A 55,545-nucleotide genomic window follows, 5' to 3' on the forward strand; every position below is an offset into this window, starting at 1 on the left:
CCCTCGCCTCCAGGACCACCAGCCTGCCCCGGCTCCCGCCCGAGCGAGTGCCTCAGAAGTCATAACCCCCACATGTCTCACAAGCGAGGAGACAGTACACGCACGGTCACTCACGACCGGGCCTCCTGACGGGCGACCCGGCCTCGCCCGAGGACAAGGTGCCCGAGCACACCGATGAGCAGAGCGGCCAGCACACCGAGGTTGGCTCCGGCCCAGGCCCCGTCGCGACCCCCGAGAGGCCCGAGCAGGTAGCCCTGCCAGGACAACCAGGAGGCGGCCGAGTTGACGACCAGCCCCCAGCCGACGACGGAACCGGCAGCCACGAGGACGATGGCCTCCCAGTTGACTGAGCCGTAGACGCCGTCGGGTGTGAAGAGGGCCTCCTCGTCGTAGTCGTGCCTGCGCAGAATGACCTCGGCGACCATGACTCCGGCCCAGGCGGCGATGACGACTCCCAGGGTGGTGAGGAACCCCTGGAAGGGGCCGAGGAAGTCATCGGCACCGAAGATGACGGCGATGGTGCCCACGGTCATGATGGTGGCGTCGATGGAGGTGGCCACGTGCCGACGCACGGGCAGGCCGGTCGCCAGGAGCGACAGGCCCGAGGAGTACAGGTCCATGATGATGCCGCCGGCCAGCCCCAGGATGGCGACGATCGCAAAGGGGATGAGGAACCATGTGGGCAGGATCGTGGTCAGGGCGCCGATGGGGTCAGTGTTGATGGCCTGGCCGAGCTCGGCGTCGGAGCCCACCAGGAGGATGCCGAAGAAGACGAGCACCACGCAGGGCAGTGCCGATCCCAGTGTGGTCCAGCCGATGACGCCGGTGGTCGAGGCCTTGCGGGGCAGGTAGCGGGAGTAGTCAGCGGCGGCATTGACCCAACCGAGGCCGAATCCGGTGGCCACCATGACCAGGGCTCCGATGAAGGCCGCGGGACCACCCGACGGCAGGGCCAGAATCCTGTGGATACTGATCTGGGGAGCGACGAGGACGAGGTAGATGATGGTGAGGACACCGGTGGCCCAGGTGATCCAGGTCTGGACCCTCATGATCGCCTCGAAGCCGAGGATGCCTGCGCTGGCGGCCAGACCGACGGTGAGTAGGAAGCCCAAGATCTGGGCACCGACCTGGTTGTGCCAGCCCAGGGCCTGGAACACCGTGGCCGAGGCCAGGGTGGCCGAGACGCACAGGACGGTCTCCCAGCCGACCGTGAGGATCCAGGACAGGGCCGCGGACAGGCGATTGCCGTTGTAGCCGAAGGCCGCTCGGGACAGCGCCAGGGTGGGGGCGCTGCCTCGCTTGCCCAGGACAGCCACGACGCCGCACAGGAGGAAGGAGACGATGACACCGACGCTGCCCGCGACGACCGCCTGCCAGAAGGACAGTCCGAATCCGAGGACCCAGGCGCCCCAGGACAGTCCCAGCACGGAGATGTTGGCCGCGAACCAGGGCATGAAGAGATCGCTCGGCCGTCCCTTGCGATCGGATTCGGAGATGACGTCAAGACCGGCGTTCTCGACGCGGGTGGCGGCGGGAACGTCCGCAGATGCACTGCTCATGGGCGATCGACCTCGGTGTCGGTATCAGGAGGCTGTATCAGGAGGCTCTCGAACGAGAGGTGTCTGAAGTCTATGGGCATTGAGATGCGGAGAACGACGTCGGAGAGACGAGACGAGCCACCGCACCCTCAGCGACATAGGATATGTCACACGTTTTAGGCGATCTCCATAGCAACTCTCACTGGATACCGGGCGTCGTCTCAGATGTACACATGTATAGTCGAGCCATCCTCCACGTCTCCACGCCACGGAGACTCACCATGGAAAGGAGCTCTCATGAGCGACAACGGAACCGTTGACAGGATCGCCGGCAAGGCCAAGGAGGCCGCGGGCAAGGTCACTGGCAACAAGGAGACCGAGACCGAGGGCAAGCTCCAGCAGGCCGAAGGCAAGATCAAGGAGGTCGCCGAGGACGCCAAGGACGCCATCAAGGGCGCAGTCAACCACCTCAAGGGCGACAAGTAAGCATTGTCGCGACATACGCCGAGCGCCCAGCCTCCTGAAGGAGACTGGGCGCTGTTGCGTTGTCGGCACCGGCGTCAGCTGTTCGCGGGGATCAGGGTCGGCGCCACGTTGACCACGCCCTGCGAGGGGTCGGCCTGCCCCCAGGAGTTGTTCCCCCAGGTCCAGGTCCCCTTGTCGACAGTGGCCCACGTGTCGTAGCCGGAAGTGCCGATCTGGGTGGCCCCGTTGATCTTGTCCACCTGCACCAACCCTGACGGGGTGTCGGAGACAGTGCCGTTGACCTGCCCGTAGCGGTTGGAGCCGAAGCACCAGACTGTGCCTTTGGCGAGCGCGCAGGTGTGCTCGTAACCGGAGACGAGCGCGGTGGGAGCGGCCGGCAGCTTGCCGACCTCCACGGCCTGGTTGACCAGCGCCTCATTAGTCTTCTTACCGAGCTGGCCGACCTCGTTGGCGCCCCAGGCGTAGACCTTGCCCGAGTCGTCCACGGCCACGGCGAAGCCCTTGCCCACGCTCAGCGCCGAGACCTTGACCTTCTCCAGTCCCGGCACCGCCGTCGGCGAGACACGTGCGCCCTGGGTGTTGGCCTGGGCGTCGGCGCCCCAGCAGGAGACTCCAGTGCCGCCGGAGGAGCAGACGAAGGAACCGCTGCCGGCGCGCAGGGTTGCGGGTTTGGTGGCAGCAGGGGCCGCCGCAGCGGAGGGTGAGGGAGCCGCCGCATTCTTGCCGGGCCACAGCCAGTGCCCTCCCAGAGCACCCCCGACCAGTCCGAGAGCGAGCACACTGACCGCCACGACCGGGAGGACCCACCCGCGACGTGGAGCGTCGCTCGGGTGCTGGGAGACGTCGCTCTGCGGCGCCTCCATCTCGGTCACCGTGGGCAGCGGTTGAAGCCTGTAGCCCTGTGGCTGAGGCTGCGTCGGCGTCGCCATCTGCGGCTGGGGCGGCGCGACCTCAGCCGGCTGCTGAGCAGGCTGAGTCGACTGAGCCGCCCCGTAGTCCACGGTGTCTCCACGAGCACCGTCGCCTCTGAATACGCCGTCAAAGGCCACGGGATCTGCAGGCGCCCCGTACAAGGACGCGGGGTCCTGAACGGGCACCTGCTGCTGAGCAGGCGGGTACCCGGCAGGCTGCTGAGGGGAATATCCGGCAGATGCTGCGATCTGTTCGAGCTGCGCACGCTGCTCGGGCGTCCAGGCGTGCCCGGTGACAAGGGCCTCCCGAGCACGCTCAGGACTGCCGCCGATGAACCACAGCACCCTGTCCCCGTCGAGCATCCGGTCATCCATGGGCCAGACCTCTCCTCAACGTCAAGGACCGATGTGTGTCAGTAGGTCAGCCTACGGCGCGCCATGAGCATGGCGGCACCTGCCGCGCCGGTGCCCAGCACCACCCAAGCGGCGGTCGTCCCCGCACCGGTCTGGGCCAGGGTGGAGCGACCTGAGGTGGCGGTACCCTGTTGACCAGAAGCAGCCTGCTCGCGGGGAGCGGCGGCCTGCTCACCGGGGGCATCCGCGGAGCCCCGGGGGGCACTCTCCTCGGCGGCCGCAGGGGCGTCACCCTCAGAGGACCGCTCGGGAGCCGGAGCCTGCTGCTGCTCGGGAGCGGCCTGGGAACCGGCAGGATCGCCCTGCTGCTGGTCGCCCTGGTTCTGCTGAGGCTGCTCAGCCGGCGCCTCCGGCTTGTTCTCCTGCTGCGCCGCGGCGTTGTTGGCACCCGGAGCCTGGGGAGCGGCCTTGCCCGCATCCTCCGTGGGGGCGGGAGCAGGCGCGGGGGCGGGGGTGGGAGCCGGCTTGTCACCTTCAGGGTTAGGGGCGGCCGGGGAGGGGGTGTCGGGCTGGGGAGCGTCAGCCTTCGCGTCACTGGCCTGCGCCGTCGCCTGCCCGGCGGCGGGAGCCGAGTCCGTGTCAGCAGCGGCCGCACCGACCGGGACGACAGACAGGGCAACGGCCGCGGACGCGGCCATCCATACGCTTCGCTTCATGGGAACTCCTTGAGGACTTGAGAGCCATGGCTCTTACGTCGGGTGATGAGGATGTGGATGCGGCCACCTTACCCACCGCAGCCCTGGTCTTGTCACGCTACCGACACGGGCACTACTCCACTGTTAGACACTTCACATCACCGCCGCGTGGGGGTGGTGGGAGGTGGTCAGACCCTCAGGCCCAACCCTCTCATACGGGAGACCGCTCCCTGGGACAGTACTGAGTGGAGCTGCTCCTGAGCCATCTGGCCGAGAAGCTCGGGGAACTGCCCCAGGAGCCTCTGGAAGGTTCCGATCTCCTCACCGATGACGCGCCGGCCCCACAGCCCCAGCCGGGCGGCCAGCTGCGGGTCTGCCGCGATGACCTCCTCCAGCTCGGCAACGGCGTACGTACCGATCGGATCCTGGCTGAGCTCGTGGACGAGTCCGCTGCGCAGGGGATCGTCCAGGGACTCGCTCAGCGCCATCCCGAAGTCGATGAGCAGCCCGAAGGTGATGTAGGTCTTGAGCAGGCGCTCGGCCCAGTCCAGTGGCCGCAGCCGCTCGTCGAAGTCACCCAGGACGTCGGTGAAGCGCTCGGCCGCCCCCAGGGCGTCGATGCCGTGGGTCGAGGCCAGCTCCACGACCCGGTCGAAGGAGGCGACCTCCCAGGCGCTCATGCGCAGCAGGTCGACCCGGGCCGTCATCTGCGGAGCCCGGTCGGCATCCTTGGCGTAGCGGGTGCAGGCCGCTGTCCGGGAGATCGCGACGACGCCGACGACGGACAGCTCGTGAGGACCGACCTGCATCGGGGTGAAGGCGCTGGGCTGAGGTGACGGAGTCGGCATCTGGGACATGGCCACCATCGTAACCAGCCCGCCCTCGCCGAGCAGCCTTGCCGTCGCGCCCGCATCAGCCGCCACTGCAGCCGCCACTGGGAGAAGACGTGATTTTCAATTGTGAGTCGATGAATCATCAAAGGTGAGGCAGGTATTACCCGAATGAGACTCGTTAACATACTCAGACATCTTTCATTCTTGACCACAAGCCCCCTGACGACGCCCCTCGTCATCTATTTTCAATGAACTGCCAGAAAGGCTTTACTTGAGGATCACACCAGACAGGCACAGCAGCAGATTCGCCCCGCACTGATTCACCACATGCACCCCCTCCGCCTCCGCCTGATCTCCCCCACACCCGTCGTGACATCACCCACACTCAAGCCGCCAACGTGACGCCAGGCGACGCGAATATGCTGGAAAGCCGCTACGCTGACGGCGTCCACGGTTGCCCGGTCGTCAGATGGACTCAGATATGACTCGCGATCGGCTGCCACATCCGACGGCGCCAACGCCCACGCAGCGCACCCCACTGTGCGCGCGAGCAACAGCCGCGCCGGACCGGTTCAACCTGATCAGAAGACAAGGAACCTCGTGAGCAACGAGCAGCACGGGGCCGACGCCGTCGAGCCCGACCACAACTCCACAGACGACCAGACCACCATCGAGGATGCCGACGCCACTGCCGCCACGTCCGGGATCATCGAGACGGCCGGCGCCCACGCCCCCGTCCTGGACGAAGCCACTCCCGACATCACCGACGAGGGTGCCCAGACCGACCTGAGCCGCAAGACCTTCGCCGACTTCGGTGTCGAGCCGGAGATCTGCGAAGCCCTGGACGCCAAGGGCATCACCCACCCCTTCCCCATCCAGGCCCTCACCCTGCCGGTGGCCCTGGAGGGGCAGGACATCATCGGTCAGGCCAAGACCGGCACCGGCAAGACCCTGGGTTTCGGCATCCCCCTGCTCATGGACACTCTGGGCCCCGGGGAGGAGGGCTGGGACGAGGATCCCGCCTCCGGCAGCCCCCAGGCCCTGGTCATCCTGCCCACCCGTGAGCTGGCCAAGCAGGTCGCCGAGGAGCTGTCCACGGCTGCCGCCAAACGCACCGTGCGCATCGTCCAGGTCTACGGCGGGCGCGCCTACGAGCCCCAGATCGAGGACCTCGAGCGCGGGGCCGAGGTCGTCGTGGGGACGCCCGGCCGCCTCATCGACCTCATGGAGCGCGGCGTGCTGGACCTGGCTCACGTGACCACCGTCGTCCTGGACGAGGCCGACGAGATGCTGGACCTGGGCTTCCTGCCCGACGTGGAGAAGATCCTGGCCCGCACCCGCGCCGACCGGCACACGATGCTCTTCAGCGCCACCATGCCCGGGGCCGTGGTCGGCCTGGCGCGCCGCTACATGACCCGCCCCACCCACATCCGCGCCCAGGACCCGGGCGACGAGGGCATGACTGTCCAGACGGTCCAGCAGGTCGTCTACCGAACTCACTCGATGAACAAGGTGGAGGTCGTCTCCCGGATCCTCCAGGCCGAAGGACGTGGACGCACCATCATCTTCGCGCGCACCAAGCGCACGGCGGCCCGGGTGGCCGATGACCTGCGCGCCCGCGGCTTCGCCACCGCGGCCCTGCACGGCGACCTCGGCCAGGGGGCCCGCGAGCAGGCCCTGCGCGCCTTCCGCCACAACAAGGTGGACGTCCTGGTGGCCACCGACGTGGCCGCCCGCGGCATCGACGTCGACGACGTCACCCACGTCATCAACTACCAGTGCCCCGAGGACGAGAAGATCTACGTCCACCGCATCGGGCGCACCGGCCGCGCCGGTAACTCCGGCACGGCGGTCACCTTCGTGGACTGGGACGACGTGCCGCGCTGGCGGATCATCGCCAAGGCCCTGGGCCTGCCCATCGAGGAGCCAGTGGAGACCTACCACACCAGTAAGCACCTGTTCTCCGACCTGTCGATCCCGGAGAAGGTCACCGGCCGCCTGCCCCGCCACAAGCGCATCCTGGAGGGGCTGGACGCTGAGGAGATCGAGGACCTGGGTGAGACCGGCAGGCACGGACGCAAGCAGTCCGGCCGGAAGGGCGGGCGCTCGGAGCGCGGCCGGGGCCGCGGCGGCAGGGACGCCAAGCGCGGCGAGCGTTCCCGGCGCTCCGCCGACGGCGAGGCCAAGCCCCGGCGCAAGCGCACCCGTAAGCGCACTCGCGGCGGCCGTCCCATTGACAGGACCGTCGGCGAGTAGGGCGGCATAGAGCGGCTGAGACACACGTGGGTCTCAGCCGCTGTCCGACTCCGGGGCGGACCGGGGTCAGAGGCGGGTCTCCAGGAAGGCGAAGACGCCGTCGGCCATGATCTGGACGGCGATGGCTGCCAGGAGCAGTCCCATGACCCGGGTGAGGATCCGGATGCCGGAGGTGCCCAGCACCCGGTTGAGCCCCAGGGAGAAGCGCAGCGAGGCCCAGATGGCGACATGCGTGCCGATGATCGCGGCCGTCACGGAGACCCATCCGGCTACCCCACCTCCGGTGGTGTCCACGGCGACCATCGCCGCGACGATGGCGCCGGGCCCGGCCAGCAGCGGCGTGCCCAGAGGAACGAGAGCGGCGTTGGCAGTGACGGCCTCAGGGTCAGGGCTCTCATCGACCTTGTCGGTCAGCAGCTCCAGGGCCACCAGGAGCAGGAGCAGACCTCCGGCCACCTGGAGAGAGGGCACCGAGATCCCCAGGAACTTCAGGATGTAGCGCCCGAAGACCGCGAAGAGCACGATGACGGCGAAGGAGACGACCGTGGCCTGGCGTGCGGAGGCGGCGCGCTCAGTGGGCGTCTGCCGCGAGGTCAGGGACAGGAAGATCGGGATGGCGCCCAGGGGGTCCTGAATGACCAGGAGCGTCGTGAAGGTCGTGGCGAAGACCGTGGTGTCGAAGGCGGACTGCAACATGGGGGTGTTTCTATCACCGCCGCTCGGCGGGAGTCGGGTACCGGGGCCGGTCGGCCCTCAGGGGCGGACGAGGTCGAGGGCACCCTCATCGAGGATCCGTTCCAGCAGCTCGGGCGGCATGAGGTTCTCCCCCAGGCGGTTGGGCTTGCCGGTGCCGTGGTAGTCCGAGGCCCCCGACAGCCCCAGCCCCAGGCGCTGGGCCAGGAGGCGAACCTGCTCGCGCTGCTCGGGGCCCTGGTCGCGGTGGTTCATCTCCAGGGCCGCCAGGCCGGCCTCGGCCATCTGGGCGAAGGTCTCATCGGGCACGAGGCGGCGCTGGCGCGAGGAGGCGCGCGGGTGGGCCGCCACCGGGACTCCGCCGGCGGCGCGCACCAGGCGGCAGGCCTCCACCGGGTCCAGCGCCCAGTGATGGACGTAGTAGGGCGAGGAGGTGGCCAGCGGCCCGGCGAAGGCGGCGTTGCGATCGGGGAAGGAGCCGGCCGCAACCAGGGCGTCGGCAATGTGGGGACGGCCGATCGTGTGGGAGTCGGCGCACTGGGACAGGACATCCTCCCAGGTGATCGGGAAGTCCTCGCTGAGGCGTTCGACCATCCGCTGCGCCCGGCTGTCGCGCGAGCGGCGGGCGCGGGCGAAGGCGGCCTCCAGTCCGGCGTCGTCGGCCCGGTGCAGGTAGGACAGCAGGTGGAGGGTGACCCCGTCCGCGGCGCAGGAGATCTCGGTGCCGCGCAGCAGGGCGACGCCGGTGTCCGGGACGGCCCGGGCCGCCTCCTCCCATCCGGCCGTCGTGTCGTGGTCGGTCAGCCCGACGACGTCGAGGCCGGCCGCGGCCGCCTTCTCCATGAGTTCGGCGGGCGAGTCGGTGCCGTCGGAGCAGGCCGAGTGGGTGTGGGGGTCGATGCGCACCGTGACAGTGTAGGTAAAGTGTAGGTAGGAGCATCGGGAGGCGTGGAAGACTGGACGACATGAGTGAGCCGAGCCGTACGACGGATACTGCGCCTCCCACACGCCTTCCCGACGACGCCCCGGTCCGCTTCGGGGTGATCGGGGCCGGTTTCATCGCCCGGTGGTTCGCCGAGGCAGTCGTCTGTGAGCCGGGTGCACAGATCGTGGCCGTTACCTCCACCCACCGCGAGCGCGCCGCCGCCTTCGCCGCCGAGCACGGGATCGCGCATGCCTATGCCTCGCTTGAGGAGATGCTCGCCGCCCACGGCCCGGGCTCGCAGGCCCCGATCGACGTCGTCCACGTGGGCTCTCCCAACTCCTTGCACGCACAGCACGCGATCGCGGCCCTGGAGGCCGGTTTCCACGTCCTGGTGGAGAAGCCCTTCGCCCTGACACGCTCGCAGGCCGAGGCGATGGTGGAGGCAGCGCGGGCAGCCGACCGTTTCCTCATGGAGGGGTGGCTGTCCGCCTTCGAGCCCGGGGTGGCTCGGCTGCGTGAGCACCTGCCGCGGCTGGGGCGGCTGCATCGGGTAGTGCTGTCCAAGGAGCAGTTCTCCTCGCGGATGGAGGTCTACCGCTCCGGTGGTCTGCCGCCGGCCTTCGATCCGGCACTGGGTGGTGGCTCCCTCATGGACCTGGGCACCTACCCGGTCAGCCTGGCCATCCACCTCTTCGGTGAGCCGGACCGGGTGACGGCCACCGGGACGCTGCTGGAGTGCGGTGTGGACGCACGGGGCACGGTGGTCCTGTCCTACGACTTCGGTGAGCACGCCGGGCTGGAGGTCGTCTGCCTGCACTCCAAGACCTCCCCGGGGACACAGTCGAGCTTCGCCGGGGACCATGACGTGCTGAGCATTGATGACTGCCAGTGGCCCAGACGCATCGAGCTGCGCGGCCCGGCGGCGGAAACGGGCGCGAGGGAGGATCTGTCGGTCGAGCGCGGCGTCCAGGTGCCCGGCCACCAGCTCGCCTACGAGCTGGCCGAGGTGTGCCGCCTGGTACGTGCCGGCGCGCGCGAGTCCGATCTGCACCCGCTGAGCCGCTCCGTGGCGGCGGTCGGGGTCCTGCAGGAGGCCCGCCGCCAGGTGGGGGTGCGTTTCCCGGCCGACGAGCAGGACTGAGCCGTTCCAGTGTCCCTGGGCCCCGCCCAGCACCGGCAGGGGCTCGACAGTGGGATGATGCCCCTATGGCATCGACTTCTCCCGCAGACACCCACCCGTCCGACGAGGCCCCCGCCTCCTCGCAGGAGGCCCCCCAGTCCTTGGCGGCGCGAGGCTCCAACCGGTCCCGCCAGCCCGACAACCAGGCCTTCCGCGACTTCATCGGCTCGGGGTGGGGCCCTCGCCCCGAGGGCCTGCCCGCCCGCAGCGAGGCGGCCCCCTGGGCGGCGGCCCGGCGTGAGGCCCTCGGAAGGCTCTTCCCCGGTGAGCGTCTGGTGCTGCCCGCCGGCGCGCTCAAGGTGCGCAACAACGACTGCGACTACCGGTTCAGGCCCCACAGCGCCTTCGCCCACCTGGCCGGCACCGGCACGGACTTCGAGCCGGACGCCGTGCTCGTCCTGGACCCCCTGACCGCGCCGGGTCAGGACGCGGGCTCCCCGGGCCACGCCGCCGACTCCGCCGACTCCGCCGACTCCGACAACGCCGACGGCGCCGCCCCGACGCATGAGGCGGTCCTCTACTTCCGGCCCCGGGCCTCACGCTCCAGCCAGGAGTTCTACGGCGACCCCCGGTACGGCGAGCTGTGGGTAGGCGTGCGGCCCTCTCTGGAGGAGGTCGAGGCATCCACCGGCATGCGCTGCGCCCACATCGACTCCCTGCCCGACGCACTGGCCAAGGACGCCGGCCCCGACGCGGTCCGGCTGCGCGTCGTCGCCGAGGCCGATGAGTCCGTCACCGCCCTGGTGACCTCCACACGGGAGAAGGTCGGGCTGCAGACCGGCCAGGGAGCCGCGGAGGTGGACGCCGGTCTGGCCGAGGCCACCAGCGAGCTGCGCCTGATCAAGGACCCCTGGGAGATCGATCAGCTGCGTGCCGCCGTCGCCGCCACCAAGGCCGGTTTCGACGACCTCATCCGCTCCATTCCCCGTGCCCGCGGCCACTGGCGCGGTGAGCGGGTCCTGGAGGGGGCCTTCGGGGCCAAGGCCCGTGAGGAGGGCAACGGCCTGGGCTATGACACGATCGCGGCGGCCGGCAACCACGCCAACACCCTGCACTGGATCAACAACGACGGCGCCGTTGAGCCCGGCCAGCTGGTCCTGGTGGACGCCGGCGTCGAGGTCGACTCCCTCTACACCGCCGACGTCACTCGCACGATCCCGGTCGATGGTCGCTTCACCGAGGCTCAGCGCCGGATCTATCAGGCGGTTCTCGACGCCGCCGACGCCGCCTTCGCCCGTGCGGGCACGCCGGGCTGCCGCTTCAAGGACGTCCACACCGCCGCCATGGAGGTGATCGCCGCCCGCCTGGAGGAGTGGGGGATGCTGCCCGAGGGCGTGAGCGCCGCCGACTCCCTGGCCCCCGAGGGCCAGTACCACCGGCGCTGGATGGTGCACGGCACCAGCCACCACCTGGGTCTGGACGTCCACGACTGCGCCCAGGCGCGCCGCGAGATGTACATGGAGGCCGAGCTCAGGCCGGGCATGTGCTTCACCATCGAGCCGGGGCTGTACTTCCGCCAGGACGACCTGCTGGTGCCCGCCGAGATGCGCGGCACGGGCGTGCGTATCGAGGACGACGTCGTCGTGCGCGAGGACGGCAGCGTGGAGCGCCTCACCCAGGACGTGCCCCGCACTGTGGAGGAGGTCGAGGCCTGGGTCAGTGGGCTCATTGCCGGCTGACTGCCGACTGACTGCTGGTCACCCCCTTGCCCCTCATCGTCACTCGCAGATAGCATCGGCGTATGACGATGAAACATGGGCTGCTGCCCGAGGACCGACCCCAGGACCACGGCGCCGTGCGCGAGGCCTCCACCGTGGCCTCCCTGCTTGACGTCCTGGGGGACGCCACCCGCCTGGCGATCCTGCGTCACCTCCACGGTGGCGAGCACCGGGTGGTGGAGCTGACCGAGCACCTGGGCCTGGCCCAGTCGACCGTCTCCCAGCACCTGGCGATCCTGCGCAGCGCCGGTCTCATCTCCAGCCACTCCCACGGGCGGGCCAACGTCAGCCGGATCGAGAACCCCGAGGCGATCGAGCAGGTCCTGGCCGCGGCCGAGTCCCTGGCCGCCACCATCTGCGCGGACGGAGCGATCCGGAGCAAGGAGCCACAGTGAGCACCCCAGTCGGCCACAAGCCCCACGACCATTCCCCCAACCGCTCCCACGGTCACTCGCACAACCATGGCGCCGGGGCCTCGCGCGGGCGGCTCCTGGTCGCCCTGTGCCTGTCGGCCACCGTCCTGGTGGCAGAGATCATCACTGCTCTTCTCACCGGCTCACTGGCACTGCTGGCCGACGCCGGGCACATGCTCACCGACGTCGCCGGCCTGGCCATGGCCCTGACGGCCGCACACCTGTCCGCGCGTCCGGCCACGGACCGCTCCACCTGGGGCATGCGCCGCGCCGAGGTCATCGGGGCCGCGCTCCAGGCGGGCATGCTCGCCGTCGTCGGGCTCTTCGTGGCCTTCAAGGCGGTTCACAACCTGCTGGTGGCCCCGCAGGTCGAGGCCTCCGGCATGCTCGTCATGGGGGTCATCGGCCTGGCCGCCAACGTCATCGCGCTGCTGGTCCTCTCCGGCGGCCGGGGGCATGACGGACACGACGAGAACCTCAACATGAGGGCCGCTCTCCTGGAGGTCCTCAATGACGCCCTGGGATCGGTGGGCGTCATCATCGCCGCCGCCGTCGTGGCCCGCACCGGCTGGACCCGGGCCGACGCCGTGGCCTCCCTGCTCATCGCCGTCCTCATCCTGCCCCGGGCGGTGACGCTGCTGCGCTCGGCCCTGACGGTCCTCATGGACTTCACCCCCCGGGAGCTGGACCTGGCGCAGGTGCGCTCGCACATGCTCGGCATCGACCACGTCGAGGAGGTCCACGACCTGCACGCGTGGACCGTCGCCTCGGGCATGCCGGTGCTGACCGCGCACGTCGTCGTGCGCGACGAGTGCCTGCGCGACGGTCACACCGAGGAGATCCTCGACCGGCTCCAGCGCTGCGTGGCCGAGCACTTCCCGGTCAGAATCCAGCACGCGACCCTCCAGCTCGAGCCCGTCTCGCACCTGGAGCACGAGACCGCCTACTGCTAGGCCGGGTCAGGTACGGCGGTAGCGTTTGCGGGTCGGCTCGGGAATGTGGGCCGGTTCCCCGCCCTCCAGGTACTCGCGGGCGAAGGCCAGAGCGCTGGCGAGGCCCTCGAGGCGCTGGGCGGCCGTCATGGACCGGGTGGTCACCTCGACGACGACCTGTCCCCCACCAGCCTCGAAACCGGTGGCCACCAGGTGCTTGAGGACCCCGGCGCAGTCCTGGTTGCCCTGCCCGGGCAGCAGGTGGTCGTCCAGGGGCCCGGGCACACCGTCGGTCAGGTGCAGGTGACGCAGCGTGGGCCCCAGCGCACGGGCCATGGCCAGGGCGTCGGAGCCGGAGGTGGCGGCGTGGGAGATGTCCAGCGTCACCGACTTGTAGCCCTGCCCCACCGGGTCCCAGGTGGGCGAGTAGGCCTGGAAGTCGCGCGTGGAGTGGGCGTGGCGGGGCCGCCAGGTGAACATGTTCTCCACCGCCAGGTGGATGCCCGTGGTCGCCTCGCGCTGCGCGACCCCGGCGATGAAGGAGCGCGCGTAACGGGTCTGCCAGAAGAAGGGCGGGTGCAGCACCACCGTGGGCGCCTCGAGGTAGTGGGCCAGCTCAATGGAGCGGTCCACCTTGTCCCACGGATCGGCGCCGAAGACCCCGCGGGTCACCAGCAGCGTGGGGGCGTGGACGGCCAGCACCGGCTGGTCGAACTTCTCCACCAGGGCCGCCAGCCGGGTGGCGTCCTGGGACGCCTTCTCACTCCAGACCATGATCTCGACACCGTCGTAGCCCAGTTCCCGGGCGATGGCGAAGGTGTCTGGAACACTGCCGGGAACCACGCAGGCGGTCGACAGCCCCACCGGAATGCTCATTGTCGCGCTCCCTCGTCCCTCAGCACCGGTCAGCCCTCGTTACCGGAGCCGGTCTCATCGCCGGTCTCCTGCGACGACTCCGAGGCCCCCGGCTCCTTGCGATCCCCCGATCGCGAGGGGCGCAGGAAGGGGTCGTAGTCCTCGGCAGCGGCCGGGGCACCGGAGGCGCGGCCGGCCAAGGCGGTGGAGGTCCGCTCAGGAGCGTCGCTGCCGGGCTGCGGCAGTCGCACCCCGAAGCGGGGCTGCTCGTCGGGGCGCGATCCGAAGGCGGTGGGCCCGGGAGCCTCCTGCCGTGCCCGACGCCGCTCCTGGGAGCGCCGCAGCGCCCCTCCCCCGCGTGCAAGGTTGCCCGGGACATCGGCCAGGGCCTGGCTGGCCTCGTGAATCTCACGGGCGGCGATGATCGAGTAGCGCGAGGCCACGACCTGGCTGATGGAGGTGAAGTCGCGCCGCCCTCGGGTCAGGGCGTAGCTGAAGAGCTGGAAGACGATGCCCCACAGCACCCCCAGCAGGACGCAGGCCCAGAAGTTGAGCCTGGGACCGCTGCTGCCGGCCATCGACATGATGATGCCGAAGAACATCCCGATCCACAGGCCGTTCATGGCCCCCGACATCGCTGCGCGTCCCCAGCTCATGCGTCCGGTGATGCGCTCGACCTGACGCAGGTCGGTGCCGATGATCGCCAGGTGCTGAACCGGGAAGCCCTGGTCCGACAGGGCATCCACCGCCCTCTGCGCCTCGGGGTAGGTCGCGAAGGAGGCCACTTCCTCCCCCTGGGGCATGACACCACCACTGGACGAGGTCAGGGAGGACAACGGGCTCGGATTGGCGTTCATGGGGGCTATCGTCGCACGCGCGGGCACACGGTACGGGCCCATCGGCCGGCAATCACGCCTCAGGCGCATAGGCTTGGCTTGTGGAGAACACCAGGACACACACGGCCACCAGGGTTTTTGTGGCCCGCCTCATCGGCACCTCTGTCTTCGACCCCTTGGGCGATGCGGTGGGCAAGGTCCATGACGTCGTCGTCCTGCTGCAGATGCGTGGAGAGCCCAGGGCCGTCGGCTTCGTCATCGACGTCTCCAGCCGGCGTCGCGTCTTCCTGCCCCTGTCGCGGATCACCGCGATCAAGCCCGGAGCCGTCATCACCACCGGTCTGATGAACATCCGCCGCTTCACCCAGCGCCATGTGGAGACCCTGGTCGTCGGCGAGCTGCTGGACCGGGTGGTCACCATGCGCGACGGCTCGGGGACCGTCACCGTGCGGGACGTGGCCATCGAGCGCGACCGCGGCATGGACTGGAAGGTGACCCGCCTGTTCGTCCAGCGGGCCTCCTCGGGTCCCCTGGGCCTGCGCCGCGGGGAGACCTTCACGGTACGCCCCGATGAGGTCAGCGGCCTGGCCGACAGCGCCGACAAGCAGGGCGCCACCGCGTTGCTGGCCACCCTGGAGGACCTCAAGCCCGCCGACCTGGCCGACGTCATGCGCGACCTGCCCCAGGACAGCCAGATGCGCGTGGCCGCCGAGCTGGCCGACGAGCGCCTGGCCGACGTCCTGGAGGAGCTTGGCAACGAGGACGCCGTCGCCCTCCTGTCCCGCCTGGAGGCCGGTCGCGCCGCCGACGTCCTGGACGTCATGCAGCCCGACGACGCCGCCGACCTGGTCGCCGACCTCCCCCAGCTCAAGGCCACTGAGCTGCTGGGCCTCATGGAGCCCGAGGAGGCCGAGGACGTGCGCCGCCTCATGGCCTACGACGACTACACCGCCGGCGGCCTGATGACCACCGAGCCGATCATCCTGCCCCCCGAGTCGACCGTGGCGACCTTTCTGGCCCAGTCCCGCAAGGCAGAGGTTCCTCCCGCCCTGGCCGCCGTCGGCTTCGTGTGCCGCCCGCCCCTGGAGTCCCCCACCGGCAAGTTCGTGGGCATGATCCACTTCCAGAGGGCCCTGCGCGAGCGTCCTCAGCGCTTGGTCGGCTCCATCGTGGACACCGACGTCGACTCCGTGCGCCCCGAGGACTCCATCGGTACCGTCACCCGTCTGCTGGCCACCTACAACCTGACGGCCCTGCCGGTCCTCGATGACGCCGGGCGCCTGCTGGGTGCTGTCAGTGTCGACGACGTCCTGGACCACCTCATGCCCGACGACTGGCGCGTGGCCGACGAGGCCGTCACCGACGAGACGATCGAGAGGGGAGCCAATGCCTGACCAGCTCGACCAGCCCTTGCCCGACAGCCGCCTGCGGTGGCTGCGCAGGACGCATCCGACCCACGCCTCGCGCTCCGACGGCTTCGGCCGCTTCGCCGAGGCCACCGCCCGCTTCATGGGCTCACCCCAGTTCGTGCTCTACATGTCGATCTTCGTCGCTGTGTGGATCGTGGCGAACCTCGTCCTGGTCAAGATGCAGCGGGCCTGGGACCCCTACCCCTTCATCCTGCTCAACCTGGCCTTCTCCACCCAGGCCTCCTACTCGGCCCCCCTCATCATGCTGGCCCAGAACCGGCAGGACGACCGCGACCGCGTCACCGCCGAGCAGGACCGCCAGCGCGCCCAGCGCAACCTGGAGGACACCGAGTTCCTCACCCGGGAGATCGCCGCCCTGCGCCTGGCCATGAACGACGTCGCCACCCGCGACTTCGTGCGCAGCGAACTGCGTGACATGCTCAGCGAGATTCTCGCTGAGGAGCGCCTCACCCGTGAGGAGATCGCCGAGTTCCAGGACAGCGGCGACGACGAGCCCGACGCCGCACCGGGGCAGCGCACCGCCCACTGAGAGCCTCTCCCGCCCCCCACGTGGGGCTCGCCACCTGTCGTGGCACTCCGGGGCGCCCCTAGGATGGACCCATGACGCAACCGACTCATGACGCCGTCATGGAGGCGCTGGCCAGGGTCATCGACCCCGAGCTGCACCGCCCCATCACCGACCTGGGAATGGTTTCCTCCGTTGACATCGCCGAGGACGGCGTTGTCAGTGTCGAGGTGCTCCTGACCGTGGCCGGGTGTCCCCTGAAGGACACGATCACCGCTGACACCCGTCGCGAGGTCAGCACCGTCGAGGGCGTCACCGAGGTCCAGGTGAGCCTGGGCGTCATGAACGACGAGCAGAAGGCCGAGCTGCGGCGTCGCCTGCGCGGAGGGGCCGCCGAGCCGGTGATTCCCTTCACCCAGCCGGGCAACCTCACCCGCATCTACGCCGTCACCTCCGGCAAGGGTGGGGTCGGCAAGTCCTCGGTGACCGCGAACCTCGCCGCCGCCATGGCCGCCCAGGGCCTGAGCGTGGGCGTGGTCGACGCCGATATCTACGGCTTCTCCATTCCCCGCATGCTGGGGGTGGACCGGGTGCCCACCCAGCTCGACGGCATGATCGTGCCGCCCGTGGCCCACGGGGTGAAGGTCATCTCCATCGGCATGTTCGTGGAGGACAAGCAGCCGGTCGTCTGGCGCGGCCCCATGCTGCACCGCGCCGTCCAGCAGTTCCTCTCTGACGTGTTCTGGGGCGACCTGGACGTCCTGCTGCTGGACCTGCCGCCCGGCACCGGCGACGTGACGATCTCCGTGGCCCAGCTGCTGCCGGGCGCCGAGATCCTCGTGGTCACCACCCCGCAGACGGCCGCCGCCGAGGTGGCCGAGCGCACCGGCCTCATCGCCGCCCAGACACACCAAAAGGTGGTGGGCGTCATCGAGAACATGTCCTACATGCCCCAGCCCGACGGCTCACGCCTGGAGATCTTCGGCTCCGGCGGGGGCAAGATCGTCAGCGCCTCCCTGAGCGAGACCCTCGGCTACGAGGTGCCGCTGCTGGCCCAGCTGCCGCTGGACATCCGCCTGCGTGAGGGGTCCGACACCGGCCTGCCGGCCACCGTGGCCGAGGACGGCAAGCCGGCCGCCGACGCCCCCGCTGCCCTGGGGCTGTCCGCCGTGGCCCAGCGCCTGACGCACCGCTCCCGCGGCCTGGCCGGCAAGAGCCTGGGGGTCACCCCGGCCTGACGCCGGCCCCGCGCGTCCCTCTGGCCGAGGTCAGAAGTCGACGGCGATACGCGCGGCCTCGGCGCGAGTGCGGGCGGCGGCGTTGGCGGCGCGCACGATGTCGCGCGGGGACAAGGGCCGCACGCGGGTGCGGGTGTCATCGCCCGCCGCGGTGGAGTCCTCTGCCTCCTCACCGCAGGCAGCGGTCTGCGGCTCGACCAGGCTTGCCGGGACCTCCACCGGCTCCGACTCAGCCGACTGGTCGTCCTCCTCGGTCGCCTCCGACTGCTCGGCGGCGTCGCTCTCCTGGGACCGCTCGCCCTCGGTCGCCTTCGGCACGGTCTCATCAGACCCGTCAGCCGACTCGGACACGGCCTCGGCGTCGCCCGCCTGCTGAAGCACTCCCCGCGGTGGGGTGGAGACTGCCTGCTGCTCAGCGCTCTGCAGGCGCTCTGCGTTCTCGGCCCCCTCAGTGCTGCTCTCGGAGCTCGTGGGGCTCTCGCTGTTGTCAGCATTGTCGGCGTCGTTCTCGGCCAGCCGCTCCTCGCGCTTGGCCTCGATCTGCTTGCTCAGCGACGTGGCCCGATCCTGCTTGACCACGTCGTTGACGGCCTGAGCGGCGTCGTCGGAGATCTCCTTGACGGCTGAGCCGACGGAGCGGAAGGGGTGGGCGAGGTCCTCGCGAATGGCGTCAATGTCCTCTCCCAGGGCGTCGCGCACGATCTTGCGAGGGTCGTACTGGCGCGGGTCGAGGCTGGACAGGTCCAGGTCGGCCATCTCGGGGCCGACCTCCTCGGCGATCTGGCTGCGCGCGTTGTCCAGGAACACCCTGAGCTGACGTACCATCTGCGTGAGCTTGCGGGTGTACTCGGGCAAGCGCTGCGGCCCCACCACGATCACCGCCACCAGGATGATGACGAGGAACTCAGATCCGTTGATGCCGAACACGCCGCTCAGTATAGGGAGTCCTGACCGCCCCGGTCCGCCTCGGTTCGCCTACCGGCGGACTCACCCGAGCGAGCGCCCTTCCGCCTATCGGGCCGAACACCTGGAACAATGTGGCTTGATGGGTGCGCCTGGCACCCCGCAGCAGAAGAAAGGCTCACAGTGAGTGCGGACAAGACGCTGAGCTGGTCCTACACGGAGGACTTCACCGCGGAGGACGAGGCCACCGCCCAGGCCCGCATACGCGGGCTCGAGCTCGGCATCACCCCGGTGTCCTCGGGGGCCGGAGCGGCGCTGCGGATGCTGGCCGCCTCAGTGGGGGCCAAGTCCGTGGCCGAGGTCGGCACCGGCACCGGAGTCTCGGGCCTGTGGCTGCTAGGCGGCATGGGGACCGACGGGGTCCTCACCACGATCGACGTCGAGCCCGAGCTCCAGCGCGAGGCCCGCCGCGCCTTTGACGGAGCCGGCTACCCCTCCTCGCGCACCCGCATCATCCAGGGACGGGCCTCGGACGTCATGCCCCGGATGGCGGCCCGCTCCTACGACATGGTGGTGCTCGACGTCGCCCCGGAAGAGGCCATCCTCCTGGCCTCCAACGCCCTGCGGATGCTGCGCCCCGGCGGGGTCCTGGCCGTCACCCGCGCCCTGTGGAACGACCACGTGGCCGACCCGGCCCGCCGCGACGTCACCACTGTGGCAGCCCGTGAGCTCGGTAAGGCGCTGCGCGCCTCCCGGGCCCTGCTGACCACACTGCTGCCCGTTGGGGACGGCCTGCTCGTCTCCGTGCGTCAGACCTGACCGCCAGCGGGGCGGAACGAGGAAGAGGGTCGGACCCGCATGGGGTCCGACCCTCTTTCGTGAGGTTGGGTGACTCGGCCACCGGCTACTCGGCCCCGAGGACCGAGTGGTACCGGCTGCCCCGGGGTGCCTGGATCGCTCAGATCTTGGCGTTGGCCAGAGCCTCTCCGAGTGCCTTGACCTCATCAGCCGTGATCTCGAGGACGAGTCGACCACCGCCCTCAAGCGGAACCCGCATGATGATGGCGCGGCCTTCCTTGACGACTTCGAGGGGGCCGTCTCCGGTCCGGGGCTTCATGGCAGCCATGTGCTCACCTTTCGTCAGTGCTGCGCGGGCACATCGCCGCGCGACCTGTCATATTCTACGACATTCAAGGTGCGACGTTCGATGATGGGTCCGCCATGACACGATTCACGCACCCGCCCGGCCATCACGCAGTCGGCGGGCCGCACTGACCACATAGTCCACGGCGGCCTTGGCGTCGTCGGCAACATGTAGCAGGTCGGGGTCAGCCGAAGAGATCATGCCGCGCGCGACCATCGTGGTGCGCAGCCACTCCAGCAGCCCGCCCCAGTAGCCGCTGTCCACCAGGACGATGGGGAAGGAGGAGATCTTCTGCGTCTGGACCAGGGTGAGGGCCTCGAAGAGCTCGTCGAGGGTCCCCATTCCGCCGGGCATGACGACGAATCCGTCGGAGTACTTGACGAACATGGTCTTGCGGGCGAAGAAGTAGCGGAAGTTGACCCCGAGATCGACGTACTCGTTCATGCCCTGCTCATGGGGCAGCTCAATGCCCAGTCCCACCGAGGTTCCACCGGCCTCGTGGCACCCGCGGTTGGCGGCCTCCATCATGCCGGGGCCGCCTCCGGTGATGACGGCGTAGCCGGCGCGCGCCAGCCCGGCGCCGACCTCCATGGCCACGCGGTAGGTGGGGTCCTCGGGCTTGCTGCGGGCCGAGCCGAAGACGCTGATGGCCGCCCCCAGCTCCGCCAGCGCCCCGAAGCCCTCGACGAACTCCGCCTGGATGCGCATGACCCGCCACGGGTCGGCGTGGAGCCAGTCGGCGTCGGCGTCACTGCTCAGCAGGCGTGCGTCGGTAGTCTGGGTGGGGATCTGGGTGCCGCGCAGCACCACTGGTCCCTTGCGGTAGGACTCGCGTGTACTCATGGCGCCATGATCCCTTAATCCTGGCCAGGCGGCGACGTGTTCGACGCTCAGGAGCCAAGGACACATGGGAGACAAAAGTCCCAGACATTCGCTCCCGCCACCCACTTCCTTCTCGACATCAACACACCTCTCAGGACTCTCAAAACAACCTCGAATTATACCGTCAATTTAATTCAAGAAATCTTATCTTTAGGTATGTTCCGTCATTCTGGTGACTGAATTCTCCTTGTGTTTGGAAACACCAGTGAGGAGCGTCATTGTGAGCGTTTCCAGAAGTTCTGGCGCGGTACCGTCACGGATATGACCCGAGGCCCTGAAGATGTGTACGACGACGTTGCCGTGGACGCGTGGATCCAGGACGATCCGGATCCCGTCACTCGCGCCGAGCTCACTGAGCTCCTGAGCGCCGCCCGCTCTCATGGCGAGCAGGCCCAGGCGGCTCGCAGGGCACTCAGTGATGCCTTCAGCGGCACCCTCGCCTTCGGCACGGCCGGCTTGCGCGGCCGCCTGGGCGGCGGCCCCAACCGGATGAACCGGGTCGTCGTCATCCGCGCCGCAGCAGGCCTGTCCGCGTACCTCAAGGACCGTCTCGGTGAGGGCTTCAGCGTGGTCATCGGCTACGACGCCCGCCACAACTCTGAGCAGTTCGCCCGCGATACGGCCGCGGTCGTCACCGGCGCGGGCGGGCGGGCCATTCTCTTCGAGTCGCACTGCCCCACCCCGGTGCTCGCCTTCGCGCTGCGGCGCCTGGAGGCCGACGCCGGCGTCATGGTCACGGCCTCGCACAACCCGCCGCAGGACAACGGCTACAAGGTCTACCTGGGCGGGCGGGCCGTCACCGACTCGGGGCAGGGAGCCCAGATCGTTCCCCCCTATGACAGCCAGATCGCTGCGGCGATCGACGCCGTCGGCCCGGTGTCCTCCGTACCCCGCCCGCAGTCGGGCTGGGAGACGGTCGACCCGCAGATCCGGGAGGAGTACATCGAGCGGGCCGCTCAGGCGGCCCGGATGACGGCCCCCGCCCCGGTGAGGATCGTGCTGACGGCGATGCACGGCGTGGGTGGGGCCACCTGCCGGGAGGTGCTCGCGCGAGCCGGGTTCACCGACGTCGTCGAGGTGGCCGAGCAGTTCGAGCCGGATCCGGACTTCCCGACGGTCGCCTTCCCCAACCCGGAGGAGCCCGGGGCGCTGGACCTGGCGCTGGATAAGGCCCGGCAGGTCGATGCGGACCTGGTGATCGCCAACGATCCCGACGCTGATCGTTGCTCGGCGGCGATCCCGGATGAGGACGCTCCCGGTGGCTGGCGTCAGCTGACAGGCGATGAGGTCGGCGCGCTCCTGGGGGAGCAGGCCGCCGAGCTGGCCGCTTTCGCCGGCAACGGGGTCCTGGCCTGCTCCGTGGTCTCCTCCCGCCTGCTGCGCCGGATCGCCCAGTCCCACGGCTTGGGCTTCCGCCGCACCCTGACGGGTTTCAAGTGGATCAGTCGGGAGCCGGGCCTGGTCTTCGGCTATGAGGAGGCACTGGGGTACTGCGTCGATCCCGCCGCGGTGCGGGACAAGGACGGTATCTCCGCCTCGGTGCGGTTGGCGGTGCTGACCTCCGTGCTCAAGCAGCAGGGCCGGACCTTGCAGGATCTGCTCAACCGGCTCGCACGCGAGCACGGGCTGCACGCCACGAGCCCATTGAGCATGCGGGTCGAGGACCTCGACATCATTACCAGCACCATGGAGCGCCTGCGTTCGGGCGGAGCACCGGCCAAGCTTGCCGGCTCCCCGGTCACCACGACGGTGGATCTGCTCGACGGCGTCTCGGACGGTAACGGCGGCACCCTGCCCCCCACGAACGGGCTGGTGTGGGTGACGGCCTCGGATGATCGGGTGGTCGTGCGCCCCTCGGGGACAGAGCCCAAGCTCAAGTGCTACTGCGAGGTGATTCTGCCGACGAATGGCACTCCGGTGGCGCAGGTGCGCAAGGCGGCCGCTGAGCGCCTGGAGGCCATCAAGGCCGACCTGCGCGGCGTCCTGGGGATCGCCGTCTGAGAGCCGGCCTCGGCCCTGCCGCGAGCCTCGCTCCGGCGTCGCTGGGAGCACCCGCACGGGATCGGCGGGCTCAGCCCCGGCGTAGCAGCGGCACTCGCACCCAGACTCCGCTCATCACGGACCAGTGGACCAGGGCCGAGACCAGGTAGACCACTCCGGAGGTCACCGCGATGACCCCACCGGCGGACAGGTTCAGCTGCACCGCGATCAGCAGCCCGGCCAGGGCCGAGGCCGCCCCCAGAACCGGGGCACCGATCAGCAGCTGGCGCATGGTGCGCGTCCACGGCGCCAGAGCGGCCGCGGGCGCGGCAATGAGCGCGATGGGCAGAATCGTGCCGACGGCGGGAACGAGCATCACGATGGTCAGGGTGATCATGACCATGACGGTCCCCTCGGCCCAGGCGGGGTTCAGCCCGCTGGCGCGGTACCCCAGCGGGTCGAAGCTGTAGAAGGTGAGGAACCGCCCGCCTACTAGGAGCACGAGGATCGTCATCGCCAGGACGACTCCGACGGCGATGACATCGACGCGGTTGACGTTGAGCACGGATCCGGCCAGGAAGGAGTCCACCTTGATCGGCAACGGGGCGAACCACTTGTTGAGGAAGTAGCCCAGGGCGAATCCGAAGGTGAGGACGACGCCGGCTGCCGACTGGGAGGAGATCCCGGGAACCTGGGAGAGGCGCCGCATGAGCCAGATCATTGGCAGGCACATGAAGGCGGCTCCCACCAGAACCAGCGTGGACAGGAGGGTGAAGTCGGCGCGCTGGCCGAGGACCGCCCGCGAGAACCAGGCAGCAGCGACCACACCGACGATCGCTCCGGGGAAGGTCGCGTGGGTGAGTGACTCGGTGAAGAAGATCCGGCGATGGACCAGTGCGAGCGCGCCCACGAGCCCGGCCAGCAGTCCCATGAGAACGACCTCGATGATGGGCAGCAGGAGGATGTCGAACCCGATCCTCATACTCGGCTCCTCTCGGCCACCGGGGTCACGCCGCTCGCCGAGTCCTCCGCTCCCCCGGCGCGATCAGTGGTGGCCTCCGCACCCGCCGTCGTCGAGGCCGCCGCAACCGTGACCGGCTGCGCCGAGTGATCGCGGTGGCGGATCCTGTCCAGCCGTTCGCGCACGGTGGAGACGCCGACGGCGAGCAGGAGGATCCCGGTCATCACCAGGGCCACGGTGGCCTGCGGGGAGATCGGCTTGTCGAGGGTCTCGGGCAGGACCATGAGCAGCATCCCGAGGTATCCGCCGCCCACACCGACGGCAATGGCGACAACGACCATGGTGCGCACCCGGGAGGCGAGGACGCGCGCCGTCGCGCCGGGGATGACGAGGTAGCCGATGACCAGGAGGATGCCCACCGCAGTCGAGGCGGAGACGACCGCGGCCGCGATGGCGGTGTTGAGGACCAGGTCGAGTGCGAGGATCCTCAGCCCGGAGGCGCGGGCACCGGTGCGGTCGAAGGCGTAGGCGACCTGCTCCTTCCAGGTCGCCGCAATGAGCAGCAGCGCGACGGCGCACACGATGAGCGCCTGGGCCAGGCGCGCATCGGTGACCTCCAGGAGGCGGCCGAACATGAGGGCCTCGAGCTGGCCGGACATGTCGCCCTTGGCCAGGGACAGGATGAGCCCGATGGAGAAGAAGCTGGTGAGGACGACGGCGGTGCCGGCCTCGGAGGCCTCACCCCGACGCGAGCGGTGGGAGACGATGGTCAGGACCAGGGCCGCGGCGACGGCGACGACGGAAGCCGCCGGGATGATCGCGTCGATCCCCCAGTAGACGGCGCCGGCGACGATTCCGGGGAAGACGGCGTGCACCATGGCCTCGGCACTGAACTCGGCGCTGCGCAGGTTGACGATGACGCCGATGACGCCGGCGACGACGCCCAGAAGCACCACCATCACCAGGGGGCGGAAGAGGAAGGGGAACTGAGCCAGCTCCGTGAGCCCGGGGACGTTGACGGCCGCCAGGCGCAGCTGCTCGAGGGCCTGGCTGAAGAGCGTCATCGCGTCACTCATGACCGCTCCTGCGTGTCCACGCCGGAGCGCAGCCCCAGCAGCCGGGTGGTGCCGTGGCCGCCGTAGGCCTCATCGATGTAGCGGGCCACGAGCACGTCGTCGCGCGGCCCGAAGGCGATCTGACGTCCAGCCAGGAGGGCCGCCTGCTCGCAGGTCTCCTGGGCCAGGACGAGGTCGTGGGTGGAGATGATCAGGGAGATGCCCTGGTCCTTGAGGTCGGTGATGATGGACAGCAGGGCCTCGCGGTTGGGCTGGTCCAGGCCGTTGAAGGGCTCGTCGAGGAGGATGAGGCGGGGCCGGGCGGCCACGCAGCGTGCCACGAGGACGCGTTGCTGCTGGCCGCCGGACAGGGTGCCGAAGCGCCTGTCGGCGCGGTCGGCCAGGCCGACGCTCTCCAGGGCATCCAGAGCCCGACGACGGGTCTGAGCTCCGGGGCGCCGCAGGATGCCGAGTTGGGAGTACGTGCCCATCTGGACCACCTCCCGCACGGTAACGGGAAAGGTGGGATCGAGGTCGCTGATCTGGGGCACGTATCCGACGGACCCTCGCGGCGCGCGCCCCGGCGCCGCCCCGTTGACCCGCACCCTCCCGGCACTGATGGTCACCATGCCGAGCAGGGCCCGCATAAGCGTCGTCTTGCCCGAACCGTTGGGGCCGACGAGGGCGAGGGCCTGCCCGGCCGGAACCCGGCCGTTGACACCGGTGAGTACCGTCGAAGCGCCGTAGGAGAAGGAGGCGTCCTCCAGGGTGACGACCGACTCGGCCGCGGCGGGTGCGGAATCGTGGGGGTCTGTCATGTGGTTCCTCACTTGACGTCGGATGCCTTGGGGGTCCACTGGGCGAGGTCGGCGGGGATCTCGGTGACCGTGCCGCCCCAGGCCTTGGTGAGGTTGGAGACGTTGTGGAGGATGGAGCCGATGTAGGTTTCGCCGTCGGAGCCGGGGGTGCCCAGGGAATCGCCGTAGAGCGCTTCGTCACCGATGACAGCCTTGACCCCGGCGACCTCGGCGACCTTCTGGACGGACTTGGGGTTGTTGGAGTTCTCGGCGAAGATGGCCACGGCTCCGGAGGCCTTGACCTTGTCCGCGGTCTCCTGGATCTTGTCGGCGGTGGCGTCCTGCTGGGCGTTGAAGTCGGACAAAGCCGCGCCCTCGAACTTCACGCCGAACTCGGTGCTGAAGTAGCCGAAGGCGTCGTGGCTGGTGAACAGGACTCGTTGTTCCTGAGGCACCGAGTTCAGAGAGTCTGCAGCCCACCCGTCGAGGGTCTTGAGCTTGGCGACGTAGGCGTCCACGTGGCTGCGGAAGACACCGGCCTGGTCGGGGGCGGCCTTCTCCAGGGCGGCACCGATGTTGGTGACCTGGACAATGGCGTTCTTCGGCGAGGTCCACACGTGCGGGTCGAAGCGGAACTCGGGCTGGCTCTCACCCTCCTCAGGCGGGAAGGGCCACTTGGCGACCTCGACCTTGGCGCTGCCCCGGTCGACCTTGTAGGGCTTGGCCTCCTCCTTCTTCTTCTGAGCGGCCAGGTCATCGATGTCGGCGGCCCCGGCGACGCCGGAGGTCACCACCATGGTGCCCTTGAAGCCGGTGGAGTCGACGGCGGAGTCCAGGAAGTGCTCCAGATCGACACCGGAAATGAAGAAGAGATCCGCCTCGGACAGGGCCTTGGACTGCGCCGTGGTCATGTCGTGCTCGTGCGCCGAGGCGTTGGGGGCCAGCAGGCAGGTGAGCGTGAGGCGGGACTTGGCCTTGGCGGCGTCGGCGCCGAAGTGCTGGGTCTTGCCGTCGGCTCCGGTGCGGTCGAAGGAGAGCTCGCTGGAGGCGTCGCCGGTGGCGAGCTGGGTGATGTAGTCGCAGATCTGGGTAGTGGAGGCGACCGCTTTGACCGTGCCCGACGCGTCGGCGGAGGTGGAGCTGCGACCGCAGGCCGCCAGGGTCGGAAGGGACAGGGCGAGACAGGCGAGGGCCGCAGCGCTGCGGCGGCTCATACTGGGGATGGTTCTCATAGTGCCGAGTATAGTTTCGGGTACCCGAAACTTTGCAAGTTGAGACGAGCCTTCCTAACGCGGCCTTGTGTGCACGATGACGGACCCGGCGATGATGCCAGGTCGTCGGTGGTACTCAGCCGGGCATGGGCGCCTCAGTCGTCCAGTCCCTCGAGGACGGCGGCGGAGGTGGACAGCCCCAGGCGGTTAGCTCCAGCTTCGACCATGGCGAGGGCGTCGGCGGCGGTGCGGATGCCGCCGGAGGCCTTAACGCCGAGGCGGTCTCCGACGGTGGTGCGCATGAGGGCGACGGCATGGGTGGAGGCTCCTCCGGCGGGATGGAAGCCGGTGGAGGTCTTGACGAAGTCGGCTCCGGCGGCCTCGGCGGCGCGGCAGGTGGAGACGATCTCCTCATCGGTGAGGGCCGCGGACTCGATGATGACCTTGAGGACGGCACCCCGGCAGGCCTCGCGCACACCGCGGATGTCGGCTTCGACGGCGTCGATGTCGCCCTCCTTGACGAGGCGGAGGTTGACGACCATGTCGATCTCCTCGGCACCCTTGGCGATGGCGTCGGCGGCCTCAGCGGCCTTGACGGCAGTGGCGTGGGCGCCGGAGGGGAAGCCGCAGACGGTGGCCAGGTGCAGTCCGTCGGGCAGGTTCAGCGGGAGGAGGCTCGGGGAGACGCACACGCTGTAGGCGCCCAGGGCGGCGGCCTCGGCGATGAGCGCGTCGACCTGGGCGGTGGTGGCCTCGGGCTTGAGGAGGGTGTGGTCGATGAGGCGGGCGACCTGGGTTCGCGTGGTCATGGGAGTCCTTTCAAGAGCGTTCACCCATCATGGCCTGACCAGTTTCATCCGGGCAAAGCCGACTCGGCCCGCCGGAGGACACGAAGCGCCCACGCCTGCAGGGCGAGCGGGATGAGGAGAACTGCAGGGATCCACAGCCCGCGCAGACCGCACAGGCCAATACTGAAGGGAACGGACAGGACAGCGACCGCCCCGAGTACTCCGACGGCGAAGATCATGATCGCCGCGGCTCGCTGAACATCCCAGAGATGCACATCATGGCTGACAGTCATCATCAGGCACCGCCCTCACCGAAACGTAGAAGAGAACACGCGCCCGCCTTTCAGGACGGCAGAACCTTTTCCATCCCTCGAAACAGGATAATACTCTATGCGGTCAGTTCTCGGGCGCGATGACGGCGAGGACGCGGGGCCAGTTGCCGAGTTCGCGGGGGCCGGGGCGGTGCGGATCGCGCGGGGCGGTCAGGTCGAGGGCTCGCACGGCGCCGCTGGAGGGCTCGTAGATGTGCGCGCGCCCCTTACCGGGGTCGTCCTGCCCGATGGCATGCCAGGGCAGGGCCAGGACGTAGTGGCGGGGCACGGCCGGGGTCCGGGCCAGGGACGCGCGCAGCCTCGTCCTCGCCGTGGGCTCGCTCTCGGCGTCGTCGAGGACGAGTGGACCGCCGGTGACCAGGATGACCGGGAGCCCGCCTGCCAGCGCCTCACGGATCGAGGCGACCTCACTGCCCCAGGCGGGGCCGTGGTCGCTCACCCACCTCACCGTGTAACGACGGCGCCCGCTGCCCGGGGTGCAGGCGCTCGCGATCTCGGTCATTTGCCGGGCCACGGACCAGGGTGTGGAGCCGAGTGCCTTCGGCCAGGGCAGGATCCCCAGGCCGCGGATATTCATGGCCCGTTGGAGACGCACCTGCTGGCGGGACAGGACGGAGACCAGCTGCTTGCCCTCCCGGCCGAGTGGCGCGGCGGCCATCTCCTGGGCGAGGTCGCTCGTCACGGCTGCGCGCTCGCCGGGCGCCAGGAGCAGGCGGGCGGCCAGGAGGCAGGTGGGCCCGCAGGTGGTGGCGTCAGTCTGGGTGAGGGTGATGGCCTGGCCAGCCTGGGTGAGGCGGCCCACCCGCAGCCGGGAGTTGACGGCTCGGGCGACGATGGCCGGCCCCACCTGCCGGGGCGCGGTCATCCGATGCGCTCCAGGATGACGCCGCGCTGACGGCGGGCCACGGCGTCGGCCGCCTGCGGGGAGTCAGCCTCGGAGATGACGATGCCGCCGGCGAGCGCCTGCCGGGCGCGGGTGAAGCGCTCGGGTGTGGCGGTGTGCAGGGTGAGCAGTGGTTGGCCGGCACGTACCTTGTCTCCCGGTTTGGCGTGCATGGTGACGCCGGCGACGGCCTGGACCGGGTCCTCCTTGCGGGCCCGTCCGGCCCCGAGGCGCCAGGCGGCCACCCCGATGGCGAGGGCGTCCAGGGTGGTGAGGACCCCGTCGGCCGGGGCGGTGACGGTCTCGGTCTCGGGCGCCTGGGGCAGGGGCGCGTCCGGGTCGCCTCCCTGGCGGGAGATCATGTCGCGCCAGATGTCCATGGCGCGTCCGTCGGCCAGGGCGGCACGGGCCTCATCCTCCTCCACGGGTCTACCGGCAGCGGCGCACATCTCCAGGGCCAGAGCCACGGTGAGGTCGACGACGTCGGCCGGTCCCCCGCCGACGAGCACCTCGAGGGACTCGGCGACCTCGAGGGCGTTGCCGGCGGTGCGCCCGAGCGGGGTGGACATGTCGGTGAGCAGGGCGCGGGTGGTCACGCCAGCGTCGGTGCCCAGGGCCACCATGGTGGAGGCGAGCTCGCGGGCCTGGCCGAGCTCCTTCATGAAGGCGCCCGAGCCGACCTTGACGTCCAGGACGAGGGCGCCGGTGCCCTCGGCGATCTTCTTGGACATGATCGAGGAGGCGATGAGGGGGACGCAGGAGACGGTGGCGGTGGTGTCGCGCAGGGCGTAGAGGCGCTTGTCGGCGGGGGCCAGGCCCGCCCCGGCGGCGCAGATGACGGCTCCGGGACCGTCGGCGCCGAGCATCGCCAGGATCTCCTCGCCCGTGAGGTCGGCCCGCCAGCCGGGGATGGACTCCAGCTTGTCCAGGGTCCCGCCGGTGTGCCCGAGCCCGCGTCCGGACAGCTGGGGGACGCTCACTCCGAAGACGGCCACGAGCGGCGCCAGCGGCAGGGTGATCTTGTCCCCCACTCCCCCGGTGGAGTGCTTGTCAGCCGTGGGGCGGGGCAGGCCGGAGAAGTCCATGCGTTCCCCGGAGGCGATCATGGCGTCGGTCCAGCGGGCGATCTCGGCCCGGCTCATGCCGCGCAGGTAGATGGCCATGGCCAGGGCGCTCATCTGCTCCTCGGCGACGGCGCCGCGGGTGTAGGCGTCCACGACCCAGTCGATCTGGGCGTCGCTCAGGGTGGCGCCGTCGCGCTTGGCGGCGATGACGTCGACGGCGTCGAAGGGCTCGACGACCGGCGTGGCGGGGACGGTCACGGGGTTCTCCTCCATCTGTGGCTACTGGTCAGCCGGCCCTCAGGTCTGCTGGCCGACGACGCGTTCGACGTCGTCGGCGGTGAAGCGGTCGGGCAGGACCTCGTCGATGCTCATCATCCCTGAGGGCATGGCCAGCACCATACCGTCGGCGGCGTGCTCGCTCAGGAGCTGGCGGCAGCGCCCGCACGGCGCGAGGGCCCGGCCGTGGGCGTCCACGCAGGCGAAGGCGACCAGGCGCCCTCCCCCGGTGCGGGTGAGCTCGGAGACGAGGCCGCACTCGGCGCACAGGGTGACGCCGTAGCCGGCGTTCTCCACGTTGCATCCCGAGACGAGTCGGCCGTCGTCGACCAGGGCGGCGGCGCCGACCTTGAAGCGGGAGTAGGGGGCGTAGGCGTGGGTCATGGCCTCCACGGCGAGCTCGTGCAGGGCCTGCCAGTGGGCGTCGGTCAGTTCGGTGGGCGCGATGCTGCTCACGGGTAGGGCACCCCCTCGGCGGCCGGGGCACGCACCTTGCCCACGAATCCGGCCACCGCCAGGATCGTGACGATGTAGGGGATCATGGAGATGATGTCCGGTGAGACCGAGCTGCCGATGACCGGCAGGGTCTGGGCCACGGAGGTGGCGAAGCCGAAGAGCAGGGCCGCCCCCAGGGAGCCCAGGGGCCGCCAGGCGCCCAGGATCATGGCGGCCAGGGCGATGTAGCCGTTGCCGGCGGTCATGTCGTTCTCGAAGGACAGGCCCGATCCGACGGTGAAGAAGGCCCCTCCCAGTCCCGCGAGCGCCCCGGCCAGGGCCAGGTTGGTCACGCGGGTGCGCATGACGTTGATGCCGACGGTGTCGGCGGCCTTGGGGTGCTCACCGCAGGCCCGCAGCCTCAGTCCCCACCGGGAGCGGAAGAGCATGACGGACAGGACCGCTACGGCCGCGTACATGAGGTAGACGAGGATCGTCTGGCGGAAGAGGACCGGCCCGATGATTGGGATCCGGGACAGCAGCGGCACCGTCAGGGTGGGCAGGCGCAGGGCCCGGTTGAGGCTGGGGCTGGAGGACAGGAAGGTGGAGAACAGGAAGCCGGTGAGCCCGGAGACCAGGACGTTGAGGACGACGCCGACGACGATCTGGTTGACCCGGTAGCGCAGTCCGAACAGGGCCAGCAGGAGGGCCACGAGGACTCCGGCGACGGGTGCGGCCAGGATCCCCACCCAGGGGTTGGAGCAGGCCGAGGCGACGACGGCCCCCAGGAAGGCCCCGCCCAGGAGCTGGCCCTCGATGGCGATGTTGATGGTGCCCGAGCGCTCCCCGATGATCCCGGCCAGTGAGCCGTAGACGAGGGGGACGCTCAGTCCCAGCGCGGAGGACAGGATGGTCACCAGGGGGATGACGCCGCTGCGTCCGGCCCCGGCCCAGGCCAGGAAGGCCAGGACGAATCCGATGCCGATGAGGGCGGCGGCCCAGGTCGGGATCCTGGTGCGGCGCCGGGAGCGGTCGAAGGCGACGGCGGTGGCCGCCGCGACGATCCCGGCGGCGGCGAGGATGACCAGGCGCGCGTTGAGCTCGGGGGCGCCGAGCCTGAAGAGGTCGGAGGAGGCGGTCAGGTCGAAGGTGGTCGAGCCGCGGGCCCCCAGGGCCATGAGCCCCTGCAGGAGGAGCGCGACGACGCCGGTGATCGGGATCTTCAGATCCATGGGCGCGAGCGCCGCGGGCGCGGACGCATCCGGTGCGGTCGCGGCGTGAGAGTCGGCGGAAGCGGTTGATGCGCTCATGGCTCAGGCCTCCTTCGCGGCGGGAGCGGCCGGGGCTGCGGCCGGTACTGAGGCGGGGGACGGGGAGGTGGCGCCGAGGGGCTCTCGGCGCTCCGGGAGCCGGAAGATGGCCCGGATCAGGGGCGGCGCGGCGATGAACAGCACGATCGTGGACTGCAGGACCAGGACGATCTTGATGTGGGTGCCCGGAGCGGCCTGCATGGCGGTGCCCCCGGCGCGCAGCGCCCCGAAGAGCAGGCCGGCCAGCACGGTCCCCAGGGGGCGGGAGCGTCCCAGGAGTGCCACCGTGATGGCGTCGAAGCCGATGGTTCCCACGACCGACTCGTCCATGCTCTTCTGGGTGCCCAGGACCGGCGCGGTGGCGGCCAGCCCGCACAGGGCGCCGGAGATCATCATGACCAGGCTCGTCACCCATGGCACGCTCATGCCGGCGGTGCGGGCGGCGTCGGCGTTGAGTCCGGTGGCCCGCAGCTGGAAGCCGAGGCGGGAGCGCTCCATGAGCCACCACACGGCCACGGCGACCAGCAGGGCCAGGAGGAAACCGGCGTGGAGGCGGAAGGAGTCACCGGCCAGCGAGGGGTACTGGGCGGCATCCGCCACGGTCAGGGACTTGCGGTTGCCGGTCTCTCCCTCACCGTTGAAGGCCTTGAGGCTGAGCACCTGGGACAGCAGGTGGGCGGCGATGGAGTTGAGCATGATCGTCACGATCACCTCGTTGGCTCCGGTGCGGGCCTTGAGGACGCCGGCGATGCCGCCCCACACCAGTCCACCCAGGGCCGCCCCGACGACGGCCAGCAGCAGGTGGGCCACCGGTGGCAGGTTCCAGGCGATGCCCACGTAGCAGGCGGTGATCGCCCCGAGGATCATCTGCCCCTGGCCGCCGATGTTGAACAGGCCTGCGCGGAAGGCCACCGCCATGCCGAGCCCGGCGATGATGAGCGGGGTGGCGTTGGTCAGGGTGTCGGTGATGGGTCGGATCATGCGCACGCCCGTGGTGGCGCGCCAGTCGAAGACAGCACCGCGCAGCAGGGAGCTGTAGGCCTCGCTCAGGGTGGAGGCGGTGGCGTGGAGGAAGTCGCCGGGGCGGTTGAACAGGTAGGTGGCGGTGTAGCGCACCTCGGAGTCGGCCGCGAGGATGAGGATCGAGCTGAGGATCAGGGCGGTCAGGACCGCGAGCAGCCCGACAACGGCCGGTGAGGAGGCGACCTGCCGCAGCAGGGCGGCCTGGCCTGCAGGCCGACTGCCCGACTGGCCGCTCAGGCCTCTCTCGGTCCGTTTCTCGGGGCGGTCCTCGTCCTCGGACGGGGGCCTCGGGGTTGCTTCGGTGCTGGAGCCGGTGGTGGGGGTGCTCATCGTGTCTGCTCCTGAGGGTCGAGGGCCTGTTCGGCGGGGGTGCCGGCCATCATGAGGCCCAGGGCGTCGCGGGCGGTGTCGGCCGGGACGGTGCCGACGATCCGTCCGCGGTACATGACGGCGATCCGGTCGGCCAGGGCGTAGATCTCGTCGAGCTCGGAGGAGATGATGAGGACGGCGGTGCCGGTGTTCCGCTCGGCGACGATGCGCTGGTGGACGAACTCGATGGAGCCCACGTCCAGGCCGCGGGTGGGCTGGGAGGCGACGAGGACCTTGAGTGGCCGGGAGAGCTCGCGGGCGAGGATGGTCTTCTGCTGGTTGCCTCCCGAGAGGGTGGAGATGGCGTCGTCGACGTCGGTGACGCGCACGTCGAACTCCTCGCGCATCCGGTGGGCGGCGTGGCGCACGCGCGTCGGGGACAGTGACGGGCCCCGCCCCAGGGAGGGGTCGTCGTAGCGGTCCAGGACCATGTTCTCGGCGACGGAGAGCTCGGCGACCATGCCGTCGGTGGTGCGGTCCTCGGGTACGAAGCCCAGTCCGGCTCGCAGGCGGCGGCGCACCGTGTGGCCGGTGACGTCCTGGCCGTCGAAGGCGATGGAGCCGGCGGTGGGCGCTCGCAGCCCGAGGATGACCTCGCTCAGCTCGGTCTGACCGTTGCCCTGGACACCTGCAATGGCGAGGATCTCGCCGGATCGCACGTGCAGGTCGATGTCCTGAAGCAGGGCGGTGCCGTCCTCGATGAGGCTGATGCCCTCCAGGGCGAGCCCGTCGCCCCCGGGGGCGGCCGGGGGCTTGTCGACGGTCAGGGAGACGTCGTGGCCGACCATGAGGCCGGCGAGCTCGGGGGCCGAGGCGGTGGGCTCTGCGGTGCCGACGACGCGGCCGCGGCGGATGACGGTGATGGTGTCGGCGACCTCGCGGATCTCGCGCAGCTTATGGGTGATGAAGACGATGGAGGTGCCCGAGTCCTTGAGCTCGCGCATGATGGCGATGAGCTCGTCGGTCTCCTGCGGGGTGAGCACGGCGGTGGGTTCGTCGAGGATGAGGACCTTGGCGTCTCTGGCCAGGGCCTTGATGATCTCCACGCGCTGCTGGACGCCCACGGGCAGGTCCTCGATGAGGGCGTCGGGGTCGACGTCGAAGCCGAAACGGCGGGAGATCTCAGTGACCTTGGCCGCGGCGGCGCCGGCGTTGAGGATCCCCAGCGGCCCGACCGGCTCGTAGCCCAGGGCGACGGACTCGGCCACGGTGAAGACGGGCACGAGCATGAAGTGCTGGTGGACCATGCCGATGCCTGCGGCCACGGCGTCGCCCGGACCGGAGAAGGTGACGGGCTCATCGTCGATGAGGATCTCTCCGGCGTCGGGCTGGTGGAGGCCGTAGAGGACGTTCATGAGTGTGGACTTGCCCGCGCCGTTCTCGCCCAGGAGGGCGTGTATCTGGCCGGGTTCGACGGTTAAGTCGATGTGGTCGTTGGCCACGAGCGGCCCGAAGGCCTTCGTGATCCCGCGCAGCTCAAGCTTCACAACAGGCTCGCTTCCGGGTGGCGGTGGAGGCTCGGGGCGCCGGCCCCGGCCGGGCGTTCAGGAGGGGTCATAGGGGGTGGAGACGTCGAGGGTCCCGTCGATGATCTGGCCTCGCAGCTCCTCGAGCCTGGCCTTGACCGGCGCCGGTACCCGGGAGTCGAAGTCGTGGAAGGGTGCGGCGGCCACCCCGTTGTTCTTGAGGGTTCCGATGTAGGGCTCGGAGGAGAATCTCCCCTCGGAGGCGTTCTTGACGGTGTCGAAGACCGAGTTGCCGATCTCCTTGACCACGGAGGTCATGATGATGCTGCCGTCGCCGGTGGAGGTGTAGCCGTCGGAGTCGACCCAGATGACGGCGTTGGTGCCTCCGGCGTCGTTCTTCTGGCGCACGGAGGACAGCGTGCCCTGGCCGACGGGGCCGGCCACCGGCATGATGACGTCCGCGCCCTGGGAGATGAACTGCTCGGTGATGGCCTGGCCTTTGGCGGCGTCGGTGAAGTTGCCGACGAAGGAGCCGCCCTTGCCGGTGGTGGTGTCCCAGCCCTTGACCTGGACCTGGGCGCCGGTGTCCTGGTTGTAGCGGGCCACGCCTTTGGCGAAGCCGTCCATGAAGATCTGGACGGTGGGCAGGGGCTTGCCGCCGTAGGTGCCCACGACCCCGGTGCGGGAGGTGCCGGCGGCGGCGTATCCGGCCAGGTAGGCGGCCTCGGCCGTCTTGAACAGCAGCGGCTTGGTGTTGGGCAGGGTGGCGGGCTTTCCGTCGGCGCCGATGAAGGAGGCGTCGATGAGGGCGAACTGGATGTCGGGGTTGGCCTTGGCCGACTCGGTGAGGTCGGCGGCGATGTTGAAGCCGACGCCGATGACGAGCTTGCAGTTCTGCTGGATGAGCGCGTAGATGTTGGTGGCGTAGTCGGCCGAGCTTTCCGACTGCACGGCGATGGTCTTGACTCCCAGCTCCCTGCCGGCCCGGTCCAGGCCCTTCTTGCCGGACTCGTTGAAGGAGTGGTCGTCGAATCCGCCCTCATCGGAGAGCATGCAGGCGGTGAAGTCCTTGGCGCCCTCCAGGTTGCGGGTGGGCCGCTGCGCCGGCGGCGTCCCGCAGGCGGCCAGGACCAGGGCCACGGCCGCGCCGAGTGTCATCGCGGAGCAGGCCTTCTTCATGGAAACCTCCGTGGTTCTCACGTGCGACGGGGGACACATTCGAGTGTTAAGGATAGGTGAAAACCTCTCATTATCACACCACCTGTTCCACCCAGATGATCTCGTGATCGTCGTGGTTTCGACGAGGGGCCCAGCGCCGGAGGACTGTCTTCTTCCGGCGCCGGGCCCCTCAAAGGGTCGGCTGGCCGGGCCCGACTGCCACCGCGTGCCTCGCCGACAGGGGCCGGCGAGGCTGCTCGTAGCAGCTCGGGTGGCGTCCGGCGTCGTCTGGTTGCAATGCACGAGGCCCGGGTGCTACTGGAGGAGGGATGGGGGTACTCCAGGTAGGTAGGGCCTTCGTGCAGTACGCACAACCCATGACCAGTAGATCCCGACCCTCGTGGAGTAGGGCGGCTCTGAGAAGGCCCGGGCCCGAGCCGACGTCGGACCACGACCTCCAGGCCCCGAGCAGGCGCCAAGCCGGGGCCAGTGGAGTCGGACCTGGGGTGAGGGCGTCAGGCTGCGCCGCAAGAACCCTGCTGAGTCGATGTTCAAGGCAGCCCACCATCACCCTCGGGGTAACCAGCCCTATCCCGGAATCGCGAGCGCGTGAGTGTCTCAGAAGTCGAGGGGACAAGACGGTCCCTAGCGCAGTGGTTCGGCTAGAGCAGGTCCTCTCGGCCGGCCGCCTTGAGGGCGTCGACGACGCCCTTGACGTCCTGGGCGCGCTCAGGGGTGGTGACCAGGAGGGCGTCGGGAGTGTCGACGACGACGGTGCCCGGCACCCCCAGGAGCACGACCGTGCGTCCGCAGGTGGAGGCGACGAGGGCACCGTCGGAGTCGAGGGCCCGGATCTCTGCGCGAGGGGCAACGGGGGCGGCGTCGCCGGCAGAGCCGTCGACGTCGTCGAGGACGCCGACACCGGTGGCCGGCCCCTGGGTGCGCGGCGGGACGAGGTCGGTCAGGGCGTCGAAGCCGCCGACGTCGTTCCAGCCCATGGAGACCGGCACGGTGGCCACTCCCCCGGCGGCGGCCACCGGCTCGGCGATGGCGTGGTCGATGGCGATCTTCTCCAGGGCGGGCCAGCGCTCAGCCAGGACCTCCTCGCGCTCGGGGGCGTCCCAGGCGGCGGCGATGTCCTCGATGCCCTGGGCCAGCTGGGGTCTGAGCTCGGCGAGGTGGTCCAGGAGGACGCCGGCGCGGACCACGAACATGCCTGCGTTCCAGCGGTAGTCGCCGGTGGCCAGGTAGGCGGCGGCGGTGTCGGCGTCGGGCTTCTCGGTGAAGCCCAGGACCCGGCGTCCGTCGGGGGCTCCGGGCACGTCGGTGGGGTCGCCGGCGTGGATGTAGCCGAAGGCGGTCGAGGGGCCGGTGGCCTCGATCCCGATGGTGACCACCCATCCCTGCTCGGCCAGGCAGGCGGCCTGGCGGACGGCGTCGGCGAAGGCGGCCCGGTCGGCCACGGTGTGGTCGGCGGCGAAGGATCCGACGACGGCGTCTCGCCCGTGGCGGTGGGCGATGACGGCGGCGGCCAGACCGATGGCCGCCATGGAGTCGCGCGGGGAGGGCTCGGCCAGGAGGTTGTCGCGCGGGATGCCCGGGAGCTGGTCGGCGACGGCGGCGATGTGGGCGACTCCGGTGACGACCGTCGTGGTGGCGGTCAGGGGGGCCAGGCGCTCGACGGTGTCCTGCAGGAGGCTGCGGCCGGCCCCGGTGAGATCGAGGAGGAACTTGGGGCGCCTGCGTCGGCTGAGCGGCCACAGCCGGGTGCCCGCGCCGCCGGCGGGGATGATGGCGTGAATGGCCGGAGTTGAGCCGTCGCAGGGTGTCGAGCCGCTGGGATGTGCGACCCGAGTGGAGCCGCCGGGGTTACCAGGGTTGCCAGGAGTGTCAGTCACCACCACAGGCTATCGCCCTGGCCCGCTGTCTGTTCACCAGGTCAGGCTCAAGGCCGCACCGAGGCTCAATCCTCACGGGATCGGCACCGGGGGGACGTAGTCGGGGTGCGCCGTCGGGTCCGCCTCGAGGCTGCCGGTGATGGACTGGCGGGGCCAGGTCAGGGTCTCGGGCACGGAGAGCGTCACGTAGTTGGGGCGCTCGTGGGCGTGGACCTCGTCGGGGTGGTCGACGTCGCGGGGCAGCGGCGGGTTGGCCATCCAGGCCGCCACGAGCAGTACGACGCGGCTGGTCAGGTGCAGCCACAGGATGAGGACGGCGATGGCGGCGAAGGAGGCCAGCAGCGGGTTGCGCGTCACCGAGCCGACCGCCCCGGTTCCCACCTGGCGCAGCACACCCAGAGCGAAGGCGCCCAGCATGCAGCCCTGCAGCAGGTCGCGTCGGGGAGGGCGGATGCCGCACATGGTGATGAGCAGCGCCAGGACACCGGTGTCGATGAGGAAGGAGAGCAGGAGCGTCGTCACCCACGCCCCGGTTCCGGTCAACGACTGCGGCAGCCCCAGGGTCCGACCGACACTGCCCGACAGCGTCGTCGTCACCACCGAGGCGACGGCGGTCACCAGCACTCCGGCCACGATGACGAGGAACCCCGCGATATTCGCCAGCTGCCCGATCACCGGCCTCATGACGGGATTGACCAGCCCGAACATGGCCCGCAGGGCGATCTTGAGAGTGCCCATGAGGCTGATGACGGAGTAGATGAAGGCCCCGGCCGCCAGCACCGATCCCAGGTTGAGCGCCGAGGAGAGCGTCAGCTGCTTGACCGAGACCAGCCCCTTGCCGTCGCCGGTGTCGATGACACCGGGCAGCAGAGAGTTGATGGAGTCCACGACGGCAGCCCGAATGGTGGGGTGCTGACCGAGCATCGCCATGAGCATGCTCACGCCGATGGCGAGCACGGCGAAGACCGAGAACATGCCGGTGTAGGCGATCCCTCCGGCCATGAGTGCGCCGCGCGCCGTGCCGTAACGGACCAGGGCCCGGCCCACCCGTGTGCGCCGCCCGGCGGCCAGCAACGCCTTGACGCGTTCGATCACACCGAGACCACCGGAGCCGTCGGGACCACCGGAGCCTGACTACCAGCGGGGGCGCCGGAGGCGAGGGAGCCGCCGAAGGCGAAGGAGGCCACCACGTCCCAGCCCTCCTCCGAAGCCGAGCACCGGCTGCCGCTGTGGTCGGCGGGCCGGCCGCGATGGCGGTAGAGATGAAGCTCGGTGACGGTGAAGTCCATGGTCAGGCCCGCGCCCTTCCTCGCCGCGGTGTCGAGGCCGTCCTCGGCGACCTCGTGAGCCAGAGTCACGTGCGGGTGGAAAGGGAAGCTGAGCGAACGGGCCAGGGGTCCCCGACGGTCGCGCACCCGCGCCTGAAGACGGTCGCACTCCTCGGCACCACTGCGCAGACCGAGGTAGACCACGGGGCTGACGGGCCGGAAGGTACCGACCTCATCCAAACGCACCTCGAAGGGACTCGTCCCAGCAGCCACGTCGCGCAGGTGCCGCCTGACCTCCTCGAGGGAGTCGACGTCGACGGCCGTGGGCGGCAGCAGCGTGATATGAGGCGGCACGACCTCGGCGAGAGGATCCCCGGCGGCCTCTCGCACCGCTCGCACCTGGGCGGCGTAGTGGGAGGGCAGGGCGATGGCCACACCGATGACGCACTGGTGCGCGTCTGGTGCGGGGATCTGCATGACTCCTGAGCTCCTACGGGATGACTGGCTGGTCGGGTTGATGTGAGTTCTTGCGTCCGGAGAACGCATGACCACGAGGGTGACTCGAACACATTACCGTGTCACGCCCCTGTTATCCCAGCCGGGCGAGCGGCACGAGCGGGATAAGTGTGCCATGACCGACCGAACGGGTGGAACAGCGGCACTCCTCTCGCTGTGCGACTCTGTGCGGGAACGTGCGAACATGTCGTTTTCGGCGCCGAGGTCTGGCAGACTGGCCTCATGCAACCCGGCCTGTCAGCCTCCACCGTCGGATCGCCCCGCCCGGCCCCAATGCTCGCTCGTCAGCGCCAGGAGCACATCCTGGAGCGGGTCGCGGCCACCGGCGGGGTCCGGGTGGCCGACATCGTCGAGGAGCTGGGGATCTCCGAGATGACCGTGCGACGTGACATCACCGAGCTCGTCACCCAGGGCCTGGTCGAGCGCGTCCACGGCGGGGCGGTGGCGGCCGGCCCCACCACCCTCGAGCCGCGGTTCACCGCCAAGTCGACCCTCAACCTGGAGGCCAAGCGCCGCATCGGCCAGGCCGCGGCCGCCATGGTCCGCCCCGGGGACTCCCTGGCGCTGTCGGCCGGGACCACCACATTGGCACTCGCCCAGGCCCTGACCGAGCTGGAGCACTTCCCCACCCTGACCGTCATCACGAACTCGCTGCCCGCCGCGCAGGTTCTCTTCGACGCCGCCGACGCCGCCCGCGCCGAGAACCGCGACGCCCCCACGGTGGTCATCACCGGCGGTGAGCGCACGCCGTCGAACGCCCTGGTGGGGCTGGTGGCGGTCGACGCGCTGCGCACGATGCGCGTGGAGTGGGTCTTCCTAGGCGCCCACGGCTTCACTCCCGAGGCCGGGCTCATGACCCCCAACCTGCAGGAGGCCTCCGCCAACCAGGCGCTGGTCGCCGCCGGGCGCACGGTGGTGGCCACGCTTGACTCCTCCAAGTGGGGAGTGCTGGGGCTGCGCTCCTTCTGCGCCACCCGGGACATCGGGGTCCTGGTGACCGAGACCGAGCCCGACGCCGAGAGCGTCGACGCCCTGCAACAGGCCGGCACCCACCTGACCATCGCCACCTGACCCCTCCCCCACCGACCCCGCCTCTTCCACAGCCTGTCCGCTCACTCACCCAACAACCCGTCACAGGAGACCACGATGACCAACGATGCTCCCGTCTTCGCCCCTGCACTGAGCCCTAAGGAGGGCGCCGAGGCCGCCACCGCCCTGTTCCGCGAGGTCTTCGAGGCCGAGCCCGACGGGGTCTGGTACGCCCCTGGGCGCGTCAACATCATTGGCGAGCACACCGACTACAACGGCGGCCTGGCCCTGCCCATCGCCCTGCCCCACCGGGCGCACCTGGCGCTGCGGCGCCGCGAGGACCGCGTCGTGCGCCTGGTCTCCCCCCAGACCCGGGAGAAGGTCGACGTCATGGACCTCGACACGATCGGCCCGAAGGGCACCCCCGGGGAGGTGAAGCACTGGGCCTCCTACATCGCCGGCGTCGCCTGGTCCCTGGAGCGCGACGGCTTTGAGAACCTGCCCGGCTTCGACGCCGCCCTCGTCTCCTACGTGCCCTTGGGAGGCGGGCTGTCCTCCTCGGCGGCTCTGGAGTGCTCGGCGGCCGTCGCCATTGACGAGGTCGCGCACCTGGGCCTGGCCGGGACTGCGCAGGAGCCCGACGACGCCGGGCGCGCCCGCCTGGTGGCCAACTGCGTGCGCACGGAGAACGAGATGGCCGGGGCCCCCACCGGCGGCATGGACCAGTCGGCCTCCCTGCGCTGCCGCGAGGGCCACGCCCTGGAGCTGGACTGCCGCGACGGCTCGGTGACCCACGTGCCCTTCGACCTGGCCGCCGAGGGCCTGGCCCTCCTGGTCATCGACACCAAGGCCAAGCACTCCCTGGACGACGGCCAGTACGGGGCCAGGCGAGCCGCCTGCGAGCGCGCCGCTGAGATCCTCGGAGTGGAGCTCCTGGCGGACATCGCGATCGAAGACCTGCCCGGCGCCCTGGAGCGGCTCTCGGCCACCGACGGCGACGACGCCGATGAACTGGTCAAGCGCACCCGCCACGTCGTCACCGAGATCGACCGCACCCGCCGGCTCGTGGCGCTCCTGCAGGACGGGCGCCCCCTGCGCGGCGAGAAGCTCGCCGAGGCGGGCAGGCTCATGGACGCCTCGCACGAGTCACTGCGCGTGGACTACGAGTGCACCTGCCCCGAGCTGGACGTGGCCGTGGAGGCGGCCCGCGCCGCCGGCGCCCACGGGGCACGCATGACCGGAGGCGGGTTCGGCGGCTCGGCGATCGCCCTGGTGGACGCCGACGCCGTCCACGACGTGGCCGCCGCCGTGGCCGACGCCTACCGACGTGAGGGCTTCAACCCGCCGGCCTTCCTCGATGCGGTTCCCGCCGCCCCGGCCGGGCGGCTCGCCTGAGCCGCCCGGCGCACCGCTGAGCCTCCGCACCTGACGGCGATCAGCCCTCTCCAACCTTGGTTGGAGAGGGCTTTCAGCGTTCCTCCTTCAGGATGAGGTCAGGCAACTACCCCTGCCATAGTCTCTGTGTGTATTAATCAGGATCCCGGTCTTTCTTCCCGGTGCTGATTCCGTTGCCTTCCATGGAGGACGCCGTGAAGCGCTTCGTCTGGCCCGCCCTCAAGACCCTCATCGCGGTGGTCGTCGCCGTCGCCCTGGTGAAGATCGCCTTCTTCCCCTCGCAGAGCGACGGCACCACCGCTGACATCTCTCCCGGTTACGCCGCTGATGTCAAGACCGCCACCGTGACCAAGGGCAGCATCGCCAACAAGGTTGAGGTCAAGGGGCACATCGTCCAGGACGCCACGGTCGAGGTCCAGGCCGACCTGGCCGGCGTGGTGGACTCCGTCGTCGTGGAGAAGGACAGCCAGGTCAGTGCCGGCGACCCGCTGCTCCACATCAAGCACTCCGAGTCCCAACCTCCGGTGACCAAGACCGATGAGAGTGGCAACGTCACCCAGACCCCGACCGAGGACAAGGTGACCTGGTCCACGATCTACGCCCCCGTCAGCGGCACCGTGAACCCCAAGGTCATCAAGCAGCAGGAGACCAGCGTCGGCGTCGTCGTGGCCACCATCACCCCCTCGACCTACTCGGCCACCGGCACCGTCAGCGCCGCGCAGCAGTACCGGCTCACCAACGCCCCCACTGCCGCGACCCTGACCCTGGAAGGGGGCCCGGCGCCCTTCCAGTGCAACAACCTCAAGGTCGGTACCAAGGCCTCCACCTCCACGACCACCGGCGGGGACGGCTCGACGACGACCACCTCCGGCGACGGCACCAGCGTGGAGATGCGCTGCGCGGTTCCCGGCGACCAGAAGGTCTTCGCCGGCATGCCGGTGACCATCAGCGTTGACGCCGGCAGCGCCTCTGACGCCCTGACGGTTCCGGTCACCGCCGTGGAGGGCAAGGTCGGCTCGGGCTTCGTGTGGCTGGTTCCCGAGTCCGGGGACACCTCCAAGGCGGTCAAGACCGCTGTGAAGCTGGGGATCACGGACGGTACGAACATCCAGATCACCGCCGGCCTCAAGGCCGACCAGCAGGTCCTGCAGTTCGTCCCCAACAAGGACACGCGCCGCACCGGGACGCCGGACACCTGCGAGCCGGACAACTCCGCCTGCTACGACTCCGAAGGCAAGGAGATCCTGTGAGCGGGCTGCTGGAGCTGCGGGAGATCACCCGCACCTTCACCGTTCCCGACTCCGAGCCCCTGCAGATCCTCACGGGAGTCAACCTGAGCGTCTCCCCCGGTGAGCACGTGGCCATCGTGGGACGCTCGGGAACGGGTAAGTCCACCCTGCTCAACATCCTGGGCCTCATCGACAAGCCGACGTCGGGCCGCTACACGCTCTCCGGCACCGACACCTCCCGGCTCGGGGAGAGCCGCCGAGCCCACCTGCGGGGGCAAACCTTCGGCTTCGTCTTCCAGTCCTTCAACCTCATCCCGGGGCTGACCACCACCGAGAACGTGGCAGCCCCGCTCCTGTACGACACCGGCAGAGCCTTCTGGACCCGCAGCGCGCGGGCCGCGGAGCTGCTGGAGGCCGTGGGCCTGGGAGACAAGGTGGGTTCGCCCATCTCACGCCTGTCGGGAGGCGAGCAGCAGCGGGTGGCCATCGCCAGGGCGCTGTCCCGGCGCCCCAGCGTCATCCTGGCCGACGAGCCCACCGGCGCCCTCGACGTCGACACCGGCAACTCGGTCATGACGCTCCTGGAGCGCCAGTGCGCCGACAACGGCGCCGCCCTCATCATTATCACGCACGACCTGGCTGTGGCCGGCCGCGCCCACACCCAGTACCGGCTTGACCACGGCACCCTCACCCCGATCTCCGTCACGCGTCGCAAGGTCGGCAGCCTGGAGGAGTTCGGTGAGGTCGTCGCCCCTCCAACATCCCCCTACCCGTCTGCGCCCACCAGCCACGAAGGAACCTCATGAACGGCATTCTCACCGGATTCTTCGGCGCCATCGTCGAGGCCTGGGCCCAGCTGCGCATCGGCAAGCTGAGGGTCCTGCTGTCCCTGGTGGGCGTGGCGGCGGCGGTGGCGGCCATGACCTTCGTCATCGCCCTGGGGCAGGTCTCCGTCGACGCCATCAACAAGGTCAGCGAGAAGTACACCGGCCGCCCGGGCACGGTGACGATCAACGTCAGCCCCACCGGCAAGGGCCTGGACCAGGCCCTCCAGGCCGACGACGCACCCGAGTCGAGCACCAGCGGAGACTCAAGCGGCGGCAACGGTGCAGGCGGCACAGGAGGTGCGAACGGCGCAAGTGGTGCGAATGGCGCAGGCGGTGCCGGTGGCGCGGGCGGAGGCTCCACGACCAGCGCTGCGACCGCGGCGAAGATCTCGGGGGCGATGAACAGCTTCGTCGAGCGCTACGATGTCAAGTCCTGGGCGACGACCTACACCTCCAACGTCCGATTCTCCTTCCCCGACGGCGCTCGGAGCGTGCCCACCCAGACCGTGAGCCTGAGCTACGGGCTCCTGCACCACAAGACCATCTCCCAGGGGCGCTGGTTCACGGCCCAGGACGAGGACGACCTCTCCCCGAGCATGGTCGTCACCCGGGGCTTCCTCGACGCCATGGGGATCCAGCAGCTCACCGAGCCGATCACCGTCACCTCCTTCTCCCCGGTGCAGACCTCCTTCACGATCGTCGGCGTGCTGGAGGCGGAGGACCTCTCCCTCATCGGCTGCTCCGGGGATCCCGAGCGGGACAAGGACCTGCCGTGCACCCAGCCCGTGACCGCCTTCGCTCTCAACACGCCCTATGAGCGCTGGCTGCCCAAGGACGCCGCCCGTCCCGCCCCCACACTGGAGATCTGGGCCGGTCAGGACGGCGCGAAGGAGGTCGCCAGCCTGGCCAAGAAGGACCTGGACGCGCGCTTCGGTCAGGGCTCGACCCAGGCCGAGGACAACCTCCAGGGCGGTGGCTTCACCTCCAGCGCGAACACCTTCACCCAGGTGGTCACGGCCGCCGGCGTGTTCGTCATGCTGCTAGGGGCCCTGAGCCTGGTCAACATCTCGCTGGTGACCGTGCGTCAACGCATCCACGAGATCGGGGTGCGGCGCTCCTTCGGGGCGACGAGCCGACGCATCTTCTTCTCCATCATGCTGGAGTCGGTGGTGGCCACCGTGGTCGCCGGCGTCGTCGGCATCGGGATCGCGATCGTGGGAATGCGTGTCACGCCACTGGGCACCTTCCTGGGCATCCCGGTGACCACGACCCCGCCCTTCCCCATGGTGGCGGCCGTCATCGGCCTCATCGCGGCCACCGCCGTGGGCGCGCTGGCGGGCATCATCCCGGCGATCGTGGCCACCCGCATCCGGCCGATCGACGCGATCCGCTACTGAGAGGCCGTCGGGGTCGGGCCGTTCAAGTGCCCGACCCCGACGTGTTCTCCGACAAGGTCAACCGCGACGTCAGCGGTACTCGACGACGAGCGGGGCGTGGTCGGACCAGCGTGAGGCGTAGTCCGGCGCCCGGTCCACAGTGACGCTGTGGGCCCGCTCGGCCAGGACGGGGGTGAGGACCTGGTAGTCGATCCGCCAGCCGGCGTTGTTGTCGAAGGCCTTGCCGCGCTGGGACCACCACGTGTAGGGCCCCTGCTCCTCGTCCCCCACGAGGTGGCGCGAGGCGTCCACCCAGCCGGAGGCGAACCAGCCCTCCAGGTGGGCGATCTCCTCGTCCATGACGCCGGCGATCTTGTTGTGGTTGGGCTTCCAGTTCTTGATGTCGCGCTCGGAGCGCACCACGTTGAGGTCCCCGGCCATGACGACCTGGGGGCCGCCGTCGCGGGCGGCGGCCAGGAGCTCGGCCATGCGAGCGTCAACGAGCTCGAGGTGGGCGTACTTCTGGTCCATCTTCTCGGTGCCCAGCTGGCCGGAGTGCAGGTAGGCGGAGATGACGGTGAGCCGCTCGATGCCGTCGAAGCCGGTAAGGCTCAGGTCGGCCTCGAGCCAGCGGCCGGAGTCGACGTCGGGCTCCTCGGTGCCGGGGGCGGCCACGCCGTAACGCAGCTCGCCGAGGGTGGCGGGGCCGCCGTCGCGCACGGCGACGCCCACGCCCGCACGCCCCTTGATGCGGCACGGCCAGATGGCGGCCTCGTAGCCGGGCAGGAGGTCGACGGCGATCTGCTCGTCGGCCCGGACCTCCTGGAGCAGGAGGATGTCGGGGGCTGAGGCGGCGAGCCACTCCCCCATGCCCTTGCGGGCGGCGGCCCGGATGCCGTTGACGTTGACGGTGGCGATACGCATGACGGCAAGCCTACGTGCTCGGCCCTGAGCCTGAGACGATAGAGCCATGAGCGACGCCGGTTTGAGTGCCAGCACTGTGAGAACCGTTCACGTCCTGGTCCAGGGCACGGTCCAGGGGGTGGGCTTCCGCTACCACTGCGCCTACACCGCCCAGGAGCTGGGGGTGGTGGGGCGGGTCCGTAACCTGCCCGACGGCGACGTCGAGGTCATGGCCCAGGGTGAGCCGGAGGCCGTGGGCCGGCTGATCGCGTGGCTGCGGCACGGCCCCAGGTGGGCCTCGGTGCGCCGGCTCACCGTGACCGACCTGCGTGCCGGCTGCCTGGATGAGCACAGGTTCGAGATCACCGGGTGAGAGGATCGGTGCCATGAGTCCCGACGACGTCCGCAAACCGCGCAGTGCACGGCGAGTCGGTGTGTGGATGGCGGTCATCGTCATCGCCGCCGTCCTGCCCGTCCTGGCTCAGACCTCGCTGCTGTCCCGCATCAGCACCCTGTTGTGGCTGGCCTCCATGCCGCTGTGCATCCTGGGCTGCGCGATGCTGGCCAAGGAGCTGGCGGCGCGTCGCGTCTCCCGGTCGGAGGAGGACTGAGCGCCCAACAGCAGTGAGCCGCAGACCCAGACGACGGGGTGGATGAGGAGAGCCTCATCCACCCCGTCAGCCGTCTGCTGGCCGCAGCCTCTGTCAGCCGGCCTCAGAGCCGGTCAGGCGACGACGACGCAGCATGAGCGCCACACCGCCGCCGGCCAGGAGCAGCAGGGCGATGCCTCCCAGGAAAAGCGCCTGGGTTCCGGTCAGGGGCAGACCGGCCACAGTCTTCTTAGGGCTCGCGGTGGGTGAGGCGGCGCTGTAGTCGGTCACACCCGGCTTGCCCTGACCGGGCGGAGGGGTGGAGTCCTTGCCGTTGTTCGAACCGTTCCCGTTGGAGCCCTTGCCATTGCCGGGGATGTCACAGGTGCCGGCCTTGGCGTTACAGGGGTCGGTGATCGGCTTGTCGGTGAAGCCCAGTCCCTGGGTGCGCAGAAGAACCGTGGAGTCGAGCTGACCGTCCTGGGCGTCGGCGATGGCCACGCGCACGTGCACCTTCTGCCCCGGGGTGACGGAGGCCTGGCAGGGCAGGGCGGAGGTGTAGCCGTTGAACTCCACGGGGATCTGTCCCGGCGTGTGTCCCGAGACATTGGCCGTGTAGTAGGCGGCGTTCGAGGACTCGTTGATCGAGGCGGCGCTCACGGCCGTCTGCGTGCCGGGGACGTGGGCGCACTCGGTGCCGTTGACCTGGATGCTCAGCGGGTCCTTGTATCCGCGCGACTGCCAGGAGGCAGGGGTGCCCTCGGTGGCGCCGGCGTACTCCTCGGAGCCGAGGCTGTAGTAGAGGACGATGTTGGAGCTGGTGGCGGTGACGTCGAACTCCAGGACAGCCTCGTCATAGACGTCGGTGCCGGCCACCTTGGCCAGTCCCGCCGGGTCCTCGACGACGCCGAAGTCACCGGTGGTGTCCAGGGCGTCGTTGGGTCCCAGGACCGCGGAGCGGGTGATGTCGGTATCGGAGTCGGCTGTGGGATCGGGGTCGATGAGGGAGCCGGTGGACAGGGCGACGCCCTCGGTGATGGCGTTGCCGTCACCGGGCAGGCCCTTGACGGTGCCGATCTGGACGTCCTTGCCGGAGACGGATGCGTTGGAGACTATCGCCTTCGGACCGGCGACCATCTGAGCCAGGGACTGGGCGCTCACCGTGGAGGTGTCACGCAGGGAGGTGGTGGACTGCCCCGCCGTGTTCGGCGCTGTAGCGGCCACCGCCGGGCTGGCCGCACTCAGGGCGAGCGCAGCCAGGAAAGCGATTGTTGATGCGGATAACCGTCGCAGACGGATGGGAAGAGTATTCACAGGATCTCCGTTAGACACGGGGCCGCCCGGCAGCGGACGACCACCTGAACCGACAGGCTGGGAGACCAGACAGCTCACGGAGAACGCGTTCAAGACTAACCGGACGATAACACTTTGGCCTGTGGTTTATGTCACCAAAGTTCCGAAAACCTCAAGAAACCCTGGGAATGCTGGGCCTACGTCTTTGGTGGCAGTGTCCCGATATTGACAGAGCGGCCCAAAGACCTGTCCCTCCACCTCCAGGTTCTCCTAAGGTTGGGCCTGGGAGATCACGAACATCGGCTCACGGCGCACTGACACCCTCATCCCTCATGAGTAAGGACAGTACGGACAATGACCGTGACACACACTTCGTTCCGCGCCCGTCGCAGACGACTGGCCGCGGCGCTGACGCTTGGACTCCTGGTGGCCGGGTCCGGCACCACCGCGCTCGCCGATGAGGCGCCCTCCCCCAGCGCCTCCCCTACCGCTACCGCTACCGCTACCGCCGAGGCCTCGCCCGAGGCGGGAGCGGCCCAGAAGAACGACCAGGCCCCTGCCGGCCAGGCGCAGGCGAGCCAGAGCCCAACTGAGCAGGGCCAGGCGGGTCAGAGCGACCAGCAGGCCGCTGGTGGGGCCGCCGCCCAGGACGCGAAGGGCTTCAAGGCCGACAACCCCGGCTGGGCCAACGCCACCAAGCACACCGGTGCGGCGCACGGGGTCGAGGAGAACTACACCGCCAAGTGGACCCGTGCTGACGCCATGCAGATCCAGCGGGTCTCCAACCCCAATGCGCCGTCGGGCACCAACTCGATGCCCGAACAGCTCACGATGCCGGAGATCTCCAACGGCTTCCCGGCCACGAGCGACGACGTGTGGGTGTGGGACACCTGGACGCTGACCGATGAGGCCGCCCACCAGATCTCCTACAACGGCTGGGAGATCGCCTTCTCCCTGGTGGCCGACCGGCACGCCGGCTACACCTTCGACGACCGCCACACCCACGCACGTCTGGGCTTCTTCTACCGCAAGGCCGGCACGCAGACCTCCTCGGCCGACGGCGCCAGCAGCTCCAACGGCGGGTGGATCTATGGTGGGCACGTCTTCCCCGACGGCGCCTCCGGCTCGATCTTCGAGGATCAGAGCTTCACGGCCCAAACCGAGTGGTCCGGCTCGGCCCGCCTCATGGAGGGCAACAAGATCCGCATGTTCTACACCTCGGTGGCCTTCTACAACACCACCACCGGTGGCAGTGGTGACGGGGGCTACGGTCAGGACGGCAACGGCGGGTCGTCCAAGCCCTACGACCCGCGGATCGTGCAGTCCGAGGGACGCATCTACGCTGACGAGAACGGCGTGTGGCTCACCGGTTTCCGCACCCAGCACCAGCTGCTCGTCCCGGACGGCAAGTACTACCAGACCCGCGAGCAGAACCCGGGCGTGAACTTCCGCGACCCCTTCACCTTCCGTGACCAGAACAACCCCTCGGACCCCACCGAGTACATGGTCTTCGAGGGCAACTCGGCCTTCGTGCGTGAGCAGCAGTACGTCGATGCCGCGGCCAAGGCCGGTCAGAACACCGCTGTGGCCACCTGCACCGCGGAGGACCTCGGCTATGAGCAGGGCGATCCCAAGGCGGAGACGGTCGAGGCGGTCAACCAGCGCGGCGGCCGCTACCAGCTGGCCAACGTGGGTCTGGCCCGGGCCAAGAACAAGGCGATGACTCAGTGGGAGTACCTGCCTCCGCTGCTGAGCGGCAACTGCGTCAATGACCAGACTGAGCGGCCGCAGATCTACTTCCAGGACGGCAAGTACTACCTGTTCACGATCTCGCACCGGGAGACCTATGCCGACGGGCTCCAGGGCCCTGAGGGCGTCTACGGCTTCGTGGGCGATGGGCTGAGAAGCGACTACAAGCCGCTCAACCAGAACACGGGTATTGCGCTGGGCAACCCCATTAACCTCAACTTCAACCCGGGTAAGCCCTACTCGCCGGACTTCAACCAGAGCCCGTACACCTTCCAGTCCTACTCGCACTACGTCATGCCCGGCGGCCTGGTGGAGTCCTTCATCGATTCCATCGGCGGCAACAAGGACGGCAACCCGGTGCGCGGAGGCTCGCTGGCCCCGACGGTGAAGCTGAACATCTCCGGGGACACCACCTCAGTGGACCGCACCTACGGCACCAACGGCTTGGGGGGCTTCGCGGACATCCCCTCCGACCGGGCCCGCTCCAACGGCGGTGACACCCGCCCGCAGCGACTGAAGTAGGCGCCGCTCTCAGGGCATCACTGCTTGAGCAGGAGGCGGGGCCGTCGGAACACCTGTTCCGACGGCCCCGCCGTCATCATCCGTCGTCGAGCGTCCTGCAGCACGCCTACAGGGCTGCGGCCAGTGGGGTGAGGCTGCCCGACGTGATGGTGGCCGTGCCCTTGGCGCCCAGGACGATCTCCTGGCAGGAGGGGGCGGTGAAGACCAGGAGGCTGCCGACCGTGGCGCCGTCGTCGACGAAGACCTCGAGGCTGGAGCGGTCCAGGTAGAGGTGCAGACGCACTGCGGAGCCGGTGGGGTGGTACTGCGTCTGGCGGCGCAGGGCGAAGTCGGTGGTGGTTCCCTCGTCCTTGCCGTCGACCTGCGTGAGCCCGCCGTCGGTGCGGTCCAGGTAGAGGGTGCCGGTCGAGATGTCGACGCCGACGCGCACCTCCTGGGTCTTGCCGTCGACCGTGCCGCGGGCCAGTCCCAGCCAGGCCTCGGAGGCCTGGGAGACGTCCAGGGTCAGGTCGATCTCGACCGTGCGGCCCGCACCCAGAGCCGTCACCGTGTCGGTGGCCTTGAGGCCGGAGAGGTCGGTGGCCCGCCCGCGCAGGGCGTCGAGCTCGGGGACGGGTGTCTGCACGAGGGTGCGCTTGCCGCCGATGGTGGTCAGGGACAGCTCGCGCGGGATGCTCATCTCGCCGCGCCAGTCCCCGGTGGGCAGGGAGTAGGGGTAGCTCCAGTTGCCCAGCCAGGCCATCCACACGCGGCGGCCCTCGACGTGCTCGAAGCTCTGGGCGGCGTAGAAGTCCTGGCCGATGTCGGTGAAGCGGGTGTCGCGGTCCTCGGGGAAGAAGACGGAGCCGTCGAAGTCGCCGATGAAGTACTGGGCGGTGGAGCCGGCCGTCTCCTCGTTGGCGCCCACTGAGAGGGTCATGACCCAGCGGGTGCGCCCGTCGCTGGAGTCGGTCAGGGGGAAGAGGTCGGGGCACTCCCACACGGCGGCGTGCGAGCCGATGCCCTGGCCGAAGTCGCTGGCGTGGCTCCAGGCCTTGAGGTCGGTGGAGCGCAGCAGGGAGACGTGGTCCCCGGCGGAGACGATCATGATCCAGGCCTTGGAGTCCTCGTGCCAGAAGACCTTGGGGTCGCGGAAGTCCTTGCGCCCGTCGTTGGGGATGACGGGGTTGCCGGAGAAGCGCTGCCAGCTCCTCCCCTGGTCGGTGGAGTAGGCCAGGGACTGGGCCTCACCGCCCTCGGTGGAGGTGTAGACGGCGACCATGCCGCCGCCTGTGACCAGGCCGGAGGTGTTGGCCCCGTCGACGACGCAGCTGCCGGACATGGCCAGGCCCTGCGCGTCGTGCTCCAGGGCCGTCCCCTGTCGCTTCCAGTGCACCATGTCCGAGCTGATCGCGTGACCCCAGGTGCCGTCCTGCTGATGGAAGAGGTGGTACTCGCCCTCATAGAGAACCAGGCCGTTGGGGTCGGCGAGATTCCCCGTGGCGGGGCTGTAGTGGTAGGCGGGACGGTAGGCGGCCGAGGCCGGCGAGTCGGTGGCCGTGGGCGTCGGCGAGCTCCGGCGCCCCGTGGTGCAGCGCACCAGGATAGCTCCGCCCACGACGAGGGCGCCGGCGCCGGCCGCGCCGAGGATGAGGGTCCGACGCCGCAGGCCGGTCCTGCGCGGCTGCGGGTCCTGGGGGCCGGTCGCCTCCGGCGAGGGCGACACAGGCGCCGCGTCCGCAGGGGTCGGCGGACACGCCTCCGGCTGAGTCGGCTCAGGTTCCGAAGAGCTCGGGGAGCCTGCCGACTCAGCCGGATGGGTGGGGTGGTCAGCATGGGAGGGATGGGCGCCGTGGGACTCGTCCGTCATGACCTCAAGGTTATCGGCCGGTCAGACGAGGACGGCATTCCTCAGAGCGAGCGCTCCGCGGTCTCGACCACGTTGGCCAGCAGCAGGGCACGGGTCATGGGCCCCACGCCGCCGGGATTGGGTGAGAGCCAGGAGGCCACCTCGTCGACGCCGTCGGCGACGTCACCGGCGATGCGGCCCTTGCCGGTGGCCGGATCGACGACGCGCGAGACGCCCACGTCCAGGACGACGGCGCCGGGGGCGACCATCTCCGGGGTGATGATGCCGGGACTGCCGGCCGCCGAGATAACGACATCGGCCCGGCGCACGTGCTCGGCCAGGTCCGTGGTGCCGGTGTGGCAGATGTCCACGGTGGCGTTGACGTCCTTGCGGCCCAGGAGCAGGCCGATGGAGCGGCCCACCGTGACCCCGCGCCCGACGACGCACACGTTGCGGCCGGCCAGGTCGATGCCGTGACGCTCCACGAGCTCGATGCAGCCGCGCGGCGTGCAGGGCAGGGGCGAGTCAATGGGCCCCGAGGCCCGCAGCACCAGGCGCCCCAGGTTGGTGGGGTGCAGGCCGTCGGCGTCCTTGTCCGGATCCACGCGCTCCAGGATCGCGTTGGTGTCCACGCCCGCCGGCAGCGGGAGCTGGACGATGTAGCCGGTGCAGGCATCATCCGCATTGAGGCGGTCGACGGCGGCGGCCACCTCCGCCTGAGTGGCGCTGGCCGGCAGGTCCTCACGGATGGAGAGGATGCCGACCTCGGCGCAGTCGGCGTGCTTGCCGGCAACGTACTTGACGCTGCCGGGGTCCTCCCCCACCAGGACCGTGCCCAGGCCGGGAGTGACGCCGCGCTCGCGCAGCGCCGCGACACGCTCCTTGAGCTCGGCCTTGAGGGCGGCGGCCGTGGCCTTGCCGTCCAGGACCCGGGCCGCCCCGCTCCAGGGAGCCCTCACTGGTCCAGCCCCGGGTAGAGGGGGAAGGCGTCGGTCAGGGCGCGCACGCGACCGCGCAGGGCGGCCAGGGTCTCGTCGTCGGCGGTGCCGGCGGCTCCGTGGACGAGAGTGGCGGCGATGATGTCGGCGACCTCGGTGAACTCGGCGTCACCGAAGCCGCGGGTGGCCAGGGCGGGAGTGCCGATGCGCAGGCCGGAGGTGACGCGCGGGGGACGCGGGTCGAAGGGGACGGCGTTGCGGTTGACCGTGATGCCGGCGGTGTGCAGGAGGTCCTCGGCCTGCTGGCCGTCCAGGGAGGAGTCGCGCAGGTCCACCAGCACCAGGTGCACGTCGGTGCCACCGGTGACCAGGCTGACGCCGGCGGCCTTGACGTCGTCGGCCCCCAGGCGCTCGGCGATGATGGCGGCGCCGCGCACGGTGCGCTCCTGGCGCTCGCGGAACTCCTCGGTGCCGGCGATCTTCATGGCCACGGCCTTGGCGGCGATGACGTGCATGAGGGGGCCGCCCTGCTGGCCGGGGAAGACGGCGGAGTTGAGCTTCTTGCCCCACTGCTCGGCGCGGCTGGACAGGAGCATGCCGGAGCGGGGGCCGCCCAGGGTCTTGTGGACGGTGGTGGACACGACGTCGGCGTGCGGAACGGGGTTGGGGTGCAGGCCGGCGGCGACGAGCCCGGCGAAGTGGGCCATGTCCACCCACAGGGCGGCGCCGACCTCGTCGGCGATGGAGCGGAAGGCGGCGAAGTCGAGGTGGCGGGGGTAGGCCGACCAGCCGGCGATGATCACCGAGGGGCGCTCGCGCAGGGCGGCCTCGCGCACCTGGTCCATCTCGATGCGCATGGTGGTCTCGTCCACGCCGTAAGCGGTGGCGTTGTAGTTCTTGCCGGAGAAGTTGATCTTCATGCCGTGGGTGAGGTGGCCGCCGTGGGCCAGGGACAGGCCCAGGAGGGTGTCACCGGGGGTGGCCAGGGCGTGGAGAACGGCGGCGTTGGCCTGAGCCCCGGAGTGGGGCTGGACGTTGGCCCACTCGGCGTCAAAGACGGCCTTGGCACGCTCGATGGCCAGGGACTCGGCGACGTCGACGACCTCGCAGCCGCCGTAGTAGCGGCGCCCCGGGTAGCCCTCCGCGTACTTGTTGGTCAGGACCGAGCCCTGGCACTCCAGGACGGCCCGGGGAACGAAGTTCTCCGAGGCGATCATCTCCAGGGTCTCGCGCTGGCGGGCGAGCTCACCGGTGAGGACCTCGGCGATGTCCGGGTCGAGCTCGGCCAGCGGCTGGTTCAGGGACGGGGTGACGGCTTGCGCGGTCATGTCTCTCCTCAGGTGTGGGGCGCACGCTGCGCCATGGCAGGCGGCTGTGCGCGCACTGGTGGGCGATCCGTGGCCCAGGCGGGCGACCCCGGAGTCGTGTTCGTGCCGCTCCCCGGTGGTGATCCACCCGGCGCCAGTCGCGACGGGAACACCCTACCGTGCCGGGGCCCAGCCGTGCCGCCCCCCTAGTGCACAGTGCAGCCCGGCGTCTCCCCATGCCACCTCATGCCGACCACGCCGCACCTCCCAGCGTCGCCATGTGCCGCCATGTGCCGCCTGGGGGCGGGGCTCGCACGGCGGCAGCGGGCGCTCAGCCCTCCTGCCCGAACCAGTCGCCCAGGCCGTCGTCGGCACCGATCCAGGCCAGGGCCTGGGCCATCTCCTCGGGACGCAGGAGGATCCGGGCGAAGGCGCGGCGCACCTGCTCGCGCATCTCCTCGTCCCCGACGCCGGTGACCACGAGGTGGCAACGGGGCTCGCCGGCTGTGTCGTCACCGCAGCTGGAGGGTGCGGCTGGGACCTCCGCCCAGGTACCGGCGTCACCGACGCTCACGGCGCCTCCGGCGACCTCCCAGGTGCACACCCGACCGGGGCGGCTGGGCAGCCAGAAGCAGCCGCGAGCGCACAGGCCCTGACCGGCGAGCTCCACGACCAGGGAGCGCAGGCGCTCGGGGTGGAAGGGCAGGGAGGCGCTGAGGTCGAGGGTCCACACACCATGCTCGTCGGGGCCGCCCCAGGCGCTGGTGGTGGCGGGGTGGATGCGGCTCAAGGAGGCGGCGACGTCGTGGGTGAGGGCAGTGAGGGTCTCCAGGAGCGGTGCGTCGAGCCCCGGGAGCAGGAGGGCGTCATGGGGGCGCAGGTGCTCGATGAGGTCGGCCCCGGCGGGGTCCTCATCGCGCCCCAGGGCCAGGACAACGTCGGCGTAGCCGAGGTTGGTCAGGTGGACGGCGCCCGTGCAGCGACAGTCGCCGGGGAAGGCACTCAGCAGGCGGTGCTCGAGGAGCTCGTCCAGGGCGGTCGT

The 55,545-nt window shown here is 70.0% G+C and carries 51 protein-coding genes and 1 riboswitch (1 of these 52 cut by a window edge); of the genes, 19 read left to right on the forward strand and 32 right to left on the reverse strand.

Features of this window, described 5'->3' with window-relative positions:
• Positions 1-110: 110 nt before the first annotated feature.
• A complete protein-coding gene (locus HMPREF2883_RS06695) occupies positions 111-1,559 on the reverse strand; it encodes a purine-cytosine permease family protein (protein ID WP_070660032.1) in 1,449 nt (482 codons plus the stop codon).
• 276 nt (positions 1,560-1,835) lie between these two features.
• On the opposite strand from HMPREF2883_RS06695, the gene HMPREF2883_RS06700 reads away from it, so the two are divergent.
• Entirely contained in the window at positions 1,836-2,024 is a 189-nt protein-coding gene (locus HMPREF2883_RS06700) for a CsbD family protein (protein ID WP_070660035.1), read from the forward strand.
• A gap of 74 nt (positions 2,025-2,098) precedes the next feature.
• Here the strand turns inward: HMPREF2883_RS06700 and HMPREF2883_RS06705 are convergent, their stop codons facing one another.
• The 3 genes from HMPREF2883_RS06705 to HMPREF2883_RS06715 all read right to left on the reverse strand — a co-directional run bounded on the left by HMPREF2883_RS06705 (position 2,099) and on the right by HMPREF2883_RS06715 (position 4,850).
• Positions 2,099-3,310: an RCC1 domain-containing protein gene (locus HMPREF2883_RS06705; protein ID WP_070660038.1), complete on the reverse strand. Its 1,212-nt coding sequence runs from the start codon at positions 3,308-3,310 to the stop codon at positions 2,099-2,101.
• Positions 3,311-3,348: 38 nt separating this feature from the next.
• Complete coding sequence (locus HMPREF2883_RS06710; protein ID WP_070660041.1) at positions 3,349-4,005, reverse strand: peptidase; 657 nt, start codon at positions 4,003-4,005, stop codon at positions 3,349-3,351.
• Positions 4,006-4,172: 167 nt separating this feature from the next.
• Entirely contained in the window at positions 4,173-4,850 is a 678-nt protein-coding gene (locus HMPREF2883_RS06715; protein WP_070660192.1) for a ferritin-like fold-containing protein, read from the reverse strand.
• A gap of 567 nt (positions 4,851-5,417) precedes the next feature.
• On the opposite strand from HMPREF2883_RS06715, the gene HMPREF2883_RS06720 reads away from it, so the two are divergent.
• Entirely contained in the window at positions 5,418-7,073 is a 1,656-nt protein-coding gene (locus HMPREF2883_RS06720) for a DEAD/DEAH box helicase (protein ID WP_070660044.1), read from the forward strand.
• 66 nt (positions 7,074-7,139) lie between these two features.
• Here the strand turns inward: HMPREF2883_RS06720 and HMPREF2883_RS06725 are convergent, their stop codons facing one another.
• A complete protein-coding gene (locus HMPREF2883_RS06725; protein WP_070660047.1) occupies positions 7,140-7,769 on the reverse strand; it encodes a MarC family protein in 630 nt (209 codons plus the stop codon).
• A gap of 57 nt (positions 7,770-7,826) precedes the next feature.
• Positions 7,827-8,672, reverse strand: a complete 846-nt coding sequence (locus tag HMPREF2883_RS06730) for a PHP domain-containing protein (protein WP_070660049.1) — start codon at positions 8,670-8,672, stop codon at positions 7,827-7,829.
• 59 nt (positions 8,673-8,731) lie between these two features.
• On the opposite strand from HMPREF2883_RS06730, the gene HMPREF2883_RS06735 reads away from it, so the two are divergent.
• From HMPREF2883_RS06735 to HMPREF2883_RS06750, 4 genes are all read left to right on the forward strand, one after another.
• On the forward strand, positions 8,732-9,832 hold the full coding sequence (locus HMPREF2883_RS06735) for a Gfo/Idh/MocA family protein (protein ID WP_070660053.1): 1,101 nt from the start codon (positions 8,732-8,734) through the stop codon (positions 9,830-9,832).
• A gap of 65 nt (positions 9,833-9,897) precedes the next feature.
• The gene (locus HMPREF2883_RS06740) at positions 9,898-11,550 is read left to right on the forward strand and encodes an aminopeptidase P family protein (protein WP_070660056.1); all 1,653 of its coding nucleotides are present in this window, start codon (positions 9,898-9,900) and stop codon (positions 11,548-11,550) included.
• 62 nt (positions 11,551-11,612) lie between these two features.
• Positions 11,613-11,984: an ArsR/SmtB family transcription factor gene (locus HMPREF2883_RS06745; protein WP_070660059.1), complete on the forward strand. Its 372-nt coding sequence runs from the start codon at positions 11,613-11,615 to the stop codon at positions 11,982-11,984.
• A complete protein-coding gene (locus HMPREF2883_RS06750) occupies positions 11,981-12,955 on the forward strand; it encodes a cation diffusion facilitator family transporter (RefSeq protein WP_070660062.1) in 975 nt (324 codons plus the stop codon). The genes HMPREF2883_RS06745 and HMPREF2883_RS06750 overlap by 4 nt, the downstream gene beginning before the upstream one ends.
• A 6-nt stretch (positions 12,956-12,961) precedes the next feature.
• On the opposite strand, the gene HMPREF2883_RS06755 is transcribed toward HMPREF2883_RS06750, so the two are convergent.
• Both HMPREF2883_RS06755 and HMPREF2883_RS06760 read right to left on the reverse strand, forming a co-directional pair.
• Positions 12,962-13,810 carry a sugar phosphate isomerase/epimerase family protein gene (locus tag HMPREF2883_RS06755; protein WP_070660066.1) on the reverse strand — a complete coding sequence of 283 codons (849 nt, stop codon included), beginning with the start codon at positions 13,808-13,810 and terminating at the stop codon, positions 12,962-12,964.
• A gap of 29 nt (positions 13,811-13,839) precedes the next feature.
• Positions 13,840-14,646 (reverse strand): YflT domain-containing protein, encoded by an 807-nt coding sequence (locus tag HMPREF2883_RS06760; protein WP_070660069.1) that lies wholly within the window; start codon positions 14,644-14,646, stop codon positions 13,840-13,842.
• Positions 14,647-14,726: 80 nt separating this feature from the next.
• On the opposite strand from HMPREF2883_RS06760, the gene HMPREF2883_RS06765 reads away from it, so the two are divergent.
• From HMPREF2883_RS06765 to HMPREF2883_RS06775, 3 genes are all read left to right on the forward strand, one after another.
• Positions 14,727-16,019 carry a magnesium transporter MgtE N-terminal domain-containing protein gene (locus tag HMPREF2883_RS06765; protein ID WP_070660073.1) on the forward strand — a complete coding sequence of 431 codons (1,293 nt, stop codon included), beginning with the start codon at positions 14,727-14,729 and terminating at the stop codon, positions 16,017-16,019.
• Entirely contained in the window at positions 16,012-16,584 is a 573-nt protein-coding gene (locus tag HMPREF2883_RS06770) for a DUF1003 domain-containing protein (protein ID WP_070660075.1), read from the forward strand. Before HMPREF2883_RS06765 ends, HMPREF2883_RS06770 begins: the two co-directional genes overlap by 8 nt.
• A 71-nt stretch (positions 16,585-16,655) precedes the next feature.
• Positions 16,656-17,798 (forward strand): Mrp/NBP35 family ATP-binding protein, encoded by a 1,143-nt coding sequence (locus HMPREF2883_RS06775; protein ID WP_070660078.1) that lies wholly within the window; start codon positions 16,656-16,658, stop codon positions 17,796-17,798.
• 30 nt (positions 17,799-17,828) lie between these two features.
• Here the strand turns inward: HMPREF2883_RS06775 and HMPREF2883_RS06780 are convergent, their stop codons facing one another.
• Positions 17,829-18,725 carry a twin-arginine translocase TatA/TatE family subunit gene (locus HMPREF2883_RS06780; protein ID WP_070660081.1) on the reverse strand — a complete coding sequence of 299 codons (897 nt, stop codon included), beginning with the start codon at positions 18,723-18,725 and terminating at the stop codon, positions 17,829-17,831.
• Positions 18,726-18,884: 159 nt separating this feature from the next.
• On the opposite strand from HMPREF2883_RS06780, the gene HMPREF2883_RS06785 reads away from it, so the two are divergent.
• Complete coding sequence (locus HMPREF2883_RS06785; protein WP_070660084.1) at positions 18,885-19,520, forward strand: O-methyltransferase; 636 nt, start codon at positions 18,885-18,887, stop codon at positions 19,518-19,520.
• Positions 19,521-19,659: 139 nt separating this feature from the next.
• Here the strand turns inward: HMPREF2883_RS06785 and HMPREF2883_RS06790 are convergent, their stop codons facing one another.
• Both HMPREF2883_RS06790 and HMPREF2883_RS06795 read right to left on the reverse strand, forming a co-directional pair.
• Positions 19,660-19,827, reverse strand: a complete 168-nt coding sequence (locus HMPREF2883_RS06790; protein ID WP_009396029.1) for a DUF3117 domain-containing protein — start codon at positions 19,825-19,827, stop codon at positions 19,660-19,662.
• Positions 19,828-19,932: 105 nt separating this feature from the next.
• Complete coding sequence (locus HMPREF2883_RS06795; protein WP_070660085.1) at positions 19,933-20,688, reverse strand: LOG family protein; 756 nt, start codon at positions 20,686-20,688, stop codon at positions 19,933-19,935.
• 300 nt (positions 20,689-20,988) lie between these two features.
• Here HMPREF2883_RS06795 and HMPREF2883_RS06800 point away from each other — a divergent pair, with 300 nt between their 5' ends.
• The gene (locus HMPREF2883_RS06800) at positions 20,989-22,728 is read left to right on the forward strand and encodes a phospho-sugar mutase (RefSeq protein WP_070660088.1); all 1,740 of its coding nucleotides are present in this window, start codon (positions 20,989-20,991) and stop codon (positions 22,726-22,728) included.
• A gap of 70 nt (positions 22,729-22,798) precedes the next feature.
• On the opposite strand, the gene HMPREF2883_RS06805 is transcribed toward HMPREF2883_RS06800, so the two are convergent.
• The 15 genes from HMPREF2883_RS06805 to HMPREF2883_RS06880 form a co-directional block, all read right to left on the reverse strand.
• Positions 22,799-23,689: a metal ABC transporter permease gene (locus HMPREF2883_RS06805; protein WP_070660091.1), complete on the reverse strand. Its 891-nt coding sequence runs from the start codon at positions 23,687-23,689 to the stop codon at positions 22,799-22,801.
• Entirely contained in the window at positions 23,686-24,744 is a 1,059-nt protein-coding gene (locus tag HMPREF2883_RS06810) for a metal ABC transporter permease (protein WP_070660094.1), read from the reverse strand. The genes HMPREF2883_RS06805 and HMPREF2883_RS06810 overlap by 4 nt, the downstream gene beginning before the upstream one ends.
• Complete coding sequence (locus HMPREF2883_RS06815; protein WP_070660097.1) at positions 24,741-25,541, reverse strand: metal ABC transporter ATP-binding protein; 801 nt, start codon at positions 25,539-25,541, stop codon at positions 24,741-24,743. Before HMPREF2883_RS06815 ends, HMPREF2883_RS06810 begins: the two co-directional genes overlap by 4 nt.
• Positions 25,542-25,549: 8 nt before the next feature.
• On the reverse strand, positions 25,550-26,734 hold the full coding sequence (locus HMPREF2883_RS06820) for a metal ABC transporter substrate-binding protein (RefSeq protein WP_070660100.1): 1,185 nt from the start codon (positions 26,732-26,734) through the stop codon (positions 25,550-25,552).
• Between the two features lie 152 nt (positions 26,735-26,886).
• Positions 26,887-27,540 carry a deoxyribose-phosphate aldolase gene (gene deoC / locus HMPREF2883_RS06825; RefSeq protein WP_070660103.1) on the reverse strand — a complete coding sequence of 218 codons (654 nt, stop codon included), beginning with the start codon at positions 27,538-27,540 and terminating at the stop codon, positions 26,887-26,889.
• Positions 27,541-27,915: 375 nt separating this feature from the next.
• A complete protein-coding gene (locus HMPREF2883_RS06835; RefSeq protein WP_070660108.1) occupies positions 27,916-28,716 on the reverse strand; it encodes a hypothetical protein in 801 nt (266 codons plus the stop codon).
• Positions 28,713-30,056: a thymidine phosphorylase gene (locus HMPREF2883_RS06840; RefSeq protein ID WP_070660195.1), complete on the reverse strand. Its 1,344-nt coding sequence runs from the start codon at positions 30,054-30,056 to the stop codon at positions 28,713-28,715. Before HMPREF2883_RS06840 ends, HMPREF2883_RS06835 begins: the two co-directional genes overlap by 4 nt.
• Positions 30,057-30,095: 39 nt before the next feature.
• Positions 30,096-30,530 (reverse strand): cytidine deaminase, encoded by a 435-nt coding sequence (locus tag HMPREF2883_RS06845; RefSeq protein ID WP_070660110.1) that lies wholly within the window; start codon positions 30,528-30,530, stop codon positions 30,096-30,098.
• Positions 30,527-31,819, reverse strand: coding sequence for an ABC transporter permease (locus HMPREF2883_RS06850; protein WP_070660113.1), 1,293 nt, complete (start codon positions 31,817-31,819; stop codon positions 30,527-30,529). The genes HMPREF2883_RS06845 and HMPREF2883_RS06850 overlap by 4 nt, the downstream gene beginning before the upstream one ends.
• A 3-nt stretch (positions 31,820-31,822) precedes the next feature.
• A complete protein-coding gene (locus tag HMPREF2883_RS06855; protein WP_070660116.1) occupies positions 31,823-33,172 on the reverse strand; it encodes an ABC transporter permease in 1,350 nt (449 codons plus the stop codon).
• Positions 33,169-34,698: an ABC transporter ATP-binding protein gene (locus HMPREF2883_RS06860; protein WP_070660120.1), complete on the reverse strand. Its 1,530-nt coding sequence runs from the start codon at positions 34,696-34,698 to the stop codon at positions 33,169-33,171. The genes HMPREF2883_RS06855 and HMPREF2883_RS06860 overlap by 4 nt, the downstream gene beginning before the upstream one ends.
• A 57-nt stretch (positions 34,699-34,755) precedes the next feature.
• Positions 34,756-35,856: a BMP family lipoprotein gene (locus tag HMPREF2883_RS06865; protein WP_070660121.1), complete on the reverse strand. Its 1,101-nt coding sequence runs from the start codon at positions 35,854-35,856 to the stop codon at positions 34,756-34,758.
• Between the two features lie 641 nt (positions 35,857-36,497).
• On the reverse strand, positions 36,498-37,733 hold the full coding sequence (locus HMPREF2883_RS06870) for a mannose-1-phosphate guanylyltransferase (RefSeq protein WP_371080500.1): 1,236 nt from the start codon (positions 37,731-37,733) through the stop codon (positions 36,498-36,500).
• Positions 37,734-37,805: 72 nt separating this feature from the next.
• Positions 37,806-38,828, reverse strand: a complete 1,023-nt coding sequence (locus HMPREF2883_RS06875; protein WP_070660124.1) for a YihY/virulence factor BrkB family protein — start codon at positions 38,826-38,828, stop codon at positions 37,806-37,808.
• Positions 38,825-39,478: a 2'-5' RNA ligase family protein gene (locus HMPREF2883_RS06880; protein WP_070660127.1), complete on the reverse strand. Its 654-nt coding sequence runs from the start codon at positions 39,476-39,478 to the stop codon at positions 38,825-38,827. The genes HMPREF2883_RS06875 and HMPREF2883_RS06880 overlap by 4 nt, the downstream gene beginning before the upstream one ends.
• Before the next feature lie 312 nt (positions 39,479-39,790).
• Between HMPREF2883_RS06880 and HMPREF2883_RS06885 the strand changes: the two genes are divergently transcribed.
• The 5 genes from HMPREF2883_RS06885 to HMPREF2883_RS06905 all read left to right on the forward strand — a co-directional run bounded on the left by HMPREF2883_RS06885 (position 39,791) and on the right by HMPREF2883_RS06905 (position 45,394).
• Positions 39,791-40,588, forward strand: a complete 798-nt coding sequence (locus tag HMPREF2883_RS06885) for a DeoR/GlpR family DNA-binding transcription regulator (RefSeq protein WP_070660130.1) — start codon at positions 39,791-39,793, stop codon at positions 40,586-40,588.
• Positions 40,589-40,663: 75 nt separating this feature from the next.
• Positions 40,664-41,941 (forward strand): galactokinase, encoded by a 1,278-nt coding sequence (gene galK / locus HMPREF2883_RS06890; RefSeq protein ID WP_070660134.1) that lies wholly within the window; start codon positions 40,664-40,666, stop codon positions 41,939-41,941.
• Between the two features lie 182 nt (positions 41,942-42,123).
• Entirely contained in the window at positions 42,124-43,191 is a 1,068-nt protein-coding gene (locus HMPREF2883_RS15765; RefSeq protein ID WP_070660137.1) for a permuted SH3 domain-containing protein, read from the forward strand.
• Positions 43,188-43,976, forward strand: coding sequence for an ABC transporter ATP-binding protein (locus HMPREF2883_RS06900; RefSeq protein ID WP_070660140.1), 789 nt, complete (start codon positions 43,188-43,190; stop codon positions 43,974-43,976). Before HMPREF2883_RS15765 ends, HMPREF2883_RS06900 begins: the two co-directional genes overlap by 4 nt.
• Entirely contained in the window at positions 43,973-45,394 is a 1,422-nt protein-coding gene (locus tag HMPREF2883_RS06905; protein WP_070660143.1) for an ABC transporter permease, read from the forward strand. The genes HMPREF2883_RS06900 and HMPREF2883_RS06905 overlap by 4 nt, the downstream gene beginning before the upstream one ends.
• Positions 45,395-45,463: 69 nt before the next feature.
• Here the strand turns inward: HMPREF2883_RS06905 and HMPREF2883_RS06910 are convergent, their stop codons facing one another.
• Positions 45,464-46,297, reverse strand: a complete 834-nt coding sequence (locus tag HMPREF2883_RS06910) for an exodeoxyribonuclease III (RefSeq protein ID WP_070660146.1) — start codon at positions 46,295-46,297, stop codon at positions 45,464-45,466.
• A gap of 46 nt (positions 46,298-46,343) precedes the next feature.
• On the opposite strand from HMPREF2883_RS06910, the gene HMPREF2883_RS06915 reads away from it, so the two are divergent.
• Together HMPREF2883_RS06915 and HMPREF2883_RS06920 are read left to right on the forward strand one after the other, a co-directional pair.
• Positions 46,344-46,649, forward strand: a complete 306-nt coding sequence (locus tag HMPREF2883_RS06915) for an acylphosphatase (protein ID WP_070660149.1) — start codon at positions 46,344-46,346, stop codon at positions 46,647-46,649.
• Positions 46,650-46,662: 13 nt separating this feature from the next.
• Positions 46,663-46,887: a hypothetical protein gene (locus HMPREF2883_RS06920; protein ID WP_070660152.1), complete on the forward strand. Its 225-nt coding sequence runs from the start codon at positions 46,663-46,665 to the stop codon at positions 46,885-46,887.
• A 93-nt stretch (positions 46,888-46,980) separates the two neighbouring features.
• On the opposite strand, the gene HMPREF2883_RS06925 is transcribed toward HMPREF2883_RS06920, so the two are convergent.
• Positions 46,981-48,180, reverse strand: a complete 1,200-nt coding sequence (locus tag HMPREF2883_RS06925; protein WP_070660155.1) for a choice-of-anchor L domain-containing protein — start codon at positions 48,178-48,180, stop codon at positions 46,981-46,983.
• 333 nt (positions 48,181-48,513) lie between these two features.
• Between HMPREF2883_RS06925 and HMPREF2883_RS06930 the strand changes: the two genes are divergently transcribed.
• Entirely contained in the window at positions 48,514-50,430 is a 1,917-nt protein-coding gene (locus HMPREF2883_RS06930) for a glycoside hydrolase family 68 protein (RefSeq protein WP_070660157.1), read from the forward strand.
• Between the two features lie 106 nt (positions 50,431-50,536).
• Here the strand turns inward: HMPREF2883_RS06930 and HMPREF2883_RS06935 are convergent, their stop codons facing one another.
• The 4 genes from HMPREF2883_RS06935 to HMPREF2883_RS06950 form a co-directional block, all read right to left on the reverse strand.
• On the reverse strand, positions 50,537-52,279 hold the full coding sequence (locus HMPREF2883_RS06935; protein WP_070660160.1) for a glycoside hydrolase family 32 protein: 1,743 nt from the start codon (positions 52,277-52,279) through the stop codon (positions 50,537-50,539).
• Between the two features lie 41 nt (positions 52,280-52,320).
• Complete coding sequence (locus tag HMPREF2883_RS06940) at positions 52,321-53,217, reverse strand: bifunctional methylenetetrahydrofolate dehydrogenase/methenyltetrahydrofolate cyclohydrolase (RefSeq protein WP_070660163.1); 897 nt, start codon at positions 53,215-53,217, stop codon at positions 52,321-52,323.
• Positions 53,214-54,524 (reverse strand): serine hydroxymethyltransferase, encoded by a 1,311-nt coding sequence (glyA, locus tag HMPREF2883_RS06945; RefSeq protein ID WP_070660166.1) that lies wholly within the window; start codon positions 54,522-54,524, stop codon positions 53,214-53,216. The genes HMPREF2883_RS06940 and glyA overlap by 4 nt, the downstream gene beginning before the upstream one ends.
• A gap of 65 nt (positions 54,525-54,589) precedes the next feature.
• A riboswitch (ZMP/ZTP riboswitch) is annotated at positions 54,590-54,675 on the reverse strand.
• Positions 54,676-54,834: 159 nt separating this feature from the next.
• Positions 54,835-55,545, reverse strand: partial view of a CobW family GTP-binding protein gene (locus tag HMPREF2883_RS06950; protein WP_070660169.1) — the 3' portion only. 486 nt of this gene lie beyond the right edge of the window; only the last 711 of its 1,197 coding nucleotides appear in the window; the start codon falls outside the window, past its right edge; the stop codon is at positions 54,835-54,837.

Origin of the sequence: Actinomyces sp. HMSC075C01, assembly GCF_001812965.1 — a bacterium.
Lineage (GTDB): Bacteria > Actinomycetota > Actinomycetes > Actinomycetales > Actinomycetaceae > Actinomyces > Actinomyces acetigenes.

Coding starts and splice junctions, on each gene's coding strand:
- HMPREF2883_RS06695 (WP_070660032.1), bottom strand. CDS start 1,559: ATGAGCAGTGCATCTGCGGACGTTCCCGCCGCCACCCGCGTCGAGAAC.
- HMPREF2883_RS06700 (WP_070660035.1), top strand. CDS start 1,836: ATGAGCGACAACGGAACCGTTGACAGGATCGCCGGCAAGGCCAAGGAG.
- HMPREF2883_RS06705 (WP_070660038.1), bottom strand. CDS start 3,310: ATGGATGACCGGATGCTCGACGGGGACAGGGTGCTGTGGTTCATCGGC.
- HMPREF2883_RS06710 (WP_070660041.1), bottom strand. CDS start 4,005: ATGAAGCGAAGCGTATGGATGGCCGCGTCCGCGGCCGTTGCCCTGTCT.
- HMPREF2883_RS06715 (WP_070660192.1), bottom strand. CDS start 4,850: ATGGTGGCCATGTCCCAGATGCCGACTCCGTCACCTCAGCCCAGCGCC.
- HMPREF2883_RS06725 (WP_070660047.1), bottom strand. CDS start 7,769: ATGTTGCAGTCCGCCTTCGACACCACGGTCTTCGCCACGACCTTCACG.
- HMPREF2883_RS06735 (WP_070660053.1), top strand. CDS start 8,732: ATGAGTGAGCCGAGCCGTACGACGGATACTGCGCCTCCCACACGCCTT.
- HMPREF2883_RS06740 (WP_070660056.1), top strand. CDS start 9,898: ATGGCATCGACTTCTCCCGCAGACACCCACCCGTCCGACGAGGCCCCC.
- HMPREF2883_RS06745 (WP_070660059.1), top strand. CDS start 11,613: ATGACGATGAAACATGGGCTGCTGCCCGAGGACCGACCCCAGGACCAC.
- HMPREF2883_RS06755 (WP_070660066.1), bottom strand. CDS start 13,810: ATGAGCATTCCGGTGGGGCTGTCGACCGCCTGCGTGGTTCCCGGCAGT.
- HMPREF2883_RS06760 (WP_070660069.1), bottom strand. CDS start 14,646: ATGAACGCCAATCCGAGCCCGTTGTCCTCCCTGACCTCGTCCAGTGGT.
- HMPREF2883_RS06770 (WP_070660075.1), top strand. CDS start 16,012: ATGCCTGACCAGCTCGACCAGCCCTTGCCCGACAGCCGCCTGCGGTGG.
- HMPREF2883_RS06775 (WP_070660078.1), top strand. CDS start 16,656: ATGACGCAACCGACTCATGACGCCGTCATGGAGGCGCTGGCCAGGGTC.
- HMPREF2883_RS06790 (WP_009396029.1), bottom strand. CDS start 19,827: ATGGCTGCCATGAAGCCCCGGACCGGAGACGGCCCCCTCGAAGTCGTC.
- HMPREF2883_RS06795 (WP_070660085.1), bottom strand. CDS start 20,688: ATGAGTACACGCGAGTCCTACCGCAAGGGACCAGTGGTGCTGCGCGGC.
- HMPREF2883_RS06800 (WP_070660088.1), top strand. CDS start 20,989: ATGACCCGAGGCCCTGAAGATGTGTACGACGACGTTGCCGTGGACGCG.
- HMPREF2883_RS06805 (WP_070660091.1), bottom strand. CDS start 23,689: ATGAGGATCGGGTTCGACATCCTCCTGCTGCCCATCATCGAGGTCGTT.
- HMPREF2883_RS06810 (WP_070660094.1), bottom strand. CDS start 24,744: ATGAGTGACGCGATGACGCTCTTCAGCCAGGCCCTCGAGCAGCTGCGC.
- HMPREF2883_RS06815 (WP_070660097.1), bottom strand. CDS start 25,541: ATGACAGACCCCCACGATTCCGCACCCGCCGCGGCCGAGTCGGTCGTC.
- HMPREF2883_RS06820 (WP_070660100.1), bottom strand. CDS start 26,734: ATGAGCCGCCGCAGCGCTGCGGCCCTCGCCTGTCTCGCCCTGTCCCTT.
- deoC (WP_070660103.1), bottom strand. CDS start 27,540: ATGACCACGCGAACCCAGGTCGCCCGCCTCATCGACCACACCCTCCTC.
- HMPREF2883_RS06835 (WP_070660108.1), bottom strand. CDS start 28,716: ATGACCGCGCCCCGGCAGGTGGGGCCGGCCATCGTCGCCCGAGCCGTC.
- HMPREF2883_RS06850 (WP_070660113.1), bottom strand. CDS start 31,819: ATGAGCGCATCAACCGCTTCCGCCGACTCTCACGCCGCGACCGCACCG.
- HMPREF2883_RS06855 (WP_070660116.1), bottom strand. CDS start 33,172: ATGAGCACCCCCACCACCGGCTCCAGCACCGAAGCAACCCCGAGGCCC.
- HMPREF2883_RS06865 (WP_070660121.1), bottom strand. CDS start 35,856: ATGAAGAAGGCCTGCTCCGCGATGACACTCGGCGCGGCCGTGGCCCTG.
- HMPREF2883_RS06880 (WP_070660127.1), bottom strand. CDS start 39,478: ATGCAGATCCCCGCACCAGACGCGCACCAGTGCGTCATCGGTGTGGCC.
- HMPREF2883_RS06885 (WP_070660130.1), top strand. CDS start 39,791: ATGCTCGCTCGTCAGCGCCAGGAGCACATCCTGGAGCGGGTCGCGGCC.
- galK (WP_070660134.1), top strand. CDS start 40,664: ATGACCAACGATGCTCCCGTCTTCGCCCCTGCACTGAGCCCTAAGGAG.
- HMPREF2883_RS15765 (WP_070660137.1), top strand. CDS start 42,124: ATGGAGGACGCCGTGAAGCGCTTCGTCTGGCCCGCCCTCAAGACCCTC.
- HMPREF2883_RS06905 (WP_070660143.1), top strand. CDS start 43,973: ATGAACGGCATTCTCACCGGATTCTTCGGCGCCATCGTCGAGGCCTGG.
- HMPREF2883_RS06910 (WP_070660146.1), bottom strand. CDS start 46,297: ATGCGTATCGCCACCGTCAACGTCAACGGCATCCGGGCCGCCGCCCGC.
- HMPREF2883_RS06915 (WP_070660149.1), top strand. CDS start 46,344: ATGAGCGACGCCGGTTTGAGTGCCAGCACTGTGAGAACCGTTCACGTC.
- HMPREF2883_RS06920 (WP_070660152.1), top strand. CDS start 46,663: ATGAGTCCCGACGACGTCCGCAAACCGCGCAGTGCACGGCGAGTCGGT.
- HMPREF2883_RS06930 (WP_070660157.1), top strand. CDS start 48,514: ATGACCGTGACACACACTTCGTTCCGCGCCCGTCGCAGACGACTGGCC.
- HMPREF2883_RS06935 (WP_070660160.1), bottom strand. CDS start 52,279: ATGACGGACGAGTCCCACGGCGCCCATCCCTCCCATGCTGACCACCCC.
- glyA (WP_070660166.1), bottom strand. CDS start 54,524: ATGACCGCGCAAGCCGTCACCCCGTCCCTGAACCAGCCGCTGGCCGAG.